General features: G+C 41.4%; 48 protein-coding genes, 1 pseudogene and 1 riboswitch (1 of these 50 running past the window's edge). Of the genes and pseudogenes, 17 read left to right on the forward strand and 32 right to left on the reverse strand.

What is annotated here, in order from left to right; all coding sequences use genetic code 11:
* Window positions 1–189 precede the first annotated feature (189 nt).
* From tuf to ppc, 3 genes are all read right to left on the reverse strand, one after another.
* Window positions 190–1,386 carry an elongation factor Tu gene (gene tuf, locus GWD08_RS03475; RefSeq protein ID WP_159545289.1) on the reverse strand — a complete coding sequence of 399 codons (1,197 nt, stop codon included), beginning with the start codon at window positions 1,384–1,386 and terminating at the stop codon, window positions 190–192.
* A 493-nt stretch (window positions 1,387–1,879) separates the two neighbouring features.
* Entirely contained in the window at window positions 1,880–3,160 is a 1,281-nt protein-coding gene (gene ftsW / locus GWD08_RS03480; RefSeq protein ID WP_159564238.1) for a cell division peptidoglycan polymerase FtsW, read from the reverse strand.
* A 113-nt stretch (window positions 3,161–3,273) separates the two neighbouring features.
* Entirely contained in the window at window positions 3,274–6,093 is a 2,820-nt protein-coding gene (gene ppc / locus GWD08_RS03485; RefSeq protein ID WP_231700342.1) for a phosphoenolpyruvate carboxylase, read from the reverse strand.
* A 172-nt stretch (window positions 6,094–6,265) separates the two neighbouring features.
* On the opposite strand from ppc, the gene pepF reads away from it, so the two are divergent.
* Window positions 6,266–8,065 (forward strand): oligoendopeptidase F, encoded by a 1,800-nt coding sequence (gene pepF / locus GWD08_RS03490; protein ID WP_159564240.1) that lies wholly within the window; start codon window positions 6,266–6,268, stop codon window positions 8,063–8,065.
* Complete coding sequence (locus GWD08_RS03495; RefSeq protein ID WP_159545297.1) at window positions 8,058–8,537, forward strand: glutathione peroxidase; 480 nt, start codon at window positions 8,058–8,060, stop codon at window positions 8,535–8,537. Before pepF ends, GWD08_RS03495 begins: the two co-directional genes overlap by 8 nt.
* Before the next feature lie 83 nt (window positions 8,538–8,620).
* On the opposite strand, the gene GWD08_RS03500 is transcribed toward GWD08_RS03495, so the two are convergent.
* The gene (locus tag GWD08_RS03500) at window positions 8,621–9,130 is read right to left on the reverse strand and encodes an ECF transporter S component (protein ID WP_159564241.1); all 510 of its coding nucleotides are present in this window, start codon (window positions 9,128–9,130) and stop codon (window positions 8,621–8,623) included.
* A 318-nt stretch (window positions 9,131–9,448) separates the two neighbouring features.
* Here GWD08_RS03500 and GWD08_RS03505 point away from each other — a divergent pair, with 318 nt between their 5' ends.
* The 6 genes from GWD08_RS03505 to GWD08_RS03530 all read left to right on the forward strand — a co-directional run bounded on the left by GWD08_RS03505 (window position 9,449) and on the right by GWD08_RS03530 (window position 15,816).
* Window positions 9,449–10,294 (forward strand): glycoside hydrolase family 25 protein, encoded by an 846-nt coding sequence (locus GWD08_RS03505; protein ID WP_159564242.1) that lies wholly within the window; start codon window positions 9,449–9,451, stop codon window positions 10,292–10,294.
* 227 nt (window positions 10,295–10,521) lie between these two features.
* Window positions 10,522–10,618, forward strand: a riboswitch (TPP riboswitch).
* Window positions 10,619–10,664: 46 nt separating this feature from the next.
* The gene (thiT, locus tag GWD08_RS03510) at window positions 10,665–11,228 is read left to right on the forward strand and encodes an energy-coupled thiamine transporter ThiT (protein ID WP_159545304.1); all 564 of its coding nucleotides are present in this window, start codon (window positions 10,665–10,667) and stop codon (window positions 11,226–11,228) included.
* A gap of 88 nt (window positions 11,229–11,316) precedes the next feature.
* The gene (locus tag GWD08_RS03515; protein WP_159564293.1) at window positions 11,317–11,793 is read left to right on the forward strand and encodes an aminoacyl-tRNA deacylase; all 477 of its coding nucleotides are present in this window, start codon (window positions 11,317–11,319) and stop codon (window positions 11,791–11,793) included.
* A 34-nt stretch (window positions 11,794–11,827) separates the two neighbouring features.
* On the forward strand, window positions 11,828–12,472 hold the full coding sequence (locus GWD08_RS03520; protein WP_159545306.1) for a histidine phosphatase family protein: 645 nt from the start codon (window positions 11,828–11,830) through the stop codon (window positions 12,470–12,472).
* A gap of 386 nt (window positions 12,473–12,858) precedes the next feature.
* Window positions 12,859–14,769, forward strand: coding sequence for a transglutaminase domain-containing protein (locus GWD08_RS08750; protein WP_244295476.1), 1,911 nt, complete (start codon window positions 12,859–12,861; stop codon window positions 14,767–14,769).
* Window positions 14,770–15,132: 363 nt separating this feature from the next.
* Window positions 15,133–15,816 carry a hypothetical protein gene (locus GWD08_RS03530; protein ID WP_159564243.1) on the forward strand — a complete coding sequence of 228 codons (684 nt, stop codon included), beginning with the start codon at window positions 15,133–15,135 and terminating at the stop codon, window positions 15,814–15,816.
* A gap of 195 nt (window positions 15,817–16,011) precedes the next feature.
* Here GWD08_RS03530 and GWD08_RS03535 read toward each other — a convergent pair whose 3' ends face one another.
* Window positions 16,012–16,914, reverse strand: a complete 903-nt coding sequence (locus GWD08_RS03535) for an HAD family hydrolase (protein ID WP_159549338.1) — start codon at window positions 16,912–16,914, stop codon at window positions 16,012–16,014.
* A gap of 167 nt (window positions 16,915–17,081) precedes the next feature.
* Here GWD08_RS03535 and lysS point away from each other — a divergent pair, with 167 nt between their 5' ends.
* Window positions 17,082–18,572, forward strand: coding sequence for a lysine--tRNA ligase (lysS, locus tag GWD08_RS03540; RefSeq protein ID WP_159549341.1), 1,491 nt, complete (start codon window positions 17,082–17,084; stop codon window positions 18,570–18,572).
* A gap of 348 nt (window positions 18,573–18,920) precedes the next feature.
* Window positions 18,921–21,998 carry an ATP-binding protein gene (locus GWD08_RS03545; protein ID WP_159564244.1) on the forward strand — a complete coding sequence of 1,026 codons (3,078 nt, stop codon included), beginning with the start codon at window positions 18,921–18,923 and terminating at the stop codon, window positions 21,996–21,998.
* Between the two features lie 213 nt (window positions 21,999–22,211).
* On the opposite strand, the gene GWD08_RS03550 is transcribed toward GWD08_RS03545, so the two are convergent.
* The 8 genes from GWD08_RS03550 to GWD08_RS03585 all read right to left on the reverse strand — a co-directional run bounded on the left by GWD08_RS03550 (window position 22,212) and on the right by GWD08_RS03585 (window position 33,697).
* Window positions 22,212–23,201, reverse strand: a complete 990-nt coding sequence (locus GWD08_RS03550; RefSeq protein ID WP_159549347.1) for an arginase family protein — start codon at window positions 23,199–23,201, stop codon at window positions 22,212–22,214.
* Window positions 23,202–23,243: 42 nt separating this feature from the next.
* Window positions 23,244–24,491, reverse strand: a complete 1,248-nt coding sequence (locus tag GWD08_RS03555) for a bifunctional folylpolyglutamate synthase/dihydrofolate synthase (protein ID WP_159564245.1) — start codon at window positions 24,489–24,491, stop codon at window positions 23,244–23,246.
* 219 nt (window positions 24,492–24,710) lie between these two features.
* Complete coding sequence (gene hutH, locus GWD08_RS03560; protein ID WP_159564247.1) at window positions 24,711–26,252, reverse strand: histidine ammonia-lyase; 1,542 nt, start codon at window positions 26,250–26,252, stop codon at window positions 24,711–24,713.
* A 12-nt stretch (window positions 26,253–26,264) separates the two neighbouring features.
* Complete coding sequence (locus tag GWD08_RS03565; protein ID WP_159564249.1) at window positions 26,265–27,608, reverse strand: APC family permease; 1,344 nt, start codon at window positions 27,606–27,608, stop codon at window positions 26,265–26,267.
* Between the two features lie 653 nt (window positions 27,609–28,261).
* On the reverse strand, window positions 28,262–29,935 hold the full coding sequence (locus GWD08_RS03570; RefSeq protein WP_159564251.1) for a formate--tetrahydrofolate ligase: 1,674 nt from the start codon (window positions 29,933–29,935) through the stop codon (window positions 28,262–28,264).
* A gap of 22 nt (window positions 29,936–29,957) precedes the next feature.
* Window positions 29,958–30,584, reverse strand: coding sequence for a cyclodeaminase/cyclohydrolase family protein (locus tag GWD08_RS03575; protein WP_159564253.1), 627 nt, complete (start codon window positions 30,582–30,584; stop codon window positions 29,958–29,960).
* A gap of 13 nt (window positions 30,585–30,597) precedes the next feature.
* Entirely contained in the window at window positions 30,598–31,497 is a 900-nt protein-coding gene (gene ftcD, locus GWD08_RS03580) for a glutamate formimidoyltransferase (RefSeq protein ID WP_159549362.1), read from the reverse strand.
* A gap of 166 nt (window positions 31,498–31,663) precedes the next feature.
* Window positions 31,664–33,697: a urocanate hydratase gene (locus GWD08_RS03585; RefSeq protein ID WP_159545330.1), complete on the reverse strand. Its 2,034-nt coding sequence runs from the start codon at window positions 33,695–33,697 to the stop codon at window positions 31,664–31,666.
* A gap of 209 nt (window positions 33,698–33,906) precedes the next feature.
* Between GWD08_RS03585 and hutI the strand changes: the two genes are divergently transcribed.
* The 3 genes and pseudogenes from hutI (at window position 33,907) to GWD08_RS08650 (ending at window position 37,134) form a co-directional block, all read left to right on the forward strand.
* On the forward strand, window positions 33,907–35,178 hold the full coding sequence (hutI, locus tag GWD08_RS03590; RefSeq protein ID WP_159564255.1) for an imidazolonepropionase: 1,272 nt from the start codon (window positions 33,907–33,909) through the stop codon (window positions 35,176–35,178).
* A 649-nt stretch (window positions 35,179–35,827) separates the two neighbouring features.
* Window positions 35,828–36,958 (forward strand): annotated as a pseudogene (locus GWD08_RS03595) (NAD(P)/FAD-dependent oxidoreductase).
* Window positions 36,959–36,996: 38 nt separating this feature from the next.
* Entirely contained in the window at window positions 36,997–37,134 is a 138-nt protein-coding gene (locus tag GWD08_RS08650) for a hypothetical protein (protein ID WP_167547763.1), read from the forward strand.
* A gap of 268 nt (window positions 37,135–37,402) precedes the next feature.
* On the opposite strand, the gene GWD08_RS03600 is transcribed toward GWD08_RS08650, so the two are convergent.
* The 3 genes from GWD08_RS03600 to GWD08_RS03610 form a co-directional block, all read right to left on the reverse strand.
* The gene (locus tag GWD08_RS03600; protein ID WP_159545338.1) at window positions 37,403–37,618 is read right to left on the reverse strand and encodes a YdbC family protein; all 216 of its coding nucleotides are present in this window, start codon (window positions 37,616–37,618) and stop codon (window positions 37,403–37,405) included.
* Window positions 37,619–38,083: 465 nt separating this feature from the next.
* Window positions 38,084–39,373, reverse strand: coding sequence for a peptidase U32 family protein (locus tag GWD08_RS03605; RefSeq protein WP_159564257.1), 1,290 nt, complete (start codon window positions 39,371–39,373; stop codon window positions 38,084–38,086).
* Window positions 39,374–39,406: 33 nt separating this feature from the next.
* Window positions 39,407–40,333 (reverse strand): peptidase U32 family protein, encoded by a 927-nt coding sequence (locus tag GWD08_RS03610; protein WP_159564259.1) that lies wholly within the window; start codon window positions 40,331–40,333, stop codon window positions 39,407–39,409.
* A 155-nt stretch (window positions 40,334–40,488) separates the two neighbouring features.
* On the opposite strand from GWD08_RS03610, the gene GWD08_RS03615 reads away from it, so the two are divergent.
* On the forward strand, window positions 40,489–40,779 hold the full coding sequence (locus GWD08_RS03615) for a DUF3270 family protein (RefSeq protein ID WP_159564261.1): 291 nt from the start codon (window positions 40,489–40,491) through the stop codon (window positions 40,777–40,779).
* A 408-nt stretch (window positions 40,780–41,187) separates the two neighbouring features.
* Here the strand turns inward: GWD08_RS03615 and GWD08_RS03620 are convergent, their stop codons facing one another.
* The 14 genes from GWD08_RS03620 to GWD08_RS03685 form a co-directional block, all read right to left on the reverse strand.
* Window positions 41,188–41,739, reverse strand: a complete 552-nt coding sequence (locus GWD08_RS03620) for a YtxH domain-containing protein (RefSeq protein WP_159564263.1) — start codon at window positions 41,737–41,739, stop codon at window positions 41,188–41,190.
* The gene (locus tag GWD08_RS03625) at window positions 41,732–42,139 is read right to left on the reverse strand and encodes a DUF948 domain-containing protein (protein ID WP_159545348.1); all 408 of its coding nucleotides are present in this window, start codon (window positions 42,137–42,139) and stop codon (window positions 41,732–41,734) included. The genes GWD08_RS03620 and GWD08_RS03625 overlap by 8 nt, the downstream gene beginning before the upstream one ends.
* A 22-nt stretch (window positions 42,140–42,161) precedes the next feature.
* Window positions 42,162–42,941, reverse strand: coding sequence for a prolipoprotein diacylglyceryl transferase (gene lgt, locus GWD08_RS03630; protein WP_159545350.1), 780 nt, complete (start codon window positions 42,939–42,941; stop codon window positions 42,162–42,164).
* A complete protein-coding gene (gene hprK / locus GWD08_RS03635) occupies window positions 42,942–43,871 on the reverse strand; it encodes an HPr(Ser) kinase/phosphatase (RefSeq protein ID WP_159564265.1) in 930 nt (309 codons plus the stop codon).
* 133 nt (window positions 43,872–44,004) lie between these two features.
* On the reverse strand, window positions 44,005–44,292 hold the full coding sequence (locus tag GWD08_RS03640) for a PspC domain-containing protein (protein WP_159564267.1): 288 nt from the start codon (window positions 44,290–44,292) through the stop codon (window positions 44,005–44,007).
* Window positions 44,293–44,345: 53 nt separating this feature from the next.
* The gene (locus GWD08_RS03645) at window positions 44,346–44,789 is read right to left on the reverse strand and encodes a SprT family protein (RefSeq protein ID WP_159564269.1); all 444 of its coding nucleotides are present in this window, start codon (window positions 44,787–44,789) and stop codon (window positions 44,346–44,348) included.
* The gene (locus GWD08_RS03650) at window positions 44,776–46,911 is read right to left on the reverse strand and encodes a Tex family protein (RefSeq protein WP_159564271.1); all 2,136 of its coding nucleotides are present in this window, start codon (window positions 46,909–46,911) and stop codon (window positions 44,776–44,778) included. The genes GWD08_RS03645 and GWD08_RS03650 overlap by 14 nt, the downstream gene beginning before the upstream one ends.
* A 192-nt stretch (window positions 46,912–47,103) precedes the next feature.
* A complete protein-coding gene (gene phoU / locus GWD08_RS03655) occupies window positions 47,104–47,757 on the reverse strand; it encodes a phosphate signaling complex protein PhoU (protein WP_159564273.1) in 654 nt (217 codons plus the stop codon).
* 17 nt (window positions 47,758–47,774) lie between these two features.
* A complete protein-coding gene (pstB, locus tag GWD08_RS03660; RefSeq protein ID WP_159564275.1) occupies window positions 47,775–48,527 on the reverse strand; it encodes a phosphate ABC transporter ATP-binding protein PstB in 753 nt (250 codons plus the stop codon).
* Between the two features lie 2 nt (window positions 48,528–48,529).
* The gene (gene pstA, locus GWD08_RS03665) at window positions 48,530–49,345 is read right to left on the reverse strand and encodes a phosphate ABC transporter permease PstA (RefSeq protein ID WP_159545760.1); all 816 of its coding nucleotides are present in this window, start codon (window positions 49,343–49,345) and stop codon (window positions 48,530–48,532) included.
* Window positions 49,338–50,201 carry a phosphate ABC transporter permease subunit PstC gene (gene pstC, locus GWD08_RS03670; RefSeq protein ID WP_159564277.1) on the reverse strand — a complete coding sequence of 288 codons (864 nt, stop codon included), beginning with the start codon at window positions 50,199–50,201 and terminating at the stop codon, window positions 49,338–49,340. The genes pstA and pstC overlap by 8 nt, the downstream gene beginning before the upstream one ends.
* Window positions 50,202–50,268: 67 nt before the next feature.
* Window positions 50,269–51,147 carry a substrate-binding domain-containing protein gene (locus GWD08_RS03675; protein ID WP_159545764.1) on the reverse strand — a complete coding sequence of 293 codons (879 nt, stop codon included), beginning with the start codon at window positions 51,145–51,147 and terminating at the stop codon, window positions 50,269–50,271.
* A gap of 191 nt (window positions 51,148–51,338) precedes the next feature.
* A complete protein-coding gene (gene pnpS / locus GWD08_RS03680; protein ID WP_159564279.1) occupies window positions 51,339–52,682 on the reverse strand; it encodes a two-component system histidine kinase PnpS in 1,344 nt (447 codons plus the stop codon).
* A 5-nt stretch (window positions 52,683–52,687) separates the two neighbouring features.
* Window positions 52,688–53,392, reverse strand: coding sequence for a response regulator transcription factor (locus GWD08_RS03685; protein ID WP_159564281.1), 705 nt, complete (start codon window positions 53,390–53,392; stop codon window positions 52,688–52,690).
* A 428-nt stretch (window positions 53,393–53,820) separates the two neighbouring features.
* On the opposite strand from GWD08_RS03685, the gene GWD08_RS08655 reads away from it, so the two are divergent.
* The 3 genes from GWD08_RS08655 to GWD08_RS03695 are packed head-to-tail and all read left to right on the forward strand — an operon-like array spanning window position 53,821 to window position 55,739.
* A complete protein-coding gene (locus tag GWD08_RS08655; RefSeq protein WP_167547764.1) occupies window positions 53,821–53,973 on the forward strand; it encodes an SPJ_0845 family protein in 153 nt (50 codons plus the stop codon).
* Between the two features lie 45 nt (window positions 53,974–54,018).
* Complete coding sequence (locus GWD08_RS03690; protein ID WP_159564283.1) at window positions 54,019–54,927, forward strand: permease; 909 nt, start codon at window positions 54,019–54,021, stop codon at window positions 54,925–54,927.
* A complete protein-coding gene (locus GWD08_RS03695; protein ID WP_159564285.1) occupies window positions 54,924–55,739 on the forward strand; it encodes a TIGR03943 family putative permease subunit in 816 nt (271 codons plus the stop codon). Before GWD08_RS03690 ends, GWD08_RS03695 begins: the two co-directional genes overlap by 4 nt.
* Window positions 55,740–56,152: 413 nt before the next feature.
* Here GWD08_RS03695 and ftsY read toward each other — a convergent pair whose 3' ends face one another.
* Together ftsY and GWD08_RS03705 are read right to left on the reverse strand one after the other, a co-directional pair.
* Window positions 56,153–57,613 (reverse strand): signal recognition particle-docking protein FtsY, encoded by a 1,461-nt coding sequence (ftsY, locus tag GWD08_RS03700; protein WP_159564287.1) that lies wholly within the window; start codon window positions 57,611–57,613, stop codon window positions 56,153–56,155.
* Window positions 57,613–57,671 carry the final stretch of a Cof-type HAD-IIB family hydrolase gene (locus GWD08_RS03705; protein ID WP_159564289.1) on the reverse strand. It continues 769 nt past the right edge of the window, so only the last 59 of its 828 coding nucleotides appear in the window; the start codon falls outside the window, past its right edge; its stop codon occupies window positions 57,613–57,615. The genes ftsY and GWD08_RS03705 overlap by 1 nt, the downstream gene beginning before the upstream one ends.

Genomic DNA, 57,671 nt, shown 5'->3' on the forward strand with positions numbered 1-57,671 from the left:
AGTAAGATAATGGCTAGGATAGCCTTTTTAGTTTGCCTGAAATTTGTCAAAGTTATTCCAATCAGCATAATGAAAGTAAAAGAAAAGACAAACTGGAGGTTTAGACCAGTTTGTCTTCAATCTGAGAAGTTCACAAGGAACTTCTTGAGTTGTCTGACTCTAATTGTTATTCTGGGAACTCAAATGACATTAAGCTTCGATTTCTGAAACGATACCTGAACCAACAGTACGGCCACCTTCACGAATTGAGAAAGTAGTACCTTGTTCTACGGCGATTGGGTGAATCAACTCAACATCGATTGTTACGTTATCACCAGGCATAACCATTTCTGTACCTGCAGGAAGTTCGATTGAACCTGTTACGTCAGTTGTACGGAAGTAGAATTGTGGACGGTAGTTGTTAAAGAATGGTGTATGACGTCCACCTTCGTCTTTAGAAAGGATGTATACTTCACCTTTAAATTTAGTGTGTGGGTTGATTGAACCTGGTTTTGCGATAACTTGTCCACGTTCAACTTCGTCACGTTGGATACCACGTAGAAGAATACCTACGTTGTCTCCAGCAAGACCTTCGTCAAGTTGTTTACGGAACATTTCAACACCAGTAACAACAGCTTTTTTCTTGTCTTCTTTGATACCAACGATTTCAATTTCGTCGTTGACACGAACAGTACCACGGTCAATACGTCCTGAAGCAACGGTACCACGTCCAGTGATAGAGAATACGTCTTCGACTGGAAGAAGCAATGGTTTGTCAGTGTCGCGTTCTGGTTCTGGAATGTAGTCATCAACAATGTTCATCAAGTCCATGATGATATCTTCATATTTGCTGTCACCTTCAAGAGCTTTAAGTGCTGAACCTTGAACAACAGGAAGATCGTCACCTGGGAAGTCGTATTCTGAAAGAAGGTCACGGATTTCCATTTCAACCAATTCAAGCAATTCTTCGTCATCAACTAAGTCAACTTTGTTCATGAAGACGATAAGGTGTTTAACACCAACTTGGCGTGAAAGAAGGATGTGCTCACGTGTTTGTGGCATTGGTCCGTCAGTTGATGCAACAACAAGGATAGCTCCGTCCATTTGAGCGGCACCAGTGATCATGTTTTTAACGTAGTCCGCGTGTCCTGGTGCATCGATATGAGCGTAGTGACGTTTTTCAGTTTCATACTCAACGTGTGCAGTGTTAATAGTGATACCGCGTTCGCGTTCTTCTGGAGCAGCATCGATAGAAGCGTAGTCTTTTGGTTGGTTAACTGCGCTTGGAAGACGACGTGCAAGAACAGTTGTAATTGCAGCTGTCAAAGTTGTTTTACCGTGGTCAACGTGTCCAATTGTACCAATATTAACGTGGGGTTTACTACGATCGTATTTTTCTTTTGCCATTTAGGAAAAGCCTCCAATAAAATATATTTTATAGATAGACAGTAGGCAATACAGTCTAACTTTACCTTACTATTGTAGCAAATTGTACTGAAATTGCAAGCATTTTATGCTTATAGGCCTATCTTTACTTGATAAAGTAAAGATAGACTGACAGTTAGCCCCAGTCTTTAGACCTTGGCTTCTCCAACCACGAAATGACGTGGCCCCTATTGTTGAGTACCTTGGATAAATAACCGCAAACTTTGTGCAGAATCACAGTTAGCAAAACCAGTAATCGCCTGTCAAATCTGCTTTAGTGGATTGAGTGGTTAGTCTACTGGGTCTACTAGTGATAGAGACATTCCTTAAAAAACAAGGATAAAAGAGATAGACCTGCATTCTTTTTTGATTTTCAAAAGTTAGCTGATCACTAACTTAAAAGCCTTGAGAAAGTACTTTCTCAAGGCTTTGTCTGCAAATCAAAATGAGACTTTGCTATCATTGGAAATGGTGGTTATTTGTACTGATCAAAATGAACGATATTGGTATCTGGGTCTTGTTTACGGCTTTCTTTTTTATAGGTTAGTTCTGCTTCTTTCATAATATCATCACGCTTTTCATTGGCGTCAATATTAAGCACAAAGGCTATCGCTACAGATAGAACTAATAAGCTGTTTCCCCCTTGCGACAAAAATGGAAAGGTTACACCTGTTGAGGGAATCAAGCCTGAGATACCACCTATATTGACAAATACTTGCATCAATATCATGCCCGCAACACCCAGTGCCATCATGGCATTAAAAGGTTTTTTTGCCTTGATACCAACATTCATAATACGCAAAATAAGAAAGAAAACAAGGGCCAGAATCAAGGCGGCGCCAATTAAACCAAGCTCTTCAATGACAATCGAAAAAACAAAGTCTGTCTGAGCTTCTGGTAAATAGCCGCGCTTTTCAATGGAATTGCCAAGACCCATCCCAAACCAACCACCATTACTCATGGCATAATAAGAGTGAGCTAGCTGGTGTCCTGAATCTGTTACATCATGAAAGGGATTGAAAAAAGCACTGAAGCGTTTGGCCACATAACCAAAGACTGGGATTTTAGCTACTCGATCCACCCCGATAAGGGCAATTCCTCCTAAAAAGAGAGTTGAGAGAGCCGTAATCATGACAACAATGGCTGAAAACCAACGATAGGCCACACCACTAATGGAAAACATAATGATAGCGGTCAAAACAATGATTGCAGCATTTCCTAAATCGGGCTGCGATGCTACTAACAAAATCAAAAACGTTGCAATCAAACGCCAATCCAGTAAATCTGACCGCTCCGTTGGCCACCATTTTCGCCGGGTCAACTCTTGATAGTCATACTTGGCAATTCCTTGCTGACGCTTAGAAAAGGTATTGGCTAAAAACCAGACCATAATAATTTTTAAATATTCTGCTGGCTGAAAGCTTATTGGTCCAAGTACAATCCAGCCATGGGCGCCGTTGACTTCTTTGGTCAAAAAACGAGCAATTAACAAGAGGGCAATTTCAATAATGATGACAATATTGAGAATGCCAGTATTGTTAAGAAAATTGAGCTTTAATTTATAAATAAAGGCTATCGCAAATAAACTAACGATCCAAAACATGCCCTGGTTGATGACAGAACGAAATGGGTTCAAATGGTATTGGATTAAGCTAGCGCTGGTGGTTGAATAAACCATAATCAGGCCAACGACTGACAGAATTAGGTAAGGCAGTAAAATCGAATAATTAAGTAGATGCCTCTTATCAATTTTCATAATATCCCCTATAGCTGAAATAATCTTTAAGCATTATATCACTTTTTGCTGGCAAAAAAAAGAAAACACAGCCTTGAGGCAGACAGCCTGAAAAGGCCATGTTTTCCAGGGAATTAGCCCGAATTTCGTAATCCCGTAGCGATGCCATTAATAGTGATATGAATCAACTTTTCATAATCTTCATCCAATTCATCATGGCGCAGCCGTTTAATGAGCTCGATTTGGAGGTAATTAAGCACATTAAAATAGGGCAGGCGAAGCGCTAGGCTGTATTTCAAGGCAGGGGTCTCTGCTAACAGATCTTCTTGTCCTTCAATCGCCAAGATGACATTTTTGGTCAGCTGCCACTCATCCAAAATCGTGTGAAAGACAGTGCGGACTTCTTCTTTTTCAGCAAGTTGAGCGTAATGATAAGCAATGGTCATATTCGATTTGGATAAGACCATGTCCACATTAGCCAGCAGCGAGTGGAAAAACGGCCAAGTCTGATACATGTGCTGTAATTTAGCTAAATTACCAGCATCTTGCTTGATAAACTCTTGAAAGGCTGAGCCTACTCCATACCAACCTGGAAACATCATCCGATTTTGCGACCAAGAAAAGACCCAGGGAATCGCGCGCAGTCCACTAATGTCTGTAATTGTTTTTCGGGCTGCAGGCCGAGAACCAATATTTAAGCTTGATACTTCCTTAATAGGGCTGGCTTCAAAGAAATAGTCATAAAAATGAGGATTGTCAAAAACCAATTGGCGGTAGACCTGGTGGCTTTTTGCCACAATACCATCCATGGTAGCACGAAAATCTTCTAGCTCATCTGGGTTGGTCAACAATTGTGTAACCATCCGATTGATAGATGCTGAGAGTAACATTTCCAAATGGTAATAGGCGACGTCCTTGTGACCGTATTTATTTTCAATGATTTCGCCTTGCTCTGTCAAACGAATCCGATCTTTGATTGAGCCAAATGGCTGAGCTGTTATCGCATCATATGACGGCCCCCCGCCACGGCCCACTGTTCCGCCACGGCCATGGAAGAAAGTAATCTTAATGCCGTGCTTTTCACCAATTTGGGTTAGGTCATTTTGCGCCTTGTATAAAGTCCATCCAGAAGCAAGATAGCCTCCATCTTTGTTACTATCAGAATAGCCCAGCATAATTTCTTGATAATGGCCTTTTGAAGCAATCCAATTTTTTACAAGATCATAGGACAAAAATTCCGTCATAATGGCCCGTGAATTATCCAGATCTTCAATCGTCTCAAATAAAGGAACAATTTGGACACGGGCGGTGCGACTATCAATCAGTCCAGCTTCTTTAAGCATAATGGCAAGCTCAAAAAGATCAGATACACTTTCAGTGTGTGAAATGATGTGTTGCTTGATGATGTCTTCGCCTAATTTATCCTTTAATCGCCGAGCAGTGTGATAGATGGCCAATTCTTTTTCAAGCAAATCTGATTTGGGACCATTTGCCAAAGCTAGCGGCCGAGGATCGTCTGTCAATTGCTTAAGCAAGATTTGACATTTCTGACTCTCACTTAATTGACGATAGTTATCCACAATATTAGCTGAACGCAATAATTCGTCCACACAGGCTTCTTGCACACTTGAATCCTGGCGCATGTCAATACTAGCTAAGTAAAAACCAAAAATATCCACAGCCTGGACAAGATCAGCAAGATCACCTTTGATAAGAACATCATCACCATTAGCTTTGAGTGATTCTACAATGAGCAACAAATCCTGCTTAAACTCTGCAGCGCTGGCATAAGCAGGAAGCCGGTGCTCTTTAATGCCAGCAGCAACTTGATTGGCCGTTACTTGCACATACTCGGCAATCACAGCCGCATTGGTACTAGCCTGAACATCCAGTTGCGGCCTAGTTGTAGGAAAATTAAATTGATCATCTGTTTTTGATAATTGAATCAAGGTTTGCACTAAGCGCGAGCGGATATAGTGAAGCGCCTTGCGGTAAGCTTCATTTTCAAGGTAAACAGAATCATTATAAGATAGCTCAGCTAAATGCTTGACCTCATCACTAACCGCAGTGATGGTTGAAGACATGGAAAAACTTTGATAAAGGTTGGTCAACTGCTCAATGTAATAATTAATAATGACCTCGCTTTGGATTGTCGCTGATAAAAGTAAGGTTTCAGCAGTAACATAGGGATTGCCATCACGGTCACCGCCAATCCACATGCCCATGGTAATAGGCTTAGCCTTTGTAAGAGTGATTCCATGATGATTTGCTAAATCTTTATAGGTCTTGGTAAGATGCGTAACAGCCGGGATAAGAGAGTCATTATAATACTGCATCACATTGGTGATTTCATTTTTGACTTTTAATTTTTTCTCCCGGATAATATCTGTTTGCATGAGGATTTCGATATAACGACTCAAGTCTTCCAGCCACTTCTGTTTATTGACCACTCCAGCTTTGACATCACGATAGCGACGTAATAAGTGATGAATCGTATTGGTCAACTCTAGCACTGTCTTACGCTGCACTTGTGTGGGATGGGCTGTCAAGACAGGAACGACATTCACCTGCTCAAGCAGCTCTGTAGCTTGTTCTTTTTCGGCTACCGCATCAATACTAAGAGCCAATTTGCCCAAATAATCACGGCCCATATTGTTTTGGTAATTAATCTCATAAGCTAAATCAACATCTTCTGAGATATTAATCAAGAGCGGCAAAATCGAAAAATAGCGAGAAACAAGGACCATATCATCATTGCTCATTTCCGAGATTAAACGTTCCACTTGTCCATATTCTTGTTGCTCAGATAAGTGTACTAACTGCTGAATTTTAGCAAAGGCAGCTTCGCCTCCCATCCGAATAGTGACTTCCCCTAGCAAGTCCTTTAAGATGGCAACTTCTTCGGCAATAATTGCATGATTATGCTCATTTTCCAATTTTTTAATGGATACCATTTTTGCTCCTTTTCCTTGTTTTTCTCTTTTTATCATACCATTTTTTAACCTAAAAATAAGGATAATAAGAAAAAAAGTCCTGCCTTTGCAAAAAAAGTTCGGCTTTTATCCCAGAGGTGGCCTTTTAACAAATATTTGTTATACTAAAAAGAAAAGACTAAGGAGCCAAACGATGGAATTAAAACAACGATCAGAATTTCCCGAGCGTGAATTATGGGATTTAACGGCACTCTACAAGGACCGCCAAGATTTCCTTTTGGCGATTGAAAAAGCCTGGCAAGATGTTCAAATCTTTCAGCACAACTATCAGAATCACTTAAACGATGTTGAGCATTTTACACAGGCATTATTGGAACTAGAGCAAATCGAAATTCAGATGAGTCACATCGAAACTTATGCCTTTATGCCGCAAACCAGTGACTTCTCCAACGAAGAATTTGCACAAATCGCTAAGGCAGGAGATGATTTCTCAACCAAAGCCCGTGTTGCACTTAGTTTCATGGATACAGCACTAGCACAAGCTGATGATGAGATTTTAGATCAGTTAGCTGCTAATAGCCATTTTACAGCTATCATCCGCCAAGCCAAACAAGCAAAGGCCCATCTTTTGGCACCCGAGGTCGAAAAAACCTTAACCAATCTGCGCGAAGTATTCAATGGCCCCTATGACATTTATACCAAAATGCGGGCGGGTGATTTTCATATGGCTGATTTTGAGGTGAATGGACAAACCTACCAGAATAGTTTTGTCCTTTATGAGAATTTCTACCAAAATCATGAAAACGCCGAAATTCGAGAAAAAGCATTTCGCTCTTTTTCAGCTGGTCTACGCCAGCATCAAAATGCTGCGGCAGCAGCTTATCTGGCCAAAGTCTCTTCTGAAAAATTAATGGCAGATATGCGTGGCTATGATACTGTATTTGATTATCTGTTAGCTGAACAAGAAGTGGATCGCCCAATGTTTGACCGGCAAATTGATTTAATCATGAAGGAATTTGGTCCTGTCGCCCAAAAATTTGTCAAACATGTTGCCCAAGTAAACGGACTTACACAGATGGCCTTTGCAGACTGGAAATTAGACATTGACAACGACCTCAACCCTGAAGTATCCATAGATGATGCTTATGACCTGGTCATGCAATCTGTCCAGCCGCTAGGCCAAGAATACACTACAGAAATTGCCCGATACCAGCAAGAACGCTGGGTTGACTTTGCCGCTAATGCCAATAAGGACTCAGGCGGCTATGCTGCTGACCCTTACAAGGTTCATCCTTATGTGTTAATGAGCTGGACAGGGCGCATGTCTGATGTTTACACTTTAATCCACGAAATTGGGCATTCTGGTCAGTTTATTTTTTCAGACCATGAACAAAGTTTCTTCAACACCCATATGTCCACTTACTACGTGGAGGCACCGTCAACCTTCAATGAATTATTGTTAAGTGATTACTTAGAGCGACAATTTGATAACCCACGGCAAAAACGCTTTGCTTTGGCCCACCGCCTGACGGACACCTACTTCCATAACTTCATCACGCACTTACTAGAGGCGGCTTTCCAACGCAAAGTCTATCAATTGATTGAAGATGGTCAAACCTTTGGTGCTAAGCAATTGAATCAGATCATGAAGAGCGTGCTTGAAGAATTTTGGGGTGATGCTTTGATCATTGATGACGATGCTGCTCTTACTTGGATGCGGCAAGCTCATTACTACATGGGCCTATACAGCTATACTTATTCAGCGGGCTTAGTGATTGCTACAGCTGGTTACCTCAATCTCAAAAACAATCCTAAAGGTGCTAAAGAATGGCTTGACTTTTTGAAATCAGGAGGCAGCCGAACCCCACTTGAGACGGCCAGGCTGATTGGTGCTGATATTGCTACCGAAAAACCACTGCGTGACACGATTCAATTCTTAAGTGATACGGTTGATCAGATTATTCATTACAGTGAGGAGATTGCCCATGACTAACCTTTATGATTTTACAGTTAAGACCCAAGAGGGTCAGGATTTCCCTTTAGCCAACTACAAAGGAAAGCTTGTTTTAGTGGTCAATACAGCAACCAAATGTGGGCTCACTCCACAATACCAAGCCTTACAGGAATTGTACGATGCTTATCATGCCAAGGGCTTTGAGATTTTAGATTTTCCCTGCAATCAATTTTTAAATCAAGCACCTGGTGATGCTCAAGAGATTAACCAATTTTGTAGTTTGACCTACCATACAACTTTTCCGCGTTTTGCTAAAGTCAACGTAAACGGTAAGGATGCAGAGCCTTTATTCACTTGGTTAAAAGAGGAAAAAAGTGGCCCACTAGGCAAAGCGATCGAATGGAATTTTGCCAAATTTCTCATTAGCCCAGACGGTCAGGTTATTGAGCGCTACTCTGCAAAATCAGACCCTAAAGTAATCGAACAACAGCTTAAAGCTTTCCTTGATTAAAAAACAAACCCAGATTAGTTTTGCAATCTGGGTTTCTTTGTCTGGCTAGCTGTGCTTGATAGCTGCGCAGCAGAAGTTTGATTCTATTTTGAATGCGCTGCTGGGGGATTTTTTCTTAACACCATTAAACACACAAGATAGCAGACCATAGTTACTACAGCGTGAGCGATATTAAATGAAGAGCCCCTTAAAAGGTAAGACCATACGGGTATACCATAGACATAAGCAAGGCAAGCATCCAAGATAAGGCCATAAAAGACTGCACAAAAGCCAGCCCAAAGGAGCTGCCGTAACAGAGTATGTCGCTTGCGCCCTTTACCTAGAAAATAGACCAGACCGCCGTACCAAAGGCCAATCACAATAGTAAAACTAAGCAACTGCCAGGCCAGCCAAGGACCAAAACCCAGCAAAAAAGATGAGAAAAAAAGTCCAAGGGCCATAAGCAGCTCTGTTTCGTAAAAGCCAAAATAGGCAGCATAAACCATAAACAAAGCCGTTAAGGGCTGAATATGAGGCAAGTGACTAAAGACTAGTTGTAAAACGACCACAAAGACTGAGCAAATGGTCATACGTGTTAATTGTTTTAGTGACATAATACTCCTTTTACACCTCTTTATTATGACAAAATTTGGCCCGATTGACCACTTTGGAAACAAAAAGAATAGTTCCTCGCAAATAAGAGTTGGATTATAATCCCTTCAAAAACAACTCTAACCTTACCCTCATTTTAGGGTCGTTCGCAGGAAATCGCAGAGCTTTTCAGGTGTTTTTTTACCTTATAAAAAGCCGCTGATCTTTGCTAGCCCAATGCCTGTGAAAGTTTCACAAAAAAGAGATTAATTCTACAGAATAATATCAGAAATAAGGAAGATGCTTTGATTTTTTGCCGTTTTTAAGGTACAATAGCGATAATGAGAAGAAGAATCAAGCCGATTGTTGTGCTCGTCTTCTTTCTTTTGATAGGCATTTTGTTACTTATTGGAAAAGCACATTCAGATAATCTCAAAGAAAGGGAACTAAGACAGGCTCAAAATAGCATTCCAGTAGTTTCTAGCGCATCACAGAAAGAAAAAACCAGCACAAAGGAAAATGAAGAATTTGTCTTAAACCCTATTATTGATGTTTCGGGTTGGCAATTACCAAATGAAATTGACTACGATACCTTATCCAAAAATATTTCCGGAGCAATTATTCGTGTCTTTGGTGGTTCGCAGATCACCAAACGAAATAATGCTGCTTATACCACAGGGATTGATAAATCATTTAAAAGCCACATCAAAGAATTTCAAAAGCGCCATGTACCCGTAGCCGTTTACAGCTACGCTTTAGGCTCAAGCACCAAGGAGATGCGCGCAGAAGCACGAACTTTTTATAAAAATGCCTCCCCCTATAAACCAACCTTTTATTGGATCGATGTGGAGGAGGTCACGATGAAAGACATGAATAAAGGCATAAAAGCCTTTCGTGATGAACTTAGAAAATTAGGTGCCAAAAATGTCGGACTTTACATTGGGACCTACTTCATGGTTGAACAAGACATCTCAACAGAAGGTTTTGATGCTATTTGGATACCAACTTACGGGAGTGATTCTGGTTACTACGAAGCCGCACCCAATACCAATCTTAACTACGACCTGCACCAGTACACCTCTCAAGGCTATCTACCAGGCTTTAACAATACCCTGGACCTTAATCAGATTGCAGTCAACAAAGACACGAAAAAGACTTATGAAAAATTATTTGGTCACCAAAAATAAGACTGGGCGTTCTCAGTCTTATTTATTTGCCCTTGTGGCTTCGCACTTCTGGACCTGCTCATCTGTCATTTTTACCAGGGTGATGTGACAAAGCCCGCTCGCTGCAAGCCAGGAGCCAGGACCGGCTTGTTTTTTTTCTTGGAAAAATGGCTGCGCCTTGCAGCGGGCTGTCCTTTTCTGCTTGACAAACGTCTTTTGTGCATTTATAATGAAGGTAATTATTAATAATCATCACAAAGGAGTGCTTTGGCTGAGATCGCAGTTGCGAAATCCTGAGGACCTGATCTTGTTAGTACAAGCGTAGGGATTGTGACCATTTTTAGAACCGATGGAAACCCGACTCTTTTTTGTGACCAAAAGGAGTTTTTTTATGTCTGCCAATAACCAAACAAAATACTTAGTCGAAACCGCTATTTTTGCCGCCTTGGCAATGGGATTGTCACTGATTCCAGACTTTGCTTCCTGGTTTACCCCATCATTTGGAGCAATTGTCCTTGTGATCTTCGCCCTAAGACGAGGGGTCAAATACGGCGTCTTAGCTGGCTTAATTTGGGGGCTACTGCACTTTTTATTTGGCAGAGTGTACTATCTCAGTATGTCTCAAGTCTTGATTGAATATATCTTGGCATTCATGTCCATGGGGATTGCAGGTTTGTTCACCCCATCGTTAAGGACAGCACTGAGCCAAGGCTATAAGCAAAAAGCTTGGATGATTGGGGGCTTAGCTGCCTTAGCTGCTGTAGGCTTACGTTACCTTTGGCATTTTATTGCTGGTGTTATTTTCTGGGGCTCTTATGCTCCTAAGGGCACCTCGGCTTGGATGTATTCCTTATCGGTCAATGGCACAGCGGCTTGTTTGACGTTTATTTTTGTTGTGGTTGTCACTTTAGTATTGATAACTTACCAAGCCACAATTTTCTTACCAAAAGATTAGGAATTAAGCATTTAATTAGAAGACTAAAAATGGTATAATAATAATGATATTATTATACTTTTTTGTGTGCAAAAAAGAGGGTTATATGATGACGAAAAAGGGTAAATTAAAAAAAACACTAGTGGAACAAATCCTAGACAAAGCAGCCATTCCCTATGATAGTTTGGCGATTAATGCCTTACAAGAGCAAGAGCTCCCTGATCAGATTCAGCGCTCTGATATTTTTAAAACACTGGCTTTGGTTGGCGACAAGACCGGGCCTATTATTGGCATTGTTCCTATTACAGAACATTTATCAGAAAAAAAGCTGGCCAAGTTATCCGGCAATAAAAAGGTCAGCATGATTCCTCAAAAAGACTTACAAAAAACCACTGGTTATATTCACGGCGCAAACAATCCCATTGGGATTAGACAAAAGCATACTTTTCCTATTTACATTGATTCGACCGCGCTTGTACAAGACCAAGTAATCGTCTCAGCTGGTGAAGTGGGGCGCTCTGTTCGAATCAATAGTCAAGCGCTAGCTGATTTTATCGGAGCAGCATTTGCTGATATTAAAGAATGATAATCATAAATTAATTAGAAGGGTTAAACTTATTATGAAATGTTATTTTGTCAGACATGGAAAAACGCAGTGGAATGTTGAGGGACGCTTTCAAGGTGGCGGAGCCGACTCACCCTTGCTACCAGAATCCTATGAGGAAATTCGTCAGCTGGGTATAGCACTTAAGGACGTCCCTTTTGATGCGGTCTACTCAAGTGATCTCAAACGCGCTTACGAAACTGCACAGCTGCTGTTGGCTGCTTGCGAGCAAGACCTGGAAATTACACAAACCAAAGCATTGAGAGAATGGGGCCTGGGCAAACTGGAGGGAGCAAAAATTGCTACTATGAATGCTATTTACCCGCACCAAATGGATGCTTTTCGACACAACCTAGCCCGTTTTAATGCTGGGCAATTCGAGGCAGAATCAATCTATCAAACTACCCACCGTGTTTGTGAATTAGTCGACTCACTCAAGGATAAGCATTACCAACATGTCTTATTTGTCGGACACGGAGCTAATTTGACTGCCTCCATCCGCTCGCTGTTGGGCTATGAACCAGCCTTACTTCGGGCTAACGGCGGACTTGACAATGCTAGTTTAACGATCCTTGAAACAAATGATTTTAAATCCTTTCATTGTCTCACTTGGAATGATAAAAACTACCTCAATGCAGCAAGCCAGCAAGGCCTAAATTGACATTCACTAAACAGCTAAGTTTGGGATAGCTGTTTAGCACAAACTTTGGCTGCAAGCAGAGCCCTTCTACCTTTCTTATTGGCAAATCCAATTTGTATCTATTAGCATTTGAGTATCAGGCTAATTCTATTAGGCTAGATGTGGCACACTTAGAAAAAGAAAGCAGACCCAACATTTAGAGGTTTACTATAGGCACAAGAGAGCTTCACCTGACTAGGCCACCCAAAAATCAGCCTGGATTGAAATGAGTGATCCGGCTGCTGGGGCTCTCTTGTTTTTTTGATAAGTTTTATTATAATTAAATGAGTTAACGATTAATTTTTTGATAAAACCTAATCACGTCGTTGTCTTTAAGAGCAATCATTGTGCCATAAGGAGATTTTTACTTGAAAAGAAAAACCATAGGATCCTATCTTGCTTTGATAGCAGGCCTGTTGAGCCTAACAAGCTTATCTGTTCAGGCAGAAGATACTTACACTTATCCCAGTCGTCAAGGAGATAGCTACACTAACTCCTACTACCACTATCCTCCTAGAAACTATGATACTAGGCAGCCCCAATATCGGACAGTGGGCGAAGATAGTTATAGAAGCCATAAGTATGATTTCTATCAAAAGGAGTACGATCAATTAGCAAGACAACATGAACAGTTGATTGCCATCTACAAGCAGTTAAAAGCAAGCTATGACGCGACCAGGCAAGCTAGTGATTCAGAATTACGTAGTCTGAGCCAAAAATGGCAGGAGCTCAATAACCGCTTTCAAGTACTAGTTAGAGAAAACCCTGTTGTCGGGGGTAATTACGCAATTGAAAACCTGAAAGCTACGGTAGCTGGTTATAACAATCGCCTAGCCAGCTACCAAGCCAGCCAGGACTTTATCACTAGCAATCAAGAAACTTTAAACAGATTAGACCAACTCGATGCTGAACGACGAGCTCTTCAGTACGGTAGTGTAGAACTTAACAGCAATCTTCAAACTACGAATAGTTATATTGAGCAGCTAAACCAGCAATTACGTACTTATCCTTTTACAACTCCACTTGCCGACTTACAAAGCCAACAAACGAAAATTGAAGCTCAGATTAACCAAATCGAGCGGGACAAGGCTGCGTATAAGCCAGAACCGAGAGCCTATCGCGCTGGTTCTGATTCTGGTGCTGGCTCCCGACGTCAAAAACGTCAAGTGCCAGCACCGGGAAATGTTCCCCTGTGGCATGAAATGCGCAATGAAGGCCTAGACCACAGTAAGCCAAACCGTTATGAGGCTACTGCCCCTACAAATGGGCGAGTAGATCTATCAAATATTAGCGATTTAAAAACACTGCAAGAAAAGTCTGACCTGGCCCATTACCAACGGGCCAAAGAGATTGTTTTCCACATAAAACGTTCGGATTTAACAGGGCTAACAGAGCAGCGATATGCAGACACTAACCTCTCTGCAGCCATTTCTCGCTTTATCAAAGAAAAGCTGGCTGTGATGCCTAATACACGCGGAGTAACTTCAGGTTTTAAATTTCAAGTACAGTTCTACTATGATCGTGATGATCTGAATATTACCCTGATGCCAGACTACTACATGACCGATGCACAGTATCAGGAGTACGATAGGCATCTCAGGGATTGGACCCACAAAAATATTCATGCTTCTGATTCCGAAGTAGAAAAAATAGATAAGATTCAAGACTATATCATGACCAACTATCACTATGCGGTAGGTAAGGTTGGCGGGCATACTGTCACAGGTATTTCCGTGCAAACGCCCTATGCCTTCCTCAAGGATAAGGAAGCCGTCTGCCAGGCCTATGCCCAACTCTTTAAGGATATGGGACGCCTAGCCGGACTTGATGTCTACTATATCCAAGGTTATGGCGACCCTGCTGGTGGTAAGTCCAGTCTGCATGCCTGGAACATTGTCAAAGTCGGTGATAAGTATTACCATGTTGATTTAACCTGGAATGATACTATTGACCAAACTAACAAGAACCATACCTATACTCTGCGCGGGAATAACTTTATGAAGCAGACCCACCTGTGGAATGTAGATTACCAGATTTCAGATGAGGATTATCACGATTATCCAAGGCCAACCTACTACAACGGAAGGCATCCTTACAGAATATCCAACTATAGCCAGCCCGTCCAGGCTAACTACCGGAGCACAAGCCCATCTGCTTACACTAGTCAAAGACAACCACAAGCCACTCACCTTCGCCAAAGACGTTCTGCTAACAACTCCAACACAGGACCACAATATCGATTTGTCTTTGGTCGCGAAGCCACTTTAGGTAGGGCATAAGAAGAGCACTACGCCTTTCTAACGCAACCCACTTGACACCTGCAAAAAGACTGCTGCTATTTAGCAAGTCGCTTTTGCAGGTGTTTTTTTACTCTATCTCTTGTACCAAGCCAAAAGCCTTACCTTAATCGACTATGCTCATTTTTATCTCATCAAAATATTATTTAAACAGCCATTTTATTCTCAAAAAGTTCATAATATTTTATTTAAATTAATTTAAAATTATAAAATATATTGACGTGGCTCTTGTCAACTAATATAATTAAGGTGTTACTTGATAAGATTTCCACTAACTAAGAAAACAAGCTTGCCTTTTACCTAATTGTTAACAATTATTCAAAGCATGAAAAGGAAAGACATATTATGAGACGCACCGTTTTACCTAAAAAATTCATAGGCTTCGCTGTAGCTGCTGCAACTTTAAGTGCCCTATTCATTTCATCAACGACAAATGTAAGTGCGCATGATAATATTGATGAGTACGGCAAAGTGCATCTTTACTGGCAGGGAAATTACTACGTTGATAACTATGTTGACTATACTAAAAAATTATCTGAAGACAAAAACAGTATCGAATGGACAGTATATTTTAACTCAGCCAAAGAAAATTGGGTTTCCCCTGACTTTTCAGTCTTTCTGCCAGAAGGCGTTGAAAAACCAGATTCAATACTTGTTGATGATGAATGGTGGGGTCTAACGATAACCCGTACCATCACTAGCACTCCATGGAGTTATGATTGGAAGACGCAAAAAGACCAATTTAACCGCGAATGGGACAAATTCCCGGGTTACACCGGATGGAGTAACTCATTAGACAAGCTAACCAAAACTCGTAATGAGGGAGGCTTTGCTTATGTCCTGGTTGATACCTATGGTCGTAATGAACGTGTCTATTTTGGCCAAAAACGAACTTGGACTTTTACCACTAGGTTAAAAGATGGTTACAAGGACAAATGGGATAAACTACCATTTGTCGCAGGTATTAAACAAAATGATTCTTTAGCAGCTTCATACCCTAGCTACAAGGCCGAATTCAAAAACTATTAAGCATTCACGTAAATTTTGTTTAATTAGTCCTTTAGAAAAGCAATAACCTCGAACTTTCTAGATAATCCAGGTTCGAGATTATCTAGAAAACTTAAGTATAAAGGTTCGCTGTCAACTGTAGTGACTGACAATGAACCCAAAAACGCTATCCTCTCATCTAGGGATTCTCCCTCAAGACAGGATAGCGTCTATTTTTTAGCGTCCATATTTCATGCGTAGGACCTTTTCTTGTTTTTTATTGAGGCGTAAGAGAATAACCACCTTATCAATGCTCATATTGCTTTCTAAAAGGCGTTCAGCGGCCATCATTAAGCCGTTATTAAGTCCTAAAGTCAAGATAGGATTCTTTTGATCATTAACATCAAAAATAAATTTATTGTCGGGTAGGTCAAAGAGAACTTTCACTGCCCCATAGAGCTGCTCAAAGTTATCAATAGCGACATCGTACACTGGTTTAATCCCAGGTTTTAAGCTACGACCACGGTGGTTAAACCACATGGCATGCCAACCGCCATTGTGGGCACCCATAACATCATTATCATAGGAATCACCGACATACAGTGTGGTGGCAGGATTCATGTCAAATTGCTCAGCTGCCAGGTTGAAAATCTCTTTTTCAGGTTTTTGAAAGCCGGTAGCTTGACTGACAATGACCCGTTTAGGGTCGACATAATCATAAAGACCGAGCTTTTTGACCTTTTTTAATTGGTGTTCGGTAGGGCCATTGGTGATGATCCCCATGGGTACATTTTTAGATTTGAGAAAATCCAGCGTCATCCGCATCTCATCTAGCATGGTAATATTATCTAAGGCATGCTCATAAATGTCTTGGAAATGGGCACCTGTAGCTTCATCAATAGCTTGATAGCCAAATTCTAAAAGGGTTTCTTTGCAACGCCAAAAGCGAAAATACTCTGTCGTCCACTCCCCAGCCATGACTCTTGGAAAACCAATATCGGAATAATGACGAAAACGAATATAGGCCTGATTGATGGATGCCATATTAAAATCAGGAAAGCATTTTTCCATAGCAATCCGATAAGGTGCCTGCTGATCATAGATGGTATCATCAACATCAAAAACAATAGCTGTAATCATGGCTCTCTTTTCTTTTTCTTCCTTTTTTTTGACTATTATACTATTTTCTAGGAGCATTTTCAAACAGCGGCTGAGAAGCTCTGCAATTCCCCTAAAAAACGTGGAAATATGGTGTTTTCTCAAGGCTTTTGTGATACAATAAGGAAGAATATCTATTGGAGGAAAACATGTCTAACGAACACATCGAAGAACTAAACGATCAACAACTTGTGCGACGCGAAAAGATGGCAGCGCTGGCTGAAAAGGGAATTGATCCGTTTGGTAAACGTTTTGAACGTACTGCCAATTCTGCTCAATTAAAAGACCAATTTGCTGACAAATCTAAAGAAGAGTTACACGATCTGAATCAAACAGCTGTCATTGCCGGCCGTCTAATGACTAAACGAGGCAAAGGAAAAGTTGGCTTTGCCCACATTCAAGACCGCGATGGACAAATCCAAATTTATGTTCGCAAAGATGCCGTTGGTGAAGACAACTATGACATCTTTAAAAAGGCTGATTTAGGTGACTTCTTGGGAGTTGAGGGAGAAGTTATGCGAACAGATATGGGGGAATTATCCATCAAAGCAACCAAGCTAACCCATTTATCAAAAGCCCTTCGTCCCTTACCAGAAAAATTCCATGGACTTTCAGACATTGAAACCATTTACCGTAAACGTCATTTAGACCTCATTTCTAATCGCGCTAGCTTTGAGCGTTTTGTTACCCGTTCAAAAATGATTTCAGATATGCGCCGCTACCTAGATGAGCAGGGCTTTTTAGAGGTAGAAACACCCGTTCTCCACAACGAAGCTGGTGGGGCAGCTGCGCGGCCATTTATGACCCATCATAATGCACAGGATATGGATATGGTCTTGCGCATTGCCACAGAGTTGCACTTGAAACGCTTGATTGTAGGGGGTATGGAACGCGTCTATGAAATTGGCCGAATTTTTCGCAATGAAGGCATGGATGCTACCCACAATCCTGAATTTACCTCAATTGAAGTTTATCAGGCCTATGCTGATTTCCAAGACATTATGAACTTAACAGAAGGAATTATCCAGCATGTCGCTAAAGCTGTTAAAGGCGATGGGCCAATTCAATATCAAGGACAAGAGATCCTGATTAATCAACCCTTTAAGCGAGTTCACATTGTTGATGCCATTAAGGAAGTAACCGGGGTTGATTTCTGGCCACGGATGACTTTTGAGGAAGCTAAAGCCCTAGCCCAAGAAAAGCATGTCCCACTTGAAAAGCACTTTACAAGTGTGGGGCACATTATTAATGCCTTCTTTGAAGAATTTGTCGAAGAAACTTTAATCCAACCTACCTTTGTCTTTGGACATCCCGTAGAAGTCTCACCACTGGCAAAGAAAAATGCCGAAGATGACCGCTTCACAGACCGTTTTGAGCTCTTCATTGTGACTAAAGAATACGCAAATGCCTTTACGGAATTGAATGATCCGATTGATCAGTTGGCACGCTTTGAAGCGCAGGCTAAGGCCAAAGAATTAGGTGATGATGAAGCTACCGGTATTGATTACGACTACATCGAAGCTTTGGAATATGGTATGCCACCAACAGGCGGACTAGGCATTGGTATTGATCGCCTTTGTATGCTATTAACAGATACCACAACAATCCGTGATGTTTTACTCTTTCCAACCATGAAATAACATAGCACAGCTGGACCATCTGGTCCAGCTGTTTGTCGTTTAGAGCTTCTTGCTTAAAATTGCCCGATACTTGCATGAGCATTTCTTGAAGCATCTAATAGGCGAATAAGCTTCATTTAACATATCCTGCGCTAATACTAACTTGACATCCCTTGACATTCCTGGCCATAGGAATTTGCTAGCCTAAAGTACCATCCCATCAGCTCCTAATCTGACCTAGTCCTTCTTTTGGACCAGATGGAAATCTAAAGCGGTACAGTAAGTAGGTTAAGGACATCCTCTGCTGAGTTGCATTCTGCTTTGTTTTAGAGTATAGTTAGGTTAACAAAGGATTGGAGGCGCTTTCACATGGTAGCTGACTTAAGACTTACTTTATTTGGACAACCATCCATTTGCCAAGGAGAGCGTGAAGTCTTCTTCACCTTTTCAAAAATTAACGCCCTCCTCTACTATCTTGTCATCAACGAGTCTGTCAACCGTGATGAAATTGCTGGTATGTTATGGGAGGATAAGGACAACCAAACAGCAAAGAAAAATTTGCGTAATACCATTTACCAGGTCAATAAAATTTTGGGTGCCGACTATGTAATTGCTCCGAGTCGCTCTATCTTAACCTTAAATCCCGCTTTGCCGATTTCTAGTGATGTGGGGCCTTTCCTAGCTGATCCCGTTGCTAATCTATCCCTCTATCAGGGTGAATTTCTTAAAGGGTTTTATTTAAAATCAAATGAAACGTTTGATTTGTGGCTCAGCAAAATGCGGACTTATTTTGAACAGTTATACATCAAAACCTCCTATCAAAAACTTGACCAAATGATGGAGACGGCATCGGTAGAAGAGATTGAGGCTATTTTGTTTCAGTTAATGGCTATTGATGAATTTGAAGAAAAAAATTATCAATTATTAATGTCACTTTATCAAAAACATCACCGTTATGGCAAAGTAATTGAAACCTACTATCGCTTAGTCAATCTCTTAGATAAAGAACTAGGAATTAGCCCAAGTGACGCATCACAGCAAATTTATGATGAGGTGGTTGCCAAAGATCGCAATCAGCGTAAGGTGAAACAGTTCTTACGTAATACCAATCACTTTTTTGGTCGGGTGACGGAAATTAAACAGCTAGAGGCCTTTTTTGATTCTGTCTATAATAGTCAACGTGCGCACACCATTGTACTTGTTGGGGGCACGGGTATTGGTAAGCGAACTGTAACCAGGCAAGTTCTCGCCAATCAAACCAAGCATTTCCAAATGGTAACTACTGAGTGTGACCATCAATCAGATGATACAGCTCGTACCCTCTATGAAAACCTTTTAGATGGCCTTGGTGATTTGGCGATTCAACATCAATTAATGTCCACCAATCAGTGGCAGGCTCTTATGCAAAGCTTTTTCTTCGATTTGTATCCGCTAGATACCCTCACTCAACAAGCAAAAGCCTTGTCTAAGCCAATGGACTGCAAAGCTATTACCCATGTGATTGTCACTATTAGTAAGCGTATTGCTCAGCAAAAACCTCTTGTCCTGCTTATTGAAGACATTCACTGGCTGGAGCAAGACAGTATTTACGTACTCCACACCATGATTCAACAACTCAGTGAGTATCCTGTGGCCTTTGTCTTGACCAAGCATCTTAGCACAACACCTCACCTAGAGCAGTTCCTCAATCAGCTAATCTACCATAAACAGGCTGATATTATTACCCTACAACCATTGACGCAAACTGAAAGCCTGCAATACCTTCATCAGAAATTAGATCACCTTTCTTTAGCTCAAGATACTTTCATCCAAGCTTATGAATTGAGTGAGGGCAATCCCTTCTTTCTAACTGAATATGCTGCGCAATTGGCCACTGATAAGCACTTTTCACCCCTGACGCCTGCAATTAAAGCTAAATTTGCCTTGAAAATAGATGTTATCAACAGCCATGAAGAAGCTCTTCTTCACTATTTGGCCTGTTGCCGTAAGCCTGCCCCGATTGGATTGCTAGCGCAACTACTGACTTTGTCTTTAGAAGAAACCATCAATCTAGTAGAGAGCTTATCGCGTCACCATCTCATCATTGAAGAATGTCTGCACGATAATATCACCGTCTGCTTTCATCAGCGACTCTTTGGTATTTATTGCTATGAAAAATTATCTCTTGCTAAAAAGCGCATGCTGCACGCGCAGATTGCCCAAGCCCTAGAAAGCAATCTCAGCTTTTTTGCTCAGCCATCAATAGCATTTGAAGACATTGCTTATCATTACCGGCAAGCTAAGCAGCCGATTAAAGCTTTAAGCTATCAGCTGGATTTTATCGAAGCTCGCTTGCATTTACATCATGAGTTATTTCCTATTTATTCACAAATCTTGGACCACTACCCCCAATCTGATCAAGGGACCCCTTCTATTCAACAAGAGCTTGCTGCCCTTCAAAAGCAATTGCAAGACTTAGAAAAACGTTATGAACAAAGCAAGGATTTTCAAGGTTTACAGCTACGTTTTCTCTATCTGGAAGGCTGTTATCACATTCGGATTGGCCAGTATGAAAAGGGGATTGCTAATATTCAAAAAGTCATTGCTGTAGCCACAGATTTGCATCACACCTCTTACTTATTAGAAGGCTATAGGCAATTAATTTATTATTGCATCCAAGTAGAAAATATTCCTGAGATGAAATATTATACAGAATTGGCCTTGGAGGCTGCTGCTCAGGCCAATAATCACGAAGCTATCGCACTTAATCTGCGACTCAGTGGTTTGTACCATCTGATTATTGGCAAGCTTGATCAAGCTATTCAGCAGCTGAATGCCTCTATTGATTGTTTTAGCCTGACTACGTCACTTCAATCCAAATACCCCATTCAAATTGCCGCGGCTCTGGATTACCTGGCTGAGATCCAGCAAATGCGTGGCTGCTTTGAGCAAGCAATCGTTTATCAGCGCAAAGCAATCCAGCTAACCCATAATAAGCTTAGTGAGCCATCTATTATCTCATTTTACATCGGTCTTGGTATTTCCTATTTTTATCAGGGCAATTTTTCAAAGGCCGCTGACATTTTTATGCAATCAAAAGAGGCCCTCAAAACTCTGCGCTTTCCATGGAAAGAAGCGCAATTAGAAGTGTACTTAACCTTACTAAAATGTGAGCAGGGAGATTATGGTGCTGTCAGTGAGCTCTTTGCCAAAAAAGACGAACTTATCTCCCTTTACTCTAATCCACGTGACAAGGGAATGATTTACTATGTTTTAGCCTTAACCAAGTATAAACTTGAGACCAATCACATCACGTGTGACACTTTGGTGAGCTGTTTGACTGATGATTTTAGTACCTATTACCACATTGCAAAAAATCACTTGAATCCTTATCGAGATTGCCATTTTCTCAAACGCTTAGAAAAATGCAAGCAAGCATTAACAAGCAAAACCACCAAAAAAGCCTAGGGCATCTCCCCCCTAAAAGGAAACAGCAAAAGTAAGAGTCACTAGCATGTTTAGCTCTTACTTAACTTTGGGTCGGTAGAAGTCAAGTTTAGGCCAAAAAAAGCAGTAACTTGAATCATTCTAAGTCCTAAACCGTTGGTGTTGCCCCTATCGTAGCAGCAAGTCCCAAAACGTTCTGGGGATATAACAAAATCCTAAGCTTGTTTAGCGATGTTAATGTATTTGGGCTAAGATTTGTGTCAGGTAAAAAATATAGGTGGCTGCCAAATTAGCTGTGTGCTGATCAATGTCATGTGGAGGTGAGACCTCAACAAGATCAAAACCAATGACTTTGCCACTGGCTACAATATGCTGTAAAACCATTAAAGCCAGTTTTGGATCTACTCCCAAAGACTGAATGGCACTCACACCCGGGGCACTGCCCACAGCAAAGCAGTCCATATCAATTGTCAAATACACATAAGCTTGATTCTCTAAAAAAGTATCAACGATTTGACAAACTTTTTGGTAGCCCATTTGATACATATCTTGACCCGTTAAAAAGGAAATGCCTTTTGACTTAGAAACAAAGTCAAAGAGAAATAGATTGTTATTATGCTCTTGAATGCCTAAAACTAAGTAAGGAAAAATATCATGATGAGCCACATTGTCATCGAACATTTGGCGAAAGCCCGTGCCAGAATTAGGACCGGTTTGGTCATAAGGGCGTAAATCAAAATGGGCATCCATATTAATAACAGCTAATGGCTGGTTTTTAGGAAGGGAAGCTTTGAGTCCTAGATAGTGGCCATAGGCTGTACCGTGACCACCGCCTAAGACAATCGGACGAATATTGAGCGCTCGCATCCGCTCGATGGCTTTGGCTAAGCTTAGCTGCATTTCTGCCAAAGATTGGTTGGGCGCATCAATGTTGCCCAAATCAAAGACAGTGACATGCCTTCCGAGATGCCAGGGCATTTTAGCGATTTGACTGCGAATAGCATCAGGTCCTTCCACTGCTCCGACCCGTCCATGGTTAATATAGACCCCTTTATCGCTCTTAAAACCAATAAGGCCAAAGTTAATGCCTTCAAGTGGTTCTAAATCAGGGTTATTTAAATCAAGAAATTGGATAACCATACCCCATTTAGCATTGTATAGATTGTCATCGTCAATGCCCCGTTGATAATAGGTAGCAGTCATCGGAAAATAATGATCAAGCATCAGTCAATCCTTTCTAAATAGTTGGTTCAGTTGCTTTACTTGCTATTTTGTTAAATACGCCCGTACTTGCGAAATAAAGTATAAAGAGCCTGTAATCACATAAAAATCTTGCTCACTACTAGGATCAATCTCTGCAAGCCAAGTCTGAAACTGTGCTACTTGGTGATAAGATTGAGGATAAGCAGATAAGGGTAAACTCTTTGGAAAGTCAAAACTCGTGACAGTAACCTGTCCAAGGTGACTTAGGGCAGCCAGCATAGGCTCAATCGGCTTATTCTTAATAGCCGCAACCAAAATATGGATCTTTTTTCCTGCAAACTGTTGCTCTAGTAAAGCCACCAGTGCAGCAATGCTTTCCATATTATGGGCACCATCTAGCATAAGGTTTGGTCCCATAAATTCTGTCCGGCCTACCCATTGGCTACTTGCCAAGCCCTGGCGAATATGCGTCAAACTGACTTGAGGAAAGTCTTTTTGCAATAATAACGCTGTCATAATAGCAAGGCTGGCATTGCGCTTTTGATGTTGACCTAGCATAGCTAAATGGAGATTATCTAAAGTGACCTCCTGGTAATGAAAATCAAAACCTTGCTCATGGAGATTTATTGTAAACTCGCTCCCTAAAAGATAGAGAGGACTATGACTTGCTTGACAACTGGCTCTAAAAGCGAAAAGAACATCTGGGCGGTCTGCTGCCAAGATTAACGGCTCACCATTTTTTAAGACGCCGGCTTTTTGCTTAGCAATTGCTACATAGCTCTCACCTAAGAGGTCTTGATGATCTAAGCCGATAGAAGGGCAAACAACCGCCAAGGCCTGAAAGACATTTGTGGCATCCATCATTCCCCCGACTCCTGCTTCAATAATGGCAATGGCCACAGGCTGCACACGAGTAAAGTACAAAAACATCATCACCGTGATGATTTCAAATTCTGTTGCGGGAGCATAGAGCTTTGCCTGATCCAAGCGTTCGACGACTGGCTTAACCTGACTAACCAAATCAATTAATTCTTGCTCAGTCATCATCTGGCCATCAATGGCAATGCGTTCTCTAAATTCCACAATATATGGTGACGTAAAGGTGCCGACTTTATAGCCACTTGCAGTGAAAATGTGCTGAAGGTAGGAAACAGTCGAGCCTTTGCCATTGGTGCCGACTGCATGAACAGCTGCTAGATGGCGCTCAGGGTTATCAAATTGTTCCAGTAACCACTTAACACGTTTTAGGCCTGGCTTTTCACCTTGCTTAAGGCGGCTATGGATCCAAGCCAGTGACTCTTGGTAATTCATGTTTACTCCTTTTATCTGATGCTGTATGGGCTGAGCTTGCACCTACATTATAAAAACTTGGTTAGTCCTTGTCAATCCCACAGCAGCAAAGCAAAAAGATAACTATACAAGAAGAGTTTGCCGATAAGCTGACAAACTCTTTTAAAATACGAAAACTTAGTAATGGGGTGATGAGGTTACTTGTTGGTTTAGCTGCAAACCCTTAAAAATAGTTGAAAACTAATACTGAATGGATAGTTGGACAGCTTGTTCCACACTTGCTAGAAATTCCTCACTTTCAACAACCTTTGAGGCCTTATTCAACTCTTCGTAGATTTCAATATCCTTATCAAAGGCAATAAAGTTGATATTTTTACGAATCATATCATAAGCAGGCTGGGTTCCCTTGCCTAATCTATGATTTTCAGGCTTCAAATCCAAAGCCTGACAGGCAGCCATTATCTCAGTAGCAACTATCCGGCGAGCGTTTTGCAAAATTTGGCCTGCCTTACGAGCAGCCGTGGTTCCCATGCTGACAAAGTCCTCTTGATTTTCACAAGACGGTATCGAGTCCACACTAGCTGGATGCGCCAAAATTTTATTTTCAGAAGCCAGGGCAGCACAGGCATATTGGGTAATCATAAAGCCTGAATTTAAACCTGGGTGTTTGACTAAAAAGGATGGTAAATGGCTGAGCTGGCTATTAACAAGCCGCTCAACACGACGCTCAGAGACATTACCAATTTCTGAGAGGGCGATGCCTAAAAAATCAAAAGGTTGAGCCATTGGTTCCCCGTGGAAATTACCACCTGAGATGACCTTGCCATCTTTACAGATAATTGGATTGTCCGTAACAGCATTGATTTCGATTTCGACTTTGCTTTTCACATAGGCAATCGAATCTTTGCTTGCACCATGAATCTGTGGTATACAGCGAAGCGTATAGGGATCTTGTACCCGCTGTTGACTTGCTACAGTTGTATTGCCTGAACCTTCTAACAAATGACGAATATTATGAGCTGTTGCTAGTTGACCACTTTGTGGTCGAATGGTATGCAAATCGTCATCAAAGGGACTAGAAATACCATTGTGAACTTCTAAGGATAAGGCCCCAGCAATATCTGAGAGTTTCAATAATTGAATGCCATCATAGGTTGCCAAAGCACCGATCGCTGTCAAGACAGTGGTTCCATTAATCAAAGCCAGACCTTCTTTAGCAGCCAAGGCAATCTTTTGAATACCTGCTCGCTCAAGTGCTGCTTGACCAGACAGTAATTCGCCTTGATAGTAGGCCTGACCTAAGCCAAGCATTGGTAAAACCATATGGGCTAAAGGAGCCAGGTCACCAGAAGCTCCTAGGGAGCCTTTTTCTGGAATATAAGGATGCACACCCTTATTCAATAATTCCAAAAGTTTTTCAATGGTTGACAAACGAATACCAGAATAGCCCTTAACTAAAGAATTAATCCGAATAAGCATAATTGCCCGAACAGCATCTTCTGGCAGCGGGTCACCAAAACCACTCGAGTGGGTCCGAATTAAATTTTCTTGGAGTTGAACGGTGTCCTCAGGAGAGATACTGACATTACAAAGGGAGCCAAAGCCAGTCGTCACCCCATACACAATCCGTTTTTCATTAACGATGTCATCAACAATTTTTCGAGAAGCCTTAACATCACATACAGCTGATTCAGCGATTTGACAGTGGACGCCTTTACGTGCTACTGCTATGACATCTTCTAGTGTTAAACTTTTGCCGTCTAAAGTAATCATTTCTGACATAATCTTTTCCTCCTATTGAACGTCATGATGGCGGACCTTCCGAGAAGAGTCCTTACGCCCATGCATAAAGAAATAAATCGTACTTGCGATAGCAACCCCGATAAGACCATAAACCACATTCATCACATTATCACCGATAATCATCAATAGACTGATCACAACAGCGACAATGGGGATGACAGAACCAAAGGGCACGCGAAAAGTAAGCTGGGCTTTTGGTTCTAGTTTCCGCATTTTGATAACTGCTAGTGCAGTGGGAATATATTGGAAGAAGCGAAAGACCACACTAAGCGTGGCTAATTTTTCAAAGGTCCCCGTTAACAATAAGACAATTGCAATGCCGCTTGAAATGGCAATAGCCACTGTAGGAGCAGCATTTTTATTTTGCTTAGCAATAAAAGCAGGTAGGAGGCCCTCATCTGCGATGGCAGCACCGTAACGGGGAACCATGATTGACTCCCCCATATTAAGCCCGGTGATAGAAATCAAGGCGCCAATTGAAACGAGCCAAGCGCCAGCAGGACCGATCATTTTGACAAAGGCATCCTGTACTGGGGCCTTGGTGGACATGATGGCTCCCCCAAGCATAGCAATGGTTCCACCAATAATAAGCATGTATAAAATGGACACAATTGTGATTGAAGTTAAAATAGCTCGTGGGACATTCTTTTGCGGATTTCGCATTTCTCCTGCAACAATAGAAAGTGTTTCAAAACCGATAAAACCGTAGAAAATATAAACAGCTGTACCTGAAATCGCACTAAATAAATGGTCACCAGCTTGTAATTGTAAAAAGGGGGTAAAGTTACCAAGACCATTTTTGAAAAAGAAAAGCGTACATGCTGAGAAGGCAACAATCGGAATGAGTTTAGCAATTGTTGCTGTAATCGTTAAAATTTTTGAGGTCTTTAAACCAGCAATATTCATCAAAGAAAGCAAAATCACTAACCCGATACTCAAGGGGACATTCCAGCCTTCCAATGTCGGAAAAGTAATAATGAACATTTTAGCAAAACCAGCAGCCATTGCCGCCCAAGCAAAAATGGTGACGGCCCAGCCTAAAATACCAACATTAAAACCAATAAAATCGCCAAAGGCTCGCTTGGAATATTGAAAAGCTCCGCCATTTTTACCAAAGTAGCCAGCAACCTCAGCAAAACAAACCGCAAGCATAATGGTAAGGATGGCCGTTCCGGCCATGACTGCAATCGAAGCCGGTCCTAATCCCTTATAAATGCTTTGGGGAAGTAGAAAAATCCCTGAGCCAATGACCGCATTTATGCCATAGAGCGTCGCGCCACCCAAGCTGAATTTAGCGTCTTCGCTTTCAGCTACACGTCTTTTTTGTGAATCCATAATCATGCTCCTCCTTAAAGAGCCCATAAGCACACCAGCCAAATCCCATTGTTAAATGCTAATCCTACCCCAAAAGCAAATGAATTGCTGCTGCCTTTGCCATTAAAGGAAATGATGCTTTAAATCCTGCTTTCCTTACTTATTACAATGAGACTAGCTTCTTAGACTATTGCTTTTTAGCTGCTGCTAGATAGCCATACGGATTAAACAAAAGCAGGGATGGGTTGCAGGGGCTAACCACTACAAATAGGATGAAAGTTACTGGCCAAGGCTCATAACTAACCATAATAATTATTATACCTTAATTTATCATCCCTGCCTTTACCATGCTTGCTATTTCATTTTATTCTTCCAAATAAGAAAGGAGGCAATCATGGCGCAAGCAGTTTTAAGAGGCGATTAACTAGTAAAATTAATGGCCCAATCAAGCATTAAGGTTATGGGATGAACAGCTGATCAAACACTAAAGGATGCTAGCGGCAATCCAAAGCTAGCCGCTGGTACAGGATACCTAAAACACCTCTTAGACAAAAGCAAAAGACTAAGCAAAGTGCACGTGATCGTTATTAAGCCTTGTTTCTTGAACCGATTGACGCTTAGTCATCATTGCGTTTGCAGTTACTAGAACAACTATTGTAACAATTATGTCTTACTTAGAAAAGGCCTGTGATATTGCCAGCATCATCAATATCAATTTTTTCACTTGCTGGTTGTTTTGGTAGTCCTGGCATCGTCATGATGGCTCCAGTTAAGGCAACAATGAAGCCTGCTCCTGCTGAAACTTTAAGATTGGTAATCTTGATAGTAAAATCTTTTGGTGCACCAAGTTTTTTAGGATCATCAGAAAAGGAATATTGTGTTTTGGCCATACAAATAGGGTAATGACCAAAACCAAGCTCTTCTAATGCCTTTAATTCTTTACGGGCTGCAGCTGTTAGGGTAATGCCCTTGCCACCATAGACTTTAGTCACAATTTTAGTAAGTTTCGTTTCAATGCTATCATCTTCTTGATAGACAAAGTTAAAATGATGATCTCTCTGGGCTAGTGCAACAACTTTTTCTGCTAGTTCTCGACCACCGGCTCCGCCTTTTGCCCAAACATCTGAAATAACAACGTCTACTTGACGTTTTTCACAGGCATCATAGACAGCTTGCAGTTCTGCATCGGTATCTAAAGGGAATTTATTAAGAGCAACAAGGACTGGCAAGCCATACACTTCTTGAATCGTTTCTAGATGCTTATCTAGATTAGGAAGGCCTGCTAAGACAGCCTGAACATTTTCAGCACCCAGATCTGCTTTTGCCACGCCACCATGCATCTTTAGGGCCCGAATTGTAGCCACTAACACCACTGCTGCTGGGCGAAGGCCTGCAAGCCGACATTTGATGTCAATAAATTTTTCTGCCCCAAGGTCTGCCCCAAAGCCAGCTTCTGTAACGGCATAATCGGCATATTTCAGGGCTAATTTGGTGGCTAAAACACTGTTACAACCATGGGCAATATTGGCAAAGGGGCCGCCATGGATGATTGCTGGAGTATGCTCTAGAGTTTGTACTAAGTTAGGATGAATAGCATCTTTTAAAAGCGCAGCCATGGCACCCGCAGCTTTTAAATCTCCAGCTGTAACTGGAACCCCTTGGTCATTATAACCGATGATGATTTTCTCAAGTCGTGCCTTTAAATCTGATATGGAAGTGGCTAAGCAAAGGATGGCCATAATTTCTGAGGCGACAGTGATGTCATAGCCGTCTTCTCGAGGTACACCATTAACCTTACCTTGCAGACCATCTACAATATGCCGTAATTGGCGATCATTCATATCCACAACACGTTTCCAGGTTATCCGGCGGCTATCAATCCTAAGTGTATTGCCATGGTGAATATGGTTATCAATTAAAGCAGCTAAGAGATTATTAGCCGCACCAATCGCATGAAAATCACCCGTAAAATGCAGGTTAATATCTTCCATTGGTACTACCTGGGCATAGCCTCCCCCAGCAGCACCGCCTTTCACACCAAAGACGGGACCTAAGGAAGGCTCACGTAAAGCAATGACAGCTTTTTTGCCAATGTGAGTGAGTGCATCTACCAAGCCAACAGAGGTAGTGGTCTTACCTTCACCTGCTGGTGTTGGTGAGATGGCTGTGACGAGAATGAGTTTGCCGTCTTTTTGCTTATCTAGCCTTGCTAAGCGTCTGGCATCAATTTTGGCTTTATAGTTTCCATAAAGCGTTAAATCATCTTCTGCAATGCCGATAGACTTAGCAACTTCAAGGATTGGTTTCATGGGCACGGAGTTTGCAATTTCAATATCTGATTGAACCATAATGTCTCCTTTTCATCACTATTTATAAATTGTTTTCAATTTCTTGATAAATCTTATCTGCAAGTTGGCTTCCTTGATCTAGCAAAGCCTGAGCTTGGCTCTTATATTGTGCAACAAAAGCCGCATCCTTAATAGCAGCTAGATTAATCAAAACGTTTAACCAAGCGCCTTGAAGTCCTGCCTTGAGATTTAAGGCCGCCACACCCAAATCGCTAGCTGCATTAGTATTGGAATGGCCAACGGCTCGATTGGTAACCTCAATTGCTTCAACAATTTTGCTCATCATCTCAAAAGGTGACTTAGTTGCTTCTTGTAGAGCCTCTTGCATAGCTTTTTGGCGAGCTGCCTTTTGCTCATTGGTCGCTTTAGGTAGCTCAAACACAGCAGAAACTAAATTAAAGGCTTGAGTATCTTTATCAATCGCTGCCAGTAAGTCTTGTTGCAGCCTTTGACTATCTTTGTGAATCGCAACCACCAAATCTTGCACTGCTTCATATTTCTTCTTACCCAGTGTCAATTCACAAACCATTTTGGTTAAGGCAATGCCGCTTGCAGCAGAAAGAGCCGCAGCCGAACCACCGCCAGGAGCTGGGGCGTCTGAGCCGAGCATTTCTGCAAAATCGCTTATAGTTAATTCAACCAATTTCATCGAACTGCTCCTTTTAATCTAGTAGATGATTTTCAAGTATTTGTTTGTGGTAATCAAACGCTTCAACCTGCAAATAATATTCCGCACAATCAACCAAAGCTTTAGCTGGTGCTAAGCCAATGACTTCTGAGCCAAGGATAGCAACCCCATAACGACGAGCCTCAAATTTTATGGTTTCAAACGTTCGATACAGGGAACATTTTTCAAAATTCACCATATTCATAGAAACTTGAGCAATCTTGCGGTCTTCTAGCATTAAACCTATAGCCTTGCAGTATTTGTACCCACCACTTGATCCTCGCAATATTTTTGCTATCTTTTTAGCAATCTCAACATTGTCTGTATCTAGATTCACATTAAAAGCAACCAAAGGCATTCTTGCGCCTACCGCAGTCACACCAGCTGTGGGATGAATGCTACGATCGCCATAATCTGGAGCCCAATCCTCTTCTTGCAGCTTTTTAGGCATTCCTTCAAATTGACCTTTCCGTACTTTAGCAAGATTTTGACGTTCTGGCCGACTAGCAGAGGCTTCATACAAAAAGATAGGAATATGCAACTCCTTATTAATACGTTGAGCAACTTGCTTAGAAATGTCAATACATTCTTGCATGGTAATGGATTTGATGGGCACAAATGGACAGACATCGGTTGCCCCCATTCGAGGATGTTCACCTTCGTGCTTCGTCATATCAATATGTTCAGAGGCATATTTTACTAGCTGAAAAGCTACCTCTTGAATACTCTTTTCATCTCCAACTAGAGTAAAGACGCTACGATTATGACTCGCATCCGATGAGTAATCAAGGAGTGTGACACCTGGAATACTTTTTGCTACTGCAACTAACCCATCAATGACCTCTTGATTCCGTCCTTCTGAAAAATTGGGAATACATTCTACAATTTTTGCCATAATTTTTTCTCCTTAAAAGCTTTTTTTACATCACAAGATTGGTCAAAAAGTAGCCTGCTAAAAAGCTTTGCACTGTCACTAAACAGAGATGTCACCCTGAGCCTAGCTACGATGAACTGATAAAAAGCTAGGGCAGACTACTCTTGATCAAAACTAGGCAAATCACCTACTCATCAAATAATTTTTGAACAGAAGCTTCTACAAGTGCTTCATCTGTTAGATAGGGGATAGTAATGTGGTCGCTTCCTTCTCGTAATTTATTATATTCAATAGCAGTTTCAATAGCGTGTTCATTGCGAGCCCAGTTACGACGAGCAACACCTCCCATGGTATCCCAAGCAATCGCCGATTTAATAATCTCATCAATTCGTTTACTGCCATCAAGGACTAAGCCAAAACCACCATTAATGGCTTTTCCAATCCCTGTACCACCACCATTATGGAGAGCCACCAAGCTCATACCACGCGCAGCATTTCCTGCATAGCATTGAACCGCCATATCTGCACAAACATTGGAACCATCCTTAATATTTGAGGTTTCTCTAAATGGAGAATCTGTCCCTGAGACATCATGGTGATCTCGTCCAATCATGACCGGACCAATCTTACCTTGACGAACCAACTCATTAAATTTAAGCGCGATATTAACCCGACCCATACAATCTTGATAGAGAATGCGAGCTTGGGTACCAACTACCAGCTGATTTTTCTCAGCATCACGAATCCAATTATAGTTATCCCGGTCTTGATAGCGACGATTAGGATTAATAACAGCCATCGCAGCCTTATCTGTAGCCACCAAATCATCATGGTTACCACTCAAGCAACACCAGCGAAATGGGCCATAGCCATAGTCAAAAAGCATTGGTCCCATAATATCTTCTACATAAGAAGGCCAGATAAAACCATCCTTATCATCAATACCATTCTTTGAAATTTCTGTAATTCCTGAATCATAAACAGCCTTCATAAAAGCATTGCCATAATCAAAAAAATAAGTTCCTTTTGCTGTCAAGGCTTTAATGGCTTGGAAATGGCGTTGCAAGGTTTGATCCACCAATTGGCAAAAGTGCTCCTTGTCTTTGGCAAGCAAGTGAGTTCGCTCAGCAAAACTAATGCCTACTGGACAATAGCCACCATCATAGACATTATGGCAGGAAGTTTGATCTGACAGTAAATCCACTGGGATGTCATGATCATTGACATATTCGAGTAAGTCAACAATATTACCATGATAGGCAATTGAAGTGGATTGTTTGGCCGCTTGAGCCTCTTGGGCAAGAGCGACTGCTTCTTCCACAGATTCGGTTACTTGACTCACCCAACCTTGGGAATGCCTGGTTTCAATCCGTGATGCATCTACTTCAGCAATGATAGCTACTGCTTTAGCAATTTCTCCTGCCTTCCCCTGCGCTCCACTCATACCACCAAGTCCTGAAGAAATAAAGAGTTTGCCGGTTAAATCACCATCATCTGCAATACCTAATTTGAGCCGGCCAGCATTCAACAGAGTGTTAAAGGTTCCATGCACAATCCCTTGTGGGCCAATGTACATCCAACCACCTGCTGTCATTTGACCATAATTGGTAACACCCATTTCTTCAGCAATTTCCCAGTCCTTCATGTTGTCATATTCTCCAACGAGCAGGCCATTAGTGATAACCACACGGGGAGCTTCTGGTTTAGATTTAAAAAGCCCAAGAGGATGCCCTGATTCCACGACTAGGGTCTGTTCCTCAGTCATCACTTCAAGGTATTTTTTAATCAGATTGTACTGCATCCAATTGGCACAAACAGAACCTGTTTCCCCATAGGTAACTAATTCATAGGGATAAAGGGCAATTTCAAAGCTTAGGTTATTGTCAATCATCACTTGCATCGCCTTTGCTGCTGTGCAATTCCCCTTATACTCATCAATTGGCTTACCATAGATGCGTTCTTTAGGGCGAAAACGGTAACCATAAATGCGGCCACGAGTTTTTAATTCTTCGAGAAATTCAGGAATCACTTCTGCGTGATATTTTTTAGGGACATAGCGCAGTGCATTTTTTAGAGCTGTTTTTGTTTGTTCTTGAGTCAAACGAAAACCTCTATTAGGTGCACGCCGAATGCCTTCTTGAAAAACAGTTTTTTCAGGTAACACATCATCCAATTTTACTGTCATTGCTGCTGCAATCTCAGCTTCACTATAATGAGTCATAGCAAGTCCTCCTGTCACCATCTCTACGATGCCATTATTTTCACCCATAGTTTAGGCAGTCATCGCCGATTAATTGTCAAATTTTATAAAAAAATGATTTTAAGGTGCCTAGTTGTAATCCTCTAGCATTTTTGACTTAAATTTGACGTTTAAGACCTACTATTTAGACAGATTAAGATATAATAATAGAAAAAAAGGAGTTGTCACATATGATTGCAGATTTAATTCTTGTTCATTTCAATCAGATTTTTGCTCCTCATGATTTGGGACATCCTCTGTATGGGGCGGAAATGAGAGAAGCTGACATCATTGAAGATGGTTACATCGCTATCAAAGATGGGAAAATTCTGGCCATCGGCAGTGGTCAGCCAGACAATGAACTGATTGGCCCGGCTACACAAATAAAAGCCTACAATGGTAAAATTGCAACTCCAGGTATCATTGATTGCCACACCCATCTTGTCTATGGGGGGAGTCGTGAACACGAATTTGCCCAAAAATTAAATGGTGTCCCTTATCTTGAGATTCTTGCTCAAGGGGGTGGGATTTTAAACACTGTGCGCGCAACCCGTCAGGCAGATTTTGATACCTTATATGATAAAACCAAGCGATTGCTAGATTATATGCTCCTACACGGTGTCACTACTGTTGAAGCCAAAAGTGGCTATGGTTTAGATTGGAATACGGAATATCGACAATTAGAGGTAGCACAAGCTTTAAACAAGGATCATACTATTGATCTTGTTTCTACCTTCATGGCTGCGCATGCTATTCCACCAGAATATCAAGGACGCTCGAAAGAGTATTTGGACTTGATTGTTAATGATATGCTTCCACTCGTTAAAGGCCAGAACTTAGCGGAATTTTGCGATATTTTTTGCGAAAAAGGCGTTTTTACAGCTGATGAATCACGTTATCTCTTAGAAAAAGCCAAAAAATTGGGCTTTAAACTGCGCATTCATGCCGATGAAATTGCATCAATCGGTGGTGTTGAGGTGGCCGCTGAATTACAAACCACTAGTGCTGAACACCTGATGATGGCCACTGACCAAGGTATGGAAGAATTAAGCAAAGCTCATGTAATTGGTAATCTATTGCCTGCCACAACCTTTAGTCTTATGGAAGATACCTATGCTCCAGCCCGTAAAATGATTGAAAAAGGCATGGCTATTACCCTATCAACCGACAGCAATCCCGGTTCTTGTCCAACTGCAAATATGCAATTTGTCATGCAACTAGGGTGCTTTATGATGCACTTAACGCCAATTGAAGTCCTAAATGCTGTCACTATAAATGCTGCATATTCTGTCAATCGACAAGAAACCGTTGGTAATTTTGACAAAGGAAAAGAGGCAGACATCAGTATCTTTGACGCCCCAAATATTGACTATTGCTTCTACTTCTTTGCCACCAATCTTATTCATCAGGTCTACAAAACTGGTCAGCTCGTTGTCGATCAGGGTCGACTTACCGATAAATAAACCAAGTCACCTTCACCACTTTTTAGAGATCAATTGACAGACCTACAGCACAAAAATCAAGACATCTAGCATCTAAAAGGAGCGCGCTCATAAACAAGCCCGCTCCTTTTGTATCATTGGTCAAAATATGTGATTCCTTGCAATTAAAAATAGTTTGACGGTAGCCCAGTAAAGAATTAGTCACAACGGCTCTAATTGTTTACCTTTTTTGCCAAAGCGATCTTACTACTGCATTTTTGCTTGACTACCTTTGACCAATCAAAAAGCATAGACTATACGAAACAATAAAAGCTAAACCGATGGTCAGCAAAAGAGCTAAACACTGTCCCAAGAAGTGTTGTGGTAGGCAGCAGGCTGTTAGGAAACTACCGGTGAAACCACCCAGGCCATTGATTGCAACAGAATCAACCGCATCATTGACGGCCGCTTTTTTGGTAAGAAACTGTCTTCCCCAATAACTAAGTGCACTGCTAAGCACAATGACAAGTAAAAAAGACACTAGCGATAGCTGAGGCCACTGAAAAAGCCATCTTTTATGATGACTTTTTCAGTGGCCTCCACTTTACATCCTCTCTTTTATTTGTTACACTAAATTAGTTAACCAATTAAGTATTGTACGCATTTTTAGTAGATTTAGCAAGGAGAAAAGATGACAGACTACACAATTGCGATTATTGGTGCTGGTGCTGCTGGAATTGGTTTTGGTGCAGCCCTTCGACAATTTAATCTGAATGATTTTCTGATTTTAGAGCAAGGACAAATTGGGGATAATTTTACCAAATGGCCCAAAACGACCCGCTTTATCACCCCCATCTTTCCCGACAAATGGTTTTGGCTTTCCAGATTTAAATGCCGTAGTTCCTGATACATCCCCTGCTTTTACCTTTGAAAAAGAACACTTATCTGGTTCAGAGTATGCTAACTATCTACAACGTGTCGCTGCTCATTATACACTGCCAATCAAAACCCAAACCCCAGTCACAGCCATTGAGAAACAAGCAGACCACTATCAAATCCAGACAGACACCCGCCACTATAGCGCAAAATATGTGATTATGGCTACAGGAGAATTTCAAAACCCCAATTCAGTCGGTATTAAAAATGCCCATTTAGGGATGCATTATGGTCAAGTCGATAGTTTCCAGGTTAAGTCAGAACAGCCCTTTTAATTATTGGCGGCAACGAGAGTGCCTGTGATGCTTTGACACACCTTGCCTACTTAGGTAACGAAGTGCATCTTTTTACTGATCATTTTGGACAAAATACCACTAAACCCGATCCTAGTATCTCTCTGGCACCCATCACAAAAGAACGTTTAGCCAGCATCAAAGCTCAGGCAGCTGGGCGTCGTGTCTTTATCACCGAACATAAAACAGCCCAAGAAATCACCTATTCTAAGGGCACTTATACGGTTGTATTTAGCGATGGTAGTCTTGCCAAAAGCTCACACCAACCTATTTTAGCTACCGATTTTGCACCCAGTTTTAATCAAATCGCTGGCGCAGAACTCTTTGAAAAAGATCAGCACGGACTGCCATTGGTCACCGAACAAGATGAATCAACCCGCTACCAACATTGCTTCCTCATTGGACCTAGCCTGCGTCATGGTGAAACCATTTTCTGTTATATCTATAAATTCCGACAACGGTTTGCTCCCATCATTAGAGAAATTGCACAACGCGAAAAGTTGCCAATTGATAAGCACGGCTTAGCTTTCTACCAAACAAATCAGATGTATCTTGATGATTTGTCCTGCTGTCAAGTCAACTGTGATTGCTAAGCTTTTATGATATAATAAGGAGGTGAAAGGAGTTAGAGATGAAAAAAGAATATATCTCCTATCTGTCAGGGTTAATTTTTATCATCTACGCCCTCATCAGTAACAAACTGTTATTCCTTAGCTTTGGCTTAGTTCTATTCATTATCGGTTACGCAGATCGCATCAAACACAAGTAAACTCTCAAACCAGACTGAAAAAGAAAGCTTCCTATAAGATGCTTTCTTTTTTTTCGTTCGTTGTTTTAGCATAGCTAGTAAAAAAGCAAAAGCATTTTTCATTCTTGGCTTATGGTCAAGAGGGCTTTTACGAAACAATAACAGTAATAGAAACTAACTGTAAATTTAGTAAATCAAACCAGCCCTTGCCTTCTTTGAGCGCCTAGCTTTAGTTTTTAGCCTATACTTGAATTGAAGCTAACAGCATCACTACAGCTACTGTTGACAACTAGTTATTTTTCAACGCTTTGACTAATTGTTCAAATTCGTCATTGGTTAAGGTAATGCCTTTTCCCATCTTAGCATGGTCAGGGCTCCAGCTTCGAATGTCCCACTTAGGCTCTGCACCATTAAAAGAGACACGGTTTAGTTCTTTTGTCCAACCTTTTTCGCTTTCAGATAAGGTGAGTAGATGTTCTTCAATAGAAAATGTAAATTCTGACATAAGTTCCTCCTACTTATATATTCGATAATACTCTCTCAAACTATCCTTATTTTAGCAAGAAATAATAAAAATAGCGACCTCATTTTAAGTCCACTAAAGGCCTTTTTATTTCGTTTTATAACTCTAATCAAGTTTTATAATTCTAATCAAAAGGAGGGATGGTAATGACGCGTCTGCTCTAAAGCAAAGAAAACCAGTAACACCCCTTAAAAGCATCGGGGATAAAGGTTCAACCTCAAACAAAAAAGCAGCAGCCTTTCTTTTGATGTGAACTGAGCCTCAAAAAAAGTTAGACACAAATGCACCACCCCCCCAAAAGTTAGACACAAAATCTAACTTTTTTCTTAGGAGACGATGCACTAGAATGCTGCTTTGTTCATTTTTTATGACTATTTTGTATGCTAGAGAGTCCGTTAATCACGATTTTTTCATATTAAGACCTTATTGTCCTAAAATCCTTTGCTCTTAAGCACGGACCGTTTGACTCGTGCTATCTTTACGATAAAGGTCCACCAAGCCTTCTTTGCAGGCACGGATCATATCACCAGGTTTAACAGCCTGAGGGACATCAATGGATAGTAATTCCATAGGATTGGGTGCTCGCTTAATGGCCTGCCCATCTGCATCCTTTAAGTTGTGAATAGTTGTCTCAAAGTGACGAAAACCTGGTCCGTAAAATTCAACCCTATCACCTTCAACAATAACATTTCGTTGACGGATGGTTGCCCGCATCGCTGCTTGGTCAAAATCAACCACTTCAGCGACAAATTTGTATTGCGGAATTTTGCGCCGAGCTCCAAAAAGCTGCTCATTTTCACTTGGGATATGATAATAAAAACCAGTTGCTAATTCTCGCTGAGCAACCTTCCACAGTTCATCAATCAGATCATCTTTTATAGCATAGAAGGCTTCTGGACTTTCCATGTAAGCATCCACCGCTGCTTTATAACAATTGGTAACTGTTGAAACATAGTGGATTGATTTCATCCGACCTTCGATCTTAAGACTATCAACGCCATTTTCAATCAAATCTGGTATATGCTCTATCATACACATATCTACCGAAGACATTGAATATTCCTCTGGAATCTCTCCCCTTAAGGATTGGCGCTCGCTGCCAAAGGGCATTTCATACAGATCATACTTCCAACGACAAGATTGTGAACAGCCTCCTCGGTTAGCATCACGATGGCTCATATGATTCGATAAAACACAACGTCCTGAGTAAGAAATACACATAGCCCCGTGGACAAAGGCCTCAATCTCAACGGCTGTTTGCTTACGGATCTCAGCTAGCTCAGCCATGTTAACTTCACGAGCCAAAACAACACGCGTCAGCCCTACTTGTTTCCAAAATTCAAAGGTTTCATAGTTAGTTGACGAAGCCTGGGTAGAGAGATGAATGTCTAGACCTGGTGCTTCTGTTGAACAAATAACAATCAAGGCGGGATCTGAAATAATCACTGCATCAAGTCCCATATCGCGAAGCTGTTTAAACCACGCTCCCGCTCCCGCTTCGTTGCCTTCGTGTGTGACCATGTTGGCAGCAACATAGACTTTTGCCCCACGCTTATGGGCATAATCAATCCCTTCTTGCAACTCCTCCATGGAAAAATTTCCTGCTCGGCTTCTTAAACCATAAGCTTGTCCTCCGACAAATACCGCATCTGCACCATAGTCTACTGCAACCTTTAGTTTTTCCAAAGTTCCAGCAGGAGAAAGTACTTCTGGTCGTTTTTTTGCTTGCTTTGCCATGCTTACTTTAATTCCTCTTTTCCTTACAAAATACTATTTCACGGTTTTAGGATCAAGATCATAAAAACCAGTATCTAAGCCTCTGTTCTTTGGATGATGTTCCTTTAAGATGGCTTCAAATGCTGCTTGAGTTTGCTGGTTCCACTGATGAGTCTCAAGTAATTGCCCAGCTTTTACAAATAAGTTACAAATGGCTAGGAAATCATCACCCGGACAATAAATCCCATCTAATTTCCAGTGGGTTAAACCATGATCATATAATTCCTGTAATTTTGATAGCAGATTGACATCATTATTCATAAAAATATGGGTCCCATGCTTATCTTGATAAATCGAATAATGGCTGTCATGGTCGCTTGGTTCTGCTAAAAATAAATCTCTTTGGCGAGAAACAGCCTCATCAATATGCGTAAAATGGTAGTAGTTTTCAAGTAAAGGCCGCTTTGAGTGGTGAATCACCGAAGCACCATAGACCAAGATTTCAGCAGGATAGGCAATCTGATCTGCCAAAATAAACAGCTCCTCAGAAGGAATTTCCCGAGCTAATACGGTTTCAACAGCCCCATGCTGCCCCCAAAAATTAACTTGACGGCTAGATGTGGCAAAAACAGAAGCGTCATAAATCAATTTGAAGTGATAATGATCACGCTTATTAACATAAAAAAGCCCAGCATCACCGACTGTTAGATAGTCTGCCTGAATCTCCTTGAGAAAATTTAAAAAAGGTTTGATGGAATCCATCATTCCTTGATGCATTAAAGCATTGCATGCTACCGTTAACTCTTTTCCAGCTGCATGGACTAATTGGGCGATTTCCCTTAGTTCTTCACAGGAAAAATTATAGGGGAGGCGCAGGCCATAATTTTCTTCCCCTACATAAATACGATCAACTCCAAGCTCCAACAGAGCTTTGACTTGTGCTACACTTTCAGCAGTTGCTGTTATTATTACTTTTTTCATACCAAAATCATTATAACAGATTTCACAAAAAATGAGCAGATTTCTTGCATAAACTCAATTTGTATGTTAAATTCCCGCTTTCTTTAAAAAACTAATGACAAATAGACTATTTTGTGGTAGAATTACTTAGTATCTTGGAAGGAAAGGAGAGGACGATGTCTGCACCATTGAAGCAATATCATGACTATGAAGAAGATGTCCACGTTGAGGACAGTCCTAAGTTTCATGAATTTCCAGTAAAGCAATCGCAACCATCTGGAGCTAAACTTCAAGAAGTTTTTTTCTTTGCCAAAATCGCAACGTTTAGTTTAGTAGCTGTCTTATTTGCCTTTGTCCTTCTCGCATTTAATTTAGCACCTCTATGGTCTTTCCTTATTGCGGGACTCATCAGTCTTGGTATCACTTCATTTTTAAGTCATACCGTAGCAGCATTCCTAAAACACTAAAATCAGTTATAAAAAGTAAAAAACCGAAGAAACCTACCTTGCTAAGTTTTTTCGGTTTTTTACTTGTCCTTTTGCTACAATGACGCTCTTAATGAGCTAAAGCAAAAAGGCACAGCTGCTAGAGTTGAAGTTAGCTAAATTAGCGGCAGCAATTGCTAATCAAGCACAAGGAGCTCATCTCACTATGTATCAAGCTCCACGTGACTATTACTATCGAAGGCTAATTTAATTTACAAAAAAACGAATGAAACGAGAAAGGTGATAAAGCCTTACCATACTTCATTCGTTTTTACTTGTTGTTAGTACGTTATGAACTGAGCAAGATAAACTTTCCCATCCTGATAAGCATCAGTTGTTTTTTCTTTTGAGCGCAACCATACCACCAACTACCAAAATAAGCGGCTATGATTAGCGATTGGCATCCTTAGAATCCACGGCTTCGTCTACCTCTTGGGCTGCTTTTTCCAAAACTTCTTCTGGTGTCACTGGCCGTTCAAAGTCTGATTTTAAATTTTTGGTAAAATCATCGTCCTTAGCAGATGAGGAGGTTGGAACTGGCTCTTCAATATCAGAATAATCAATAATAATATCGTCTTCATTAACAGTTTCACTGGCTTGGCCTGAGTTCTTGGCTTGGTTTGTTTGCTCTGTAAACTGTTGGCTTGCTTTTTGCACAAAGGCATTGGCTTTTTCTTTAACCGTATCAACTACTTGTTCAGGAGTTAGTTCACCAGATTCAAACTTGTTCTTATAGCTGGTAAAAGTATCTTTAGCTAGATTTGAGTATTCGTAGCTTTTGTCCTTGGCCATTTTATGGTAATGATCAGGGTTAGCTTTGTAATCCTCAAATGCCTGTTCAACGCGTTCTTTGACAACCTTACCTTTTTTAGTGGTTAGGAAATAAGCTGTCGCAATTCCCGTTGCAGTACCGATAATAACTGATTTAAAAAATTTACCCATGATTTTTCTCCTTTTTACGAAAGATTTTTGAGGCTGCTTTTCCAACTAAAGCCGCTTTACTGGCTTTTGAGACGCTTGAAGTCGCTGTGTTAGCTTTTTGACCTAAGCTACGCGCATGAACATTAAGATCTGACACGGTCTCAGAGAGATCAGCAATGGCGAGAAACAAAGGGTCAATGGTTGAAACCTTGCCATTAACATCTTCAACCAAGACATTAGCCTTTGCTAGAATTTCATTAGTCTGATAAAGGGTAACGTTAACGTCACTAGTCAAAACTGAAATGGTTTTTTTTGTTTCATCAATCACTTCAGAGACTTTTTTCAAGACGAGAATTAAGAAAATAACTAAGGCTACAAAAGCTAATGCAATAATAAGTAATGAAATACCAACTAAGTCCATAAAATACTCCTTTATTTCCCTCTTATGGCTGATAATAAGGGATGTTTGCTTGTTTTCTGCGATAAAGAATGAACCCTATTCCCACTAATATCAACACAAGGGATAAGAGCTGCGAGACACGTATTCCCATGAAATAGAGGCTATCTGTTCGCATTCCTTCAATAATCATGCGACCAAAGCCATACCAAATCAGGTAAAAAGCAAATACTTCGCCATCTAAAAGCAATCTAGGTTTTCGGCGTAAGCTAATGATGATGATAAAACCAAGAAGGTTCCACAAAGATTCATACAAAAAAGTCGGAATGCGGTAACTCCCATCAATATACATCTGACGTTGAATGAAAGCAGGTAGGTAGTTAAGACTTGCAACCGCCCGGCCATAGGCCTCCTGGTTGACAAAATTGCCCCAACGCCCTACAGCCTGAGCAAGCAAAACGCCAGGAACGGCAATATCAAGAAAATGAATAGGATTTAGATAGTTGTAATAACAGTAAATCCAAAGCACTACCGCACCGGTTAAAAGACCGCCGTAAATGGCAATGCCGCCATTCCAAATAGCAAAGAGCTCATTGAGATGATCTTGATAATAGGACCACTCAAAAACTACATAATAGAGTCGTGCGCCAATAATGGCTAGAGGAAAGGCAATCAGGATAAAGTCAATAACCTGATCACTCGTCATTTTTTTGCGAGGTGCTTCTTTTGCTGCAAGGTAAACGGCTAAGAGCAGTCCTGTCATGATGCAAATGGCGTACCAATGGACGCTAAAGGGACCAAGCTTAAATGCTACTGGATTAATCATTTAGCGCTCCTCATTTTTGCTAATCAAATGGGTTAGCCGATCTTCAAAGGTTTTCGTCGCATCAAAGCCCATTTGGCGCGCTCGGTGATTCATGGCAGCAGCTTCAATTACCACAGAGACATTGCGCCCCGTTTTAACAGGAATACGAATGCAGGGAATCTTGACACCAGCATATTCAATATCTTCGTTGCCATTGCCCAGGCGATCAAATACTTTTCCCACTTCGAAATTTTCCAAATAAACGGCTAATTGGACTTGAGAGGAATCCTTTACAGCGCTAGCTCCATATAAAGACATCACATCAATGATCCCTACACCGCGGATTTCTAAGAGATGGCGTAAGATTTCAGCGGGCTCCCCCCAAAGTGTCTCTTCATCTTTAGCATAAACGTCCACACGATCATCAGCCACCAGGCGGTGCCCCCGCTTGACTAATTCTAAACCCGTCTCGCTTTTTCCGATACCGGAATCTCCCTGGATCAGCACGCCCATACCATAAATGTCCATTAACACACCATGCACACTGATACGTTCAGCAAGCGAAGCGTCTAGAAAGTAGGACAATTCCCCAGATAGACGACTAGTGGAAATGCGACTTTTGAGGATGGGGATGTGCTCTTCCTTGGCCGCTTGGATCATTTCTTCTGGAATAGAGAGGTTTCTAGAAATAATGACGGCTGGGGTCCCTTTTTGGAACATTTCTTTGAGCACGGCATAGCGATTGCGGGCGGTCATCTTGATCAGATAGGACCACTCCTTCATTCCAATCAGCTGAATACGTTCTGGAGTATAGTAGTCAAAATAGCCAGTCATTTCAAGGCCGGGCCGCGAAATATCAGAGGTGGAAATTCCCTTATCTAACATAGCATCGGTGCCATAGATGACTTCTAATTTAACTTTTTCAACTATTTTTTTAACGGTAACAGGCATAAATCCTCCTTTGTTCTATTATAACATAAAACAAAAGGGAAACGATTTCATTAGGTTTTTAAAATAACTGTATGTTTAGCCTTTTCTATTTGTCCTATTGTTAAAACCATTAGACCAAGAATTGTGATTAGTGTTACCAGAACCAGCCATCTTCTTTATCTGTTTCTTCATGGACGATCTCGGCGTCTTTTCGCTTACGCGGACCCTGTCTTTGTGTGCGATAATCTCTTTCTAAGTCTTCTTTATAAGGTAAAAAGAGAGCTAGCAAAATATAGATAACAGCCACAAATTGATTGAAGAAAATCAGACTGGCTGTTAAAATTCTGGCTAATGTTAAGTCCCAGTGGTATTTATCAGCTAAACCAGCAACAACGCCACCGATGAGTTTTTTTCGACGCAATTTATAGAATTTTGTTTCCATAGAGTTCCTCACCTTCTTTTCCTTATTATACTGCTTTATAAGGATAAAAGAAATCAGCCTTTTGACTGATTTTTTAGATCTAATTTTCCTTTACAGTGCCCACAGACCAACCGTGTTGTATCAATGGCGCGCTGCCTGCGGTAGATTTGATAGCAGCCTTGACATTGATAAGTGTACCTGATCTTAACCGTTCTTAGTGGTGGCGTGTATCTTAAGCCATCGACTGCTGCTAGTAGGTCTTTAAAGGTTTGATCACGATGATGAAATCCCTTATTGGCATAATAAAGGTGGTAATGACACAGCTCATGCCGCACTATTTTCCGAAAAACATCTAAGCCCAATTCTTGATAAACTTTTGGATTAAAATCTAAGTGACCATCTTTTGGGAAAAAGCGCCCGCCAGTTGTTTGCAAACGCGGATTCCAGCTAGCTTGATGTCGAAAGGGTTTACCAAAGTCTGCTTTAGAAACCTCTCTCACATAATCATTTAGTTCCATCTGGAGCCAATAAACTTAAATTAACTTTATGGTGCTCAAGATCAATCCTCGAAACCCATACGGTTACGAGGTCGCCCACCGCAAGCACCTGACTAGGGTGGTTGACAAAGGTCTTGCTCATCTCAGAGATATGAATGAGACCGTCTTCGTGCACACCAATATCCACAAAAGCTCCAAAATCAACCACATTGCGGACTGTTCCTTCTAATTTTTGACCAATTTTTAAATCTGCCAACTCTAAAATATCTTGGCGCAGGACAGGTGCTTCGAAATCATCACGTAAATCCCGACCCGGTTTTAACAAATCACTAATAATGTCCTTTAGGGTTTCCCGGCCAATGCCAATTTTGTCAGCTAAGTCGCTAATAGATGCTTGCTGTAATTTTTCTTTAGCAGCTTGGTCTAACTCATTGATTTCAAGCTCTTTTAATAAAAGCTGAACTGCTGGATAGGACTCTGGATGGACGCCGGTATTATCTAGCATATTGTCACCATTTGGAATGCGTAAGAAACCAGCAGCTTGCTCAAAGGCTTTGGCACCCAAACGAGGGACATTTTTTAGCTCTTCTCGACTGGCTAAGCGGCCATTAGCTTGACGGTAACCCACGATATTTTCAGAAATGGCTTTATTGAGTCCAGAGACATGAGAAAGCAAGGTGGCACTTGCTGTATTCACATTGACACCTACCTGGTTGACCACCGTATCAACCACGAAATCGAGATGTTCGCTAAGCTTTTTTTGACTAACATCGTGCTGATACTGACCAACACCAATGGACTTGGGATCAATCTTAACCAGTTCAGCTAAAGGATCTTGTAAGCGTCTAGCGATGGAAATGGCTGAGCGTTTTTCAACCGTTAGATCTGGGAACTCTTTGCGGGCCAATTCTGAGGCGGAGTAGACTGAAGCCCCGCTTTCATTAACAATAACATAAGAAGTCTGTGGAAAATCACTGAGCACATCAGCAACGAAAGCTTCGCTTTCACGACTAGCTGTTCCGTTACCGATGGCAATGATTTCAATCGCGTAGGTCTCAATGAGTTCAGTCAAAGTCTGTTTAGCTTCTGCAATTTTAGTTGGATTGGCAGGAGGAACAGGATAGATGACTTGCGTGGTAACTAAGGTGCCCAACTGATCGACCACGGCTAGTTTTGCCCCTGTTCGAAAGGCGGGGTCAAACCCTAAAATCATCTTTCCTTTTAGAGGAGAAACCAGCAAGAGATTGCGAAGATTTTCAGAGAAAAGCGCAATAGCACCATCTTCAGCTGCTTCGGTTAGCTCCACTCGAATACGGCGTTCCATTGCTGGAACAATTTTTTTCTTAATGGTTTGATTGATCACCTCTAGAATGTAAGCATTGCTTTCTTTAAAGCGCACGCTAAAAAAGCGTAGCATCTTATCTAGATTATGCTCAAAACCAACCTTTAATACACCGAGTTTTTCGCCACGGTTCAATGCTAATGTCCGGTAGCCCTGCATTTTGGCCACGCGATCAGAAAAATCATAGTAAATGCTAAAGATTGCTTTGGGGTCGGCTTCCTTATCTTTGACAGTTGAGCGAATCAAACTGTACTGCCAGATTTCATTGTAAACCCAGGAGCGCAGTTTGGCGTCTTCTGAAAAAGCTTCAACCAAAATAGCAACTGCGCCAGCCAAGGCGTCTTGCGCTGTTGGAAAGGCTTCTGATAGATAATCTTGCGCCTTTAGCTCAAGTGGCTCAGCATTTTGCAAAATCAAGCGTGATAAAGGTAAAAGTCCAGCTTCGCGGGCAATGGTGGCCTTGGTTCGTCGTTTTTCTTTGTAGGGTAGGTAAAGTTCTTCTAGGTCTGTTAATTTTTCCGCGGCAAGGATGCTTGCTTTTAGGCTGTCAGTTAGTTTGCCCTGGGCTTCAATCTTGCTTAGGATTGTTTCTTTGCGTTCTTTGAGATTTTGCAGGGATTTGTTCAAATCAATGATAGCCTTGATTTGGACCTCATCTAAATTTCCAGTCGCTTCTTTGCGGTAACGTGCGATAAAGGGAATGGTGTTCCCTTCTTCCGTCAGGGTTAAAACCTGCTTAATTTGGTCTAAGGTTACAGCAAGTCTAGTGGCAATTGTTTCAAGTATCTTATTTTCTTTCATAAGGCTTATTATAGCACATCCCTTACCCAGTTTTACAGTTCTATTTGCGAAGCTGTCCCTAAAAAGAGGTTGACAATAATCAACCTCAGCACTTATAAATTGGACAATTCTTAGAAGATATGTAAAGGTCGCTTGTCCCTTTCTTTTGGCCACAAAAAGTAAAGATAAGGGCTTTGCCAATGACGCGTTTAGCTAATTTAATTCTATCAATTCACCTGTTTCTAAATAGACCATGCGTTCACAAATAGTCGCAATATAATCACCAAAACGCTCTAGATGCCCCAGTATCTTTAGATACTCCGTTCCATTGCGGATTGAGGCTTCTTGGACCTTCATCAGATCGATGACTTCCTTTGATAGGCTATAATACAAGGCATCAATAGCCTCATCTTGTTTGGCGATGGCTAGCGCATCTTTGGCAGCATGCTTTGGAAAGCTATCTAGCAATTGGTCTAGCATTTTTAAGGCCTTTTGCCCTACTTCATGCAGGCCCTCTTCGATTTCTGTAATCGCATCAGCTGCCCGCAAGTGTAAAATAGATTTAGAGACACCAGCCATGTGGTCACCCATGCGCTCTAAGTCCGAGCAGGCAGACATAATGGTAATGACCAAGCGTAGATCCGTTACCTGGGGCTGTTGTAGGGCTAGAATGCGGGCGCAGGTCAGTTCAATATCAACCTGGAATTGATTAATCATTTTGTCGCCTGCAATAATATGCTCTGCCATATCCTGATCCTTCGCTGATAGGGCCAACATGGCCTTGGAAGCTGCCTCTAAAACGCAATGTCCCAAGGTCAAAAACTGCTGTTCCAGAAGTTGCAATTCAATCGCAAATTGTTCTCTCATCTTAGCTTGTCCTTTCCTTAACCAAAGCGGCCCGAAATATAATCTTCTGTTCGTTTATCTTTTGGATTGGTGAAAATATCGATGGTGTCACCAAATTCACAGATTTCTCCCGTCAGGAAAAAGGCGGTTTTATCCGAAATACGTGAGGCTTGTTGCATATTGTGGGTAACGATAATAATCGTGTACTCTTTTTTTAGATTTTGCACGAGATCCTCAATTTTTAGGGTTGAAATGGGATCCAAAGCCGAGGTGGGCTCATCCATCAATAAAACGTCAGGTTCAACAGCAAGAGCACGCGCAATACACAGTCGTTGCTGCTGACCTCCAGATAAGGACATGGCACCCTTGTTTAGGCTGTCTTTAACCTCCTCCCAAATGGCTGCGCTTCTTAAGCTTTTTTCCACCAGGGCATCCAAGACTTTTTTATCCTTAATTCCATGCGTACGCGGGCCATAGGCAACGTTATCATAGATGGACATAACAAATGGATTGGGTTGCTGAAAAACCATGCCTACGCGCTTGCGAAGGTTGTTTAAATTCATGTTTTTATCGTAAATGTTGGTGTCATCTAAAAAGACTTCTCCTTCAATGTGGCAATTAGGCACCAAGTCATTCATCCGATTCAGAGTTTTAAGAAAGGTTGATTTGCCACAACCAGATGGGCCAATCAGCGCTGTAATTTGCCCCTCAGGGATGGTGATGGAAACCTGCTTTAAGGCTTGAAAGTCCCCATAATACAAATCTAAATTGTTAACACAAAAAGTTCCCATTCTTAAGCCGCTCCTTTCACGAGACGTCGAGATAATAAACTAGAGGTGGCATTAATGACTAAGACGGTAATAATCAAAATCACACCTGTGGCATAGGCTTCATTAACATGCAAACCTTCACTAGAGAGCATGTACATGTGTAAAGCCAAGGAACGACCTGACGACAAAAGACTAGTTGGCGTATTCGTTGAAGTTCCCAAGGTATACATGAGGGCAGCTGTCTCACCGACAATCCGACCGATTGCTAAAATAACACCTGATAAGATCCCAGGCATAGCCACTGGCAAAACAATTTTAAAGACGGTACGTAATTTACCGGCCCCAAGCCCAAAGCTTGCCTGCCGCATGCTATCACTGACTGCTAGTAGGGCTTCTTCGGTAGAGCGAATAATCACGGGTAACACCATAATAACTGAGGTTAAAATCCCCGACAGCAACGAATACTGCAAGCCCAGAAAGATAACAAAGAAAAGCATCCCAAAGAGCCCAAAAACAATAGAAGGAATGCCCGCTAGAGTATCTGCAGCAATCCGAATGACTCTCACCCAAGGCGAGGTTTTTGGAGCGTATTCAACCAAGTAAAAGCCAGCAAAAATACCAATCGGTAGGGCTAAAATAAGAGAGCCAAATACCAAAATCAAGGTAGAGATAATGGCAGGCATCAAAGATACATTGTCACTGGTATATTTCCAGACAAATAAATTAGCAGTAATATGGGGTAGACCATTGGCTAAAATAAATCCAATGATTAAAAAGAGAGAACCAAATGTTAGAAGGGCAAAGAAATAGACTAAAGCTTTCAAAATGGGTTTACTCATGCACCGCTTTTCCTTTCATGTAAGCAAAGATGGCATTGATAATCAAGATAAAGACAAATAAAACGGCTGACGTGGCAATCAAAGCCTCACGGTGCTGACCAGAAGCATAGGCCATTTCTAAAACAATATTTGTGGTCATTGTCCGCGTCCCAGCAAAGAGGCCACTCGGAATAATCGGTTGGTTACCTGCAACCAGAATCACTGCCATAGTCTCACCAATAGCTCGGCCCACTCCTAGAATCACCGCTGAGAAGATGCCCGATTTTGCTGCGGGTAAAATCACACTGAAAATCGATCGCTCATGGCTAGCTCCTAGGGCTAGACTACCAGCATAATAAGCAGACGGAACTGTGCGGATGGCTGATTCTGACAGGCTAATAATGGTTGGCAAGATCATAATGCCTAGTAAGAGCGAAGCTGTCAGGACACTCATGCCATTACCAGAAAATGAACCAATCCAAGGCACCAGCAATTGTAAGCCAAAAAAACCATAGACAATGGACGGGATCGCTGCCATCAGGTTCACCGCCGATTTTAAAAAGGCATAGATCTGTTTAGGACAGTAATAAACCATAAAAACAGCAGTAAAAACACCGGTTGGAACACCTAGGGCAATAGCTCCGATCGTGATGAATACCGAACCCACAATCATGGGCAAAATACCATAGCTTGCCGGTGTATTAGAGGGCGACCAGTCATTACCTAATAAAAAGTGACTGATACCATATTTTCCAATAAACGGAAGACCATTCATAAAGATAAAGATACAGATTAAGAAGATGGCCAGGATAGCAGTTGCTGCGCTGAGAAAAAAGATTATCCGGAAAAACTCTTCTTTAAAGGTTTGTTTTTTCACGCTGTGTCCTTTCTAAGGATATAAAAGCAAGGGAGACAAATCGCCCCCTCACCCTTTTTCTACTGACCTATTTCACATTCTCCCAAGAAGTTGTTTTGCCACTGAAAATGTCAGCAACAGCACTCATACTTATTTTTTGTAATGCATTAGCTTTATTGACTACAAGAGCTATCCCATCAAGAGCTATGGCATCATGCTTAAGTGTTTTTCCTTCGTCTGGGGTCAATTCGCGAGAGACCATGCCAATATCTGCTGTTTTTTCTTTTGCAGCAGTAATGCCAGCAGACGAGCCATTGGCAGTGATGTCAATCGTAACGCCTGGATTTTCTTTCTTATAAGCCTCAGCTATTTTTTCCATCAGTGGGGCTACTGAGGTTGAGCCAACCAGCGATAGTTTACCAGACATTTTTTGTGAGCTATAATCTGCACCTTGTGTTTTGGCTTTAACATATTTATTTTCAGCAACCACTTTTTGTCCTTCTTTTGAATGAATGTAAGTGATAAAATCTTTACCTAGTGTTGAGAGGCTATCATTGTAAACAATATTAAACGGTCTTTGCAAAGGATAATCACCATCTAAGACAGTCTTGGCGGTGGCTTCTACACCATCTACTTTTAATGCTTTAACATTTTTATTGAGTGAGCCTAAGGAAATATAGCCAATCGCATTTTTGTTACCAGAAACGGCAGAAATCACTCCTTCGGTGCTGTTTTGGACCACTGCCGATTTGGTCGTATTATCGGTTTCTTTCCCACCACTTTTCTTTAGCAAGCCTGTGATTTCAGTAAATGCTCCGCGGGTCCCTGAGCCATTTTCACGTGTGACAACATCAATCTTTTTGGTTGCTCCTCCTTCTCCAGCGCCAGCTGAATGATTCCCACAGGCTGCAAGGCCTAAGCCAGATAAACCAAGTGCTGCTAAGATAAGCATTTTTTTCATTTTCATAATAACCACCTTTATATGGATTTTAAACATTTTCTTGTAGCTTGACTACATTTATAGTCTACCAAGCTATTGTAAAGATTGAGGCCTGATTTTGGTAAAGATTTGGTAAAGATTTCAAAAATCAGCAAAAAAACCTACTAAGATCGGCTTAGTAGGCAATGCGTTTTTGTCAATACAAGCTAGCAGGGCTGTTACGCTTTTGATGAGGGTGGTTCTGCAATCATTTGTTTAGGTAAGGTGATGGTAAAATCACTTCCTTGGCCCAACTGACTATCAACCTGAATAGTCGCACCAAGCAAGTCACTGAGTTCTTTGACAATGGCTAGGCCTAAGCCGGTGCCGCCGCTTTGGCGACTGCGTCCCTTGTTAACCCGATAAAAGCGTTCAAAAATACGTTCTAATTCATGCGTTTTAATGCCAATACCTGTATCAGAGACAGTAATTTTAAGTTCTTCATTAAGCCATTGCGTCTTAATCTTAATAGTCCCACCCTGATCTGTGTAGCGAATAGCATTTGACAATAAATTTAACAAAATCTGCGATAAAACGTATTTATCAGTTTGGAGAACACAATCACCGGCCAATTGATAATGCAAGTGGAGCTGCTTTTGGCTTAATTGTGGCGTCATGCTCTGCCCAATGTAGGTTAAAAAATCATTAATGAGAAATCTGCTGGTTTGAATTTGTATTTTTGCAGCCTTAGACAAGGTGAGCATATGTTCAACAATACGTTCTAAGCGCAAGCTTTCATTATAGATAATCTCTAAAAATTCTTCTTTAGTCTTTGACTCGGTTTCTGGCATTTCCTTTAAGGTTTCAGCAAAACCTTTGATAGAGGTAACCGGCGTTCGCAGTTCATGTGAAGCATTAGAAATGAAATCCATATTTGATTTTTCATAACTTCTGATGGTGGTTAAATCATAGAGCAAAACCAGCACTTGTGTGACCTGATCACGATTGGTAAGAATAGGAATGGCTGAAACCTCCAAGATTAGATCGTTATCATTAAGGCCTGCCAATTCTTTTTTGATCATCTTTTTCTTATCAAAAGCCTCATTGATCAATGCTTTAACATCCATACGACGAATGTCAGCAAGCATCCTAATCGGATGCTTTGTTTTGGGAAAATAGCTGGGCAGAGATTGACTTTGTAAGAGAACCGTGCGGTCTTTGCTGACCAAAAGCATCCCCATAGTCAAGTGGGACAAGAGGGCTTCAAGATGCTCTGACATGGTTTCTTTTTCAAGACTTAGAGCTGCTAGCTGGCTTTTGACTTGCCAATAGTCCTTAGCAAATGCTTTTAAATCGCTCTGCTTATCAGCAATAAAAGAAACGGGGTTGGCTTGCTGTCGAACGGCCAATAAATGAAATGCCTCTTGCCAGGCAAATAAAGACTTTAGGGTGTAAACCAAGCTGAGACAAACAACCCCATAGCCCAGATAAAACCAGTTAGATACCTGGCTTAACATCCCACAGACGCTCATAAGAACTAACAAGAAACTTATCCCACTCAGGACAATCAAGCGCTTTTTCATTGCTATTAGTCTCCTTTAAACTTATAGCCGTAACCACGAATGGTTTCAATCAATTTGGGATTTTTTGCATCATCTTCTACTTTTTCCCGCAATTTGCCAATATGCACATCCACCAGTCGTGTTTCTTGTCCAAAATCATAACCCCAGATACGTTCTAATAAACGCTCACGCGTTAAAGTCATGTTAGGATGCTTAATCAAATATAAGAGTAGTTCAAATTCCTTGGGAGTTAACCGCAATAATTGGCCAGCCTTATATACTTCATGACGTTCTGGGTAAATGGTAATGTCCTGAATAGTGAGAGCATCATCAAGATTTTCTTCATTTTGTAAACTGGCTTTAGTATCTGTTCGCCGTAAAACCGCCTTAACACGTGCAACCAATTCTCTGGGGCTAAAAGGCTTGGTCAAATAATCATCTGCTCCTAGTTCTAAAGCGAGGACTTTATCAAACTCTTCGCCTTTGGCTGATACCATCATGATCGGGGTTTTAATGCCCTTCGCACGTAAACGTTTGCAAACTTCTATGCCATCCAATTGGGGCAGCATAATATCCAAAATGATGAAATTATAGGGCTCTGATTGAGCTAACTTTAACGCAGTCCTGCCATCACTAACCAGCTCAGTTGCATAGCCTTCCTTTTGCAAATGGTAGTCTAACAGTCGTAAAATGTGCTCTTCATCATCCACAACTAGTAACTTCTTTTTCATGTTCAACTCCTACTAAGCTCATTATAACATAAGCCAGCAAGCTTTTAACAAAATTAAGGAGTAGAAATCTCTAATCTTCAAACTTTTTAAATCTAGACGATTCGAGACGATTGGGTAAAAAGCGTAGCTATGTCCTACCAAAGCCAAAAAAGTAAAGAAATGGTTTGCCAGGGTGCTGGCTGTTGTGATTAAGCCTCCCTACACCCTTGGGTTTTTAATTCCTGACAAAAGAGATGAGCTTGTACACTTTACTCCTTTGATACGAGGGTAACTTTAGGAATAGCTTAAGGTTAATTTGGTAACCTAATCCTAGGGTTAATAAGGTTAAGAGAGAGCACATTATCATTATCCTCTACAGCTTTCACTTTCCTTTTAGCCCTATTTGATAGTATAATGGTACTAGTAACATTAGAAAGTTGGTTTTTTAGATGGCTATAACACATAAAAAAAATGATGAATTAGAAAAAATGATGGCACAATTTGCCAATATTCCTGGTTTTGATAAGCCTTTAGAAGTTGATACCGATGGTAAGATTATTCCTAATCCAGCCAAGGAGAAGCAACCCCATAATGAGTTGTAAGAAACTACTTTGTGCCACGGGCCCAAAAAGGAGGTTGATATAGCAATGAGCCTTTTTTCACAACTTCCGCCTAGTGTACTTCAATGGTTTGCTATTTTTATCTCCATTATTATTGAAGCCCTCCCCTTTGTCCTTTTAGGAACAATTCTGTCTGGGGTGATTGAAGTCTATGTGACTCCAGAAGTGGTCCAGCGTTACTTGCCCAAACAAAAGTTTTTACGAATTCTCTTTGGAACGTTTATTGGCTTTGTTTTCCCTTCCTGTGAATGCGGAATCATTCCTATTATTAACCGTTTCCTTGAAAAACAGGTACCTAGCTATACAGCTGTGCCTTTTTTAGCAACTGCACCAATTATTAATCCTATTGTGCTTTTTGCTACCTATTCGGCTTTTGGAAATTCGCTGCGGTTTTTAGTATTGCGCTTAGTAGGGGCAACGATTGTAGCTATTGCTTTGGGGATTATGTTAGCCTATCTCACAGATGAGGCCATTTTAAAAGAAGACGCAAAACCAAGCCATCTTCACGATTATTCCCATGAAAAATGGTACCGCAAAATCTATCTGGCTCTGCTCCATGCTATTGATGAATTCTTTGATACGGGCCGCTATCTAGTTTTTGGAACCTTGATTGCCTCTGCGATGCAAATCTATGTGCCAACGCGTATTCTAACAACGATTGGTCATAATCCCTTAACAGCTATTTTAATCATGATGCTCTTAGCCTTTATCCTATCCTTGTGCAGTGAAGCGGATGCTTTTATTGGGGCTTCTTTATTATCAACCTTTGGCATAGCACCAGTCCTAGCCTTCTTGCTGATTGGACCCATGGTTGACATTAAAAACCTTATGATGATGCTCAAGGCCTTCAAAGGGAAGTTTATCGGCCAATTCATTGGTCTTTCAGTTGTGATGATTATTCTGTATTGCCTGGGGATCGGAGGTCTTCGCTTATGATTCGATTTTTAATTCTCGCTGGTTACTTTGAATTGACCATGTACTTAGAATTATCAGGTAAATTGGACCAATACATTAATATCAAATATTCTTATTTAGCTTATATATCAATGGTCTTGTCTTTCATTCTCGCATTGGTACAACTCTATTGCTGGATGAAAAATAGTACGGTGCACAGCCATTTATCCGGAAAATGGGCCAAGCTAACCAGTCCGATGATTCTTGTTTTTCCAGTTTTGGTTGGGTTATTGGTGCCAACGGTGAGTTTGGACTCAACTACCGTTCAAGCCAAGGGCTATACTTTCCCGCTAGCAGCTGGCTCAACCAGCTCTGGTATTAGTCAAGACGGCACACGGGTGCAATACCTAAAGCCCGATACGAGCCTCTATTTCACCAAATCAGCCTACCAAAAAGAAATGCTAGCTGAGCTCAAAAAATATAAGGGGACCAGCCCGCTGACCATCACAAGTGCTAATTATATGGAAATTATGGAGCTTATTTACCTTTATCCTGAGGAATTCAGTAATCGGGATATTCGCTATACTGGCTTTGTCTTTAATGAACCAGATCATGAGGGTTACCAGTTCCTCTTTCGCTTTGGGATTATCCACTGTATCGCGGATTCAGGGGTTTATGGTTTATTAACAACAGGCGAACAAACACACTTTGCCAATAATACATGGTTGACAGTGAGTGGTCGTATCACTACGGAATATAATGCTAAGTTGGAGCAAACGCTTCCTGTCTTACATATTCAGCACGTTGAAGAAAAAGCCCAGCCGAAAAATCCCTATGTTTATCGTGTTTTCTAAAAACTTGCATGCCTCAATAACTTCAGATTGAAAAAAAGCTTGCTTAAGCTAATTCTTCAATCTTTTTTTGAACCATAAAAAAACTCTTAGAAGCGCTAAAAAGCAGCTTTTCTAAGAGTTTATTGCTAGTCACGAATGCAAGGCAAAGTCCTTGTTTTCTTAAAAGTTTGGCAAAAGTCTAGCAGACGTTTCCAGCTAGTAAATCCTTTTTAAAGGCTTATTAAAAATCTAGCAGACACTTACAGCTAGCCAGGCCTTTAGCGGGGACTAGTCAGGGCGGTCATCCAGCAGCTACAGCTTTTCGCCAAACAGCTAAGCCACAGGGCAACTGCGGAGCGGTTTTAGGCTTTAGCTAATGGCCTGTAACACTCAAGGAGGACTTGACGCCTTTTTTGTGTTCTTCTTACCTAACACTAGAGAATGCCCGTTAACAGCCCTCTCATAAACTCCTCAGAGTTAAAGACTCCAATATCATCGATTTTTTCCCCAAAGCCGATTAATTTAACAGGAATGTCCAACTCTTGACGAATGGCTAAAACAACGCCTCCTTTGGCTGTACCATCAATCTTTGTTAAAATTAATCCGGTCAAAGGCGTGATTTTAGAGAATTCTTTGGCCTGGCTAAGCGCATTTTGCCCAGTGGAAGCATCAAGAGCAAGTAAGGTTTCATGTGGGGCATCTGGCACTACACGTTTGATGATACGGCCAATTTTTTCCAGCTCAGCCATGAGATTTTCCTTGTTTTGCAAGCGGCCAGCCGTATCAATCATCAAGACATCAATCTTCTCTGCCACTGCTTTTTCCACACCATCAAAGACCACAGAAGCCGGATCGGCTTTTTCTGGGCCCGTAACTACGGGAACAGCCACCCGGCGGCCCCATTCTGCTAACTGAGCCACTGCTCCGGCCCGAAAGGTATCTGCTGCCACCAACATCACCTTTTTGCCTTCTTGCTTGTATTTGTAAGCCAATTTTCCAATCGAAGTGGTCTTACCAACGCCATTTACTCCCACAAACAACATCACCGTCAAACCAGGCTGCAGGTTGATTGTCTCTTTATAGGTCCCATCTTTTTCATAGATAGCGACTAATTTTTCAATGATGACTCGCTTAAGGGCTTCTGGTTTTTTCGCATTTTCGAGCTTGGCTTCTTGACGCAGAGCATCGGTCAACTCTGTCGCGACAGTCACCCCAACATCAGACAAAATCAACATTTCTTCTAATTCTTCAAAGAAATCTTCGTCAACCTTACGAAAAGTTGCAAAAAAACTATTGAGTCTGGCTGAAAAACCCGAGCGAGTTTTGGACAAGCTTCGCTTGTACTTGTCTTCTTCTGTCTCGGTCATCGCTGGCGCTGTTTGACTTGGCTCGGTCGCTGCCTCGGTGCTATCATCCTTAGTGTTAGCAGGTGTGTTTGACGGCTCAAGGTCATCAGCTGACTCTGTAGCATCACTTGTCTCACCAAGAGGAACAGGTTCTGATGTTTGTGCCTTGGCAGTCTGGGCTAACTCAGGTTCCACACCTTCAAAGTCACCTGGTACAGCAAAAATCGCTGCTTCCTTCAATACTGGCTCAGGTTCTGGTTTGGCTACCGGCTCAGCTGGTTCCTCAGTGGCCACTTGCTTAGCTGCATCTGCTTTATTCCCACCGCCCTGCTCTGAGTGGACGGACTGTGGTTTTTCTTCAGGCTCAAAGTGACCTTCTGGCTCTGGTCTACCACTTGGCTCGTTGGTCACAACAGAAGGTTTAGCCTCTTGTTCTTCAGGTGTTGTTTGGCTTTCTTCTGCTACCGTTTCTTGAAGGGGGGCTTCCTTAGCGGACTGAGTCTCTTTTTTTTGCTTTTTATTTCCAAATAATCGATCAAATAATCCCATTATATCTCCTTAGCTAGAATATAGGTTTCAATAGCTTCTGCTACACCGGATGCGTCAT

Origin of the sequence: Streptococcus halichoeri (assembly GCF_009870755.1) — a bacterium.
GTDB classification, from domain to species: domain Bacteria; phylum Bacillota; class Bacilli; order Lactobacillales; family Streptococcaceae; genus Streptococcus; species Streptococcus halichoeri.

What these genes read in the sequence shown, in the direction of transcription:
- tuf (WP_159545289.1), bottom strand. Translation starts at nt 1,386, where the DNA reads ATGGCAAAAGAAAAATACGATCGTAGTAAACCCCACGTTAATATTGGT.
- ftsW (WP_159564238.1), bottom strand. Translation starts at nt 3,160, where the DNA reads ATGAAAATTGATAAGAGGCATCTACTTAATTATTCGATTTTACTGCCT.
- ppc (WP_231700342.1), bottom strand. Translation starts at nt 6,093, where the DNA reads ATGGTATCCATTAAAAAATTGGAAAATGAGCATAATCATGCAATTATT.
- pepF (WP_159564240.1), top strand. Translation starts at nt 6,266, where the DNA reads ATGGAATTAAAACAACGATCAGAATTTCCCGAGCGTGAATTATGGGAT.
- GWD08_RS03495 (WP_159545297.1), top strand. Translation starts at nt 8,058, where the DNA reads ATGACTAACCTTTATGATTTTACAGTTAAGACCCAAGAGGGTCAGGAT.
- GWD08_RS03500 (WP_159564241.1), bottom strand. Translation starts at nt 9,130, where the DNA reads ATGTCACTAAAACAATTAACACGTATGACCATTTGCTCAGTCTTTGTG.
- GWD08_RS03505 (WP_159564242.1), top strand. Translation starts at nt 9,449, where the DNA reads ATGAGAAGAAGAATCAAGCCGATTGTTGTGCTCGTCTTCTTTCTTTTG.
- thiT (WP_159545304.1), top strand. Translation starts at nt 10,665, where the DNA reads ATGTCTGCCAATAACCAAACAAAATACTTAGTCGAAACCGCTATTTTT.
- GWD08_RS03515 (WP_159564293.1), top strand. Translation starts at nt 11,317, where the DNA reads ATGACGAAAAAGGGTAAATTAAAAAAAACACTAGTGGAACAAATCCTA.
- GWD08_RS03520 (WP_159545306.1), top strand. Translation starts at nt 11,828, where the DNA reads ATGAAATGTTATTTTGTCAGACATGGAAAAACGCAGTGGAATGTTGAG.
- GWD08_RS03530 (WP_159564243.1), top strand. Translation starts at nt 15,133, where the DNA reads ATGAGACGCACCGTTTTACCTAAAAAATTCATAGGCTTCGCTGTAGCT.
- GWD08_RS03535 (WP_159549338.1), bottom strand. Translation starts at nt 16,914, where the DNA reads ATGATTACAGCTATTGTTTTTGATGTTGATGATACCATCTATGATCAG.
- lysS (WP_159549341.1), top strand. Translation starts at nt 17,082, where the DNA reads ATGTCTAACGAACACATCGAAGAACTAAACGATCAACAACTTGTGCGA.
- GWD08_RS03545 (WP_159564244.1), top strand. Translation starts at nt 18,921, where the DNA reads ATGGTAGCTGACTTAAGACTTACTTTATTTGGACAACCATCCATTTGC.
- GWD08_RS03550 (WP_159549347.1), bottom strand. Translation starts at nt 23,201, where the DNA reads ATGCTTGATCATTATTTTCCGATGACTGCTACCTATTATCAACGGGGC.
- GWD08_RS03555 (WP_159564245.1), bottom strand. Translation starts at nt 24,491, where the DNA reads ATGAATTACCAAGAGTCACTGGCTTGGATCCATAGCCGCCTTAAGCAA.
- hutH (WP_159564247.1), bottom strand. Translation starts at nt 26,252, where the DNA reads ATGTCAGAAATGATTACTTTAGACGGCAAAAGTTTAACACTAGAAGAT.
- GWD08_RS03565 (WP_159564249.1), bottom strand. Translation starts at nt 27,608, where the DNA reads ATGGATTCACAAAAAAGACGTGTAGCTGAAAGCGAAGACGCTAAATTC.
- GWD08_RS03570 (WP_159564251.1), bottom strand. Translation starts at nt 29,935, where the DNA reads ATGGTTCAATCAGATATTGAAATTGCAAACTCCGTGCCCATGAAACCA.
- GWD08_RS03575 (WP_159564253.1), bottom strand. Translation starts at nt 30,584, where the DNA reads ATGAAATTGGTTGAATTAACTATAAGCGATTTTGCAGAAATGCTCGGC.
- ftcD (WP_159549362.1), bottom strand. Translation starts at nt 31,497, where the DNA reads ATGGCAAAAATTGTAGAATGTATTCCCAATTTTTCAGAAGGACGGAAT.
- GWD08_RS03585 (WP_159545330.1), bottom strand. Translation starts at nt 33,697, where the DNA reads ATGACTCATTATAGTGAAGCTGAGATTGCAGCAGCAATGACAGTAAAA.
- hutI (WP_159564255.1), top strand. Translation starts at nt 33,907, where the DNA reads ATGATTGCAGATTTAATTCTTGTTCATTTCAATCAGATTTTTGCTCCT.
- GWD08_RS08650 (WP_167547763.1), top strand. Translation starts at nt 36,997, where the DNA reads ATGAAAAAAGAATATATCTCCTATCTGTCAGGGTTAATTTTTATCATC.
- GWD08_RS03600 (WP_159545338.1), bottom strand. Translation starts at nt 37,618, where the DNA reads ATGTCAGAATTTACATTTTCTATTGAAGAACATCTACTCACCTTATCT.
- GWD08_RS03605 (WP_159564257.1), bottom strand. Translation starts at nt 39,373, where the DNA reads ATGGCAAAGCAAGCAAAAAAACGACCAGAAGTACTTTCTCCTGCTGGA.
- GWD08_RS03610 (WP_159564259.1), bottom strand. Translation starts at nt 40,333, where the DNA reads ATGAAAAAAGTAATAATAACAGCAACTGCTGAAAGTGTAGCACAAGTC.
- GWD08_RS03615 (WP_159564261.1), top strand. Translation starts at nt 40,489, where the DNA reads ATGTCTGCACCATTGAAGCAATATCATGACTATGAAGAAGATGTCCAC.
- GWD08_RS03620 (WP_159564263.1), bottom strand. Translation starts at nt 41,739, where the DNA reads ATGGGTAAATTTTTTAAATCAGTTATTATCGGTACTGCAACGGGAATT.
- GWD08_RS03625 (WP_159545348.1), bottom strand. Translation starts at nt 42,139, where the DNA reads ATGGACTTAGTTGGTATTTCATTACTTATTATTGCATTAGCTTTTGTA.
- lgt (WP_159545350.1), bottom strand. Translation starts at nt 42,941, where the DNA reads ATGATTAATCCAGTAGCATTTAAGCTTGGTCCCTTTAGCGTCCATTGG.
- hprK (WP_159564265.1), bottom strand. Translation starts at nt 43,871, where the DNA reads ATGCCTGTTACCGTTAAAAAAATAGTTGAAAAAGTTAAATTAGAAGTC.
- GWD08_RS03640 (WP_159564267.1), bottom strand. Translation starts at nt 44,292, where the DNA reads ATGGAAACAAAATTCTATAAATTGCGTCGAAAAAAACTCATCGGTGGC.
- GWD08_RS03645 (WP_159564269.1), bottom strand. Translation starts at nt 44,789, where the DNA reads ATGGAACTAAATGATTATGTGAGAGAGGTTTCTAAAGCAGACTTTGGT.
- GWD08_RS03650 (WP_159564271.1), bottom strand. Translation starts at nt 46,911, where the DNA reads ATGAAAGAAAATAAGATACTTGAAACAATTGCCACTAGACTTGCTGTA.
- phoU (WP_159564273.1), bottom strand. Translation starts at nt 47,757, where the DNA reads ATGAGAGAACAATTTGCGATTGAATTGCAACTTCTGGAACAGCAGTTT.
- pstB (WP_159564275.1), bottom strand. Translation starts at nt 48,527, where the DNA reads ATGGGAACTTTTTGTGTTAACAATTTAGATTTGTATTATGGGGACTTT.
- pstA (WP_159545760.1), bottom strand. Translation starts at nt 49,345, where the DNA reads ATGAGTAAACCCATTTTGAAAGCTTTAGTCTATTTCTTTGCCCTTCTA.
- GWD08_RS03675 (WP_159545764.1), bottom strand. Translation starts at nt 51,147, where the DNA reads ATGAAAATGAAAAAAATGCTTATCTTAGCAGCACTTGGTTTATCTGGC.
- pnpS (WP_159564279.1), bottom strand. Translation starts at nt 52,682, where the DNA reads ATGAAAAAGCGCTTGATTGTCCTGAGTGGGATAAGTTTCTTGTTAGTT.
- GWD08_RS03685 (WP_159564281.1), bottom strand. Translation starts at nt 53,392, where the DNA reads ATGAAAAAGAAGTTACTAGTTGTGGATGATGAAGAGCACATTTTACGA.
- GWD08_RS08655 (WP_167547764.1), top strand. Translation starts at nt 53,821, where the DNA reads ATGGCTATAACACATAAAAAAAATGATGAATTAGAAAAAATGATGGCA.
- GWD08_RS03690 (WP_159564283.1), top strand. Translation starts at nt 54,019, where the DNA reads ATGAGCCTTTTTTCACAACTTCCGCCTAGTGTACTTCAATGGTTTGCT.
- GWD08_RS03695 (WP_159564285.1), top strand. Translation starts at nt 54,924, where the DNA reads ATGATTCGATTTTTAATTCTCGCTGGTTACTTTGAATTGACCATGTAC.
- ftsY (WP_159564287.1), bottom strand. Translation starts at nt 57,613, where the DNA reads ATGGGATTATTTGATCGATTATTTGGAAATAAAAAGCAAAAAAAAGAG.